Source organism: Bacteroides sp. HF-162 (genome assembly GCF_015679285.1).
Classification (GTDB): Bacteria; Bacteroidota; Bacteroidia; order Bacteroidales; family Bacteroidaceae; genus Bacteroides; species Bacteroides uniformis.
On the sequence record NZ_CP064937.1, the window covers coordinates 1,730,144 to 1,787,814 of the forward strand.

Genomic DNA, 57,671 nt, shown 5'->3' on the forward strand with positions numbered 1-57,671 from the left:
TCTATCCGGATAATCTGTATGGGGCATTCCGTGGTGCGAGCCGTTATAATAGCAATTACTTCTCCGTTTATTTCCCGTTGAAGGCTTGGAGGGTTCCGGTGTGGTCGTTTGACTACTTCTGTTCTCCTTATATGGATGGAAGGATGCGGATAGTGATGGTAGAAGACAATGCGCTTTTGGAAGAAGTAAGTGTTGTGGGGTATGGGACTACCCGGAATAGCTCTTTGACCGGTAATCTTAGAATACGTGGTGCCAACCAGCCGATGCTTGCTTCCAAAGCAGAATCCGGGAATGCCGTTGAAGTGAAATATGTTCCTGCACAAGTAGCGGAAGACGCGGTGGAAGATGTTGTTTTTGAATCGGAAACGATACCGGTTGGCGAGGCCTTGCAACCTATTGAGGGGCTTCGCACCAACTTTGCCGAAACAGCCTTTTTTTATCCTCAACTTCGTACAAACGAACAAGGGGAGCTTGCGTTTTCTTTTACGATGCCGCAGAGCTTGACTCGTTGGAATTTCCGTGGTTACTCACATACTAAGGATATGCTGACTGGGATATTGGATGCTTCCGTTGTAACTGCCAAGGAGTTTATGCTGACTCCGAATATGCCTCGGTTTGTCCGCGTTGGAGATAAAACACAGATAGCCGGAACAATAGCCAATCTGACGGGTAAAGCGGTGAAAGGAACAGCAGTATTCACACTGTTCGACCCTATGACGGAGAAAGTTATTGCTACTCAACGTCAGAAATTCTTGGTAGAAGCAGGAAGAAATACTGCTGTCAACTTCCATTTCGAAGTGTCCGACCGCTATGATTTGCTTGGTATTCGTATGGTTGCCGATGGAGGTACGTTTAGCGATGGCGAGCAGCATCTGTTGCCCGTATTAAGTAATAAGGAGTATATTACGGAAACGCTTGCTATGCCTATCCGTGGCGAGGAGACCCGTACGTTCTCATTAGACAGCCTTTTCAACCGTAATAGCCGTACAGCGACAGACCGTCGTCTGACTGTAGAATTTACCGGGAATCCGGCTTGGTATGCTGTACAAGCGTTGCCGGCATTGAGCCTGCCTGCCAATGATAATGCCATTTCTTGGGCTACAGCTTGGTATGCCAATAGTCTGGCAGGCTTCATTGCCAACAGCCAGCCCCGCATTAAGACTGTATTTGACAGTTGGAAGGCTGCCGGTGGCACGAAAGAAACCTTCCTCAGCCAGTTGGAGAAGAATCAGGATGTGAAGAATATCCTGCTCAGCGAGTCTCCGTGGGTACTGGAAGCTACTACTGAAGCCGAACAGCAGGCACGTATTGCCACGCTGTTTGATATCAACCAACTGAATAACCGCAATCTTTCCGCTTTTACCAAATTGAAAGAATTGCAGGGTGAAGACGGTGGATGGAGCTGGTATAAGGGAATGTCCGGTAGCCGCTATATAACTGGCTATATTACAGAATTACTTGTTCGTCTTCCTCTGCTGACGAAAAATGAACTGTCTGAAGAAGTTGCCGCCATGCGGCAGAAAGCTTTCGGCTATTTGAATCGGCAGGCCTTGGAAGAGTATCGCAATATCCGTAAAGCCGAAAAAAATGGCGCCAGAATTACTGCCAACTCCGAATCGGCAATGACATATCTGTATCTGATAGCCCTTAGCGGCGAACAAGTGCCGGCAGACAATCAAGCGGCTTACCGCTATTTCCTATCAAAAGTAGGTGCCAATCTTAAAGATGGAACCATGAGCAGCAAGGCGCAGTCTGCCATCATCCTGAAAGCAGTAGGGCGTACAGCCGAGGCGAATGAATTCATCGCTTCCCTCAAGGAACATCTGGTACAGACGGATGAACTGGGTGCATACTTTGCTTTCCAAGCAAATCCGTATAACTGGGGTATGCTGCCCATCCCTGCCCATGTGGAAGTAATGGAAGCCCTGCGTATGGCAGGTGGCAACGATGCTTTGGTGGAGGAAATGAAACTCTGGCTGCTGAAACAGAAGCAGACTACCAGTTGGAATTCTCCGGTTGCAACGGCTGATGCTGTTTATGCATTGCTTTGTCAAGGTACTAATCTGCTGGAAAGTCGGGGAGACGTACGTATCACGTTAGGTAACAAAGTTTTGGAAACATTGTCGCCTACAAAGACCATAATCCCGGGTTTGGGTTATGTCAAGGAAACCTTCGCTCAAGGAAGTCCGGAGCTGAAAGCTAAAACCGTCACCGTAGAGAAACGGGATGCAGGCATTGCCTGGGGAGCTGTTTATGCCCAGTATCTGTCACCCATATCTGATGTAAAGCAGCAGGGGGGTGAATTGAATGTAGAGAAGAAACTTTATGTAGAGCGTATATCGGCCGGTGGTAGCAAGTCCTTGCAACCGGTTACGGAAGGGACCGTATTATCCGTCGGTGATAAAATAGTGGCCCGTTTGACTATCCGCTTGGACCGTACTATGGATTTTGTTCAGTTGAAAGACCAGCGGGGTGCCTGCTTTGAACCTATAGGCTCGCTTTCCGGTTATCGTTGGAGTAATGGCCTCGGTTATTATGCAGAAGTGGAAGATGCCGCAACCAATTTCTTCTTCGACCATTTGGGCAAAGGCGTTTATGTCTTAGAGCACAGTTATCGCATAGCCCGTGGCGGAACATACGAAACGGGGCTGGCCACGATACAGTGTGCGTATGCTCCGGAGTATGCTTCGCATTCGGCGGGAGGGATAATTGTAATAAAGTAACAATAGAGTATGGAGCGGAGCGCAATTTGTACAAATTGCGCTCCGCTATTTTAGGTACTCTCGCTAAAAACACCTATTTTTGTCCGACTAATATTGAATGAGAGTGGCAGAATTAGGAAATCTTGATATTAAGAAAAATAGATGAAGCGGATATTGATAACTTTATATGTGCTTGCAAGTGTGGTATTGACTGCTGTAGCGCAAGCTCGTTTTACCTCGAATACAGAGATGTACAGTTTCGGCCAGATAGAATGGAAGCATCCCGTGACTGTGCAATATACCATCACCAATACGGGTGACCAGCCTTTAGTGCTTACAGAAGTAGAGCCGGATTGCGCCTGCTCCGTGGCCCAGTGGACAAAAACGCCTATTGCTCCGGGGGCAAAAGGAACAGTAAATGTGACTTTTGACGCCAAGGCATTGGGACATTTCCAGAAATCTGTGGCTATTTACAGCAATGCGCAACCCAATCTGGTCTATTTGAAGTTCAATGGTGAAGTAGTACAGGAAATCAAGGACTTTACCAAGACGCATCCCTATCTTATCGGTCAGATACGTATTGACAAGAACAGCCTCGACTTCCCCGATATTCAGCATGGTGAGCAGCCGGTGATTCATATCGGCGTGGTCAATCTTTCCGACCGTCCTTATGAACCGGTACTGATGCATCTGCCCCCTTATTTGCAGACAAAAGTAGAACCTAACGTGCTGCAAAAGGGAGAAAAAGGAGTGATTACACTTACATTGAATTCGGAAAGACTGACTGGCCTCGGACTGACTCAAACGTCGGTCTATCTTTCTCGCTTCTCCGGTGACAAGGTGGGCGATGAAAACGAGATTCCCGTTTCTGCCATTCTTTTACCGGATTTCTCCGGAATGACGGAAGTGGAGAAGGCAAATGCTCCTGTCATCAGCCTTTCTACCAAAGAAGTTGATATGAGTGCGATATTGGCAAAGAAGTCAAAAGCACGTCAGGATATTACCATTACCAATACCGGGCGTTCTCCTTTACAGATAAACAAACTCCAGGTATTCCACCCGGCAGTGGGAGTTAACCTCAAGAAGAGTGTATTGCAACCCGGTGAAAGCACCCGCCTGCGGGTAACGGTAGTGAAGAAGAATATAGGCAAGAAGCGCCGTCATCTGCGTCTGCTGATGATTACCAATGACCCGATGCAGCCGAAAGTTGAAATCAACATTAAAGCAAAACAATAAGAAGTCGTAAAGTCCTTCATAACTCATAACTTATAACTCACAAATAGCCATGGAACATCCCGAAAATAATGAAGCATATAAAGGCTTGGTTGTCAATGCAGGCATTGAGCAACCTTCATCGGTCAATCCTTACTTGAAGAACCGTCCCAGGCGGAAGAAACGCGAGCTTTCCGTATCAGACTATGTGGAGGGTATAGTGAAAGGTGATGTTACGGTACTCAGCCAGGCTGTAACACTGGTGGAAAGTGTGAAACCGGAGCACCAGGCTGTGGCGCAGGAGGTGATAGAGAAGTGTTTGCCCTATTCGGGCAACTCCGTCCGTGTGGGTATCAGTGGTGTCCCCGGTGCCGGTAAAAGTACCTCTATTGATGTATTTGGCTTGCATGTACTGGAGGAACACGGCGGCAAGTTGGCCGTTCTTGCCATTGACCCGAGCAGTGAACGCAGCAAAGGCAGTATTCTCGGTGATAAGACGCGTATGGAGAAGCTCTCCGTTCATCCCAAGTCCTTTATACGTCCCAGTCCCTCTGCCGGTTCGCTGGGTGGCGTGGCACGCAAGACGCGTGAAACGATTGTGCTTTGTGAGGCTGCCGGTTTCGACAAGATATTTGTAGAGACGGTAGGGGTGGGGCAGAGTGAGACTGCCGTACATTCTATGGTAGACTTCTTCCTGCTGATACAGCTGGCGGGTACGGGCGATGAGTTGCAAGGCATCAAACGCGGCATCATGGAAATGGCCGATGGCATTGTTATTAATAAGGCTGATGGCGACAATCTGGAGCGGGCCAGACTGGCAGCAACGCAGTTCCGTAATGCGCTGCACCTCTTCCCGGCTCCGGAGAGCGGTTGGACACCCCAAGTGCTGACTTATTCCGGTTTCTATAATCTTGGTGTAAAAGAAGTGTGGGATATGGTCTACAAATACATTGACTTTGTGAAAGATAACGGCTATTTTGAATACCGCCGCAATGAGCAAAGCAAATACTGGATGTACGAGACCATTAACGAACAGCTGCGCGACAGCTTCTACCACAATCCGCAGATTGAAGCGATGCTGACTGGCAAGGAAAAACAAGTGCTACAGGGCAACTTGACTTCTTTTGTGGCTGCCAAGAACTTGCTGGACACCTATTTTGCAGAACTGAAGAAATAAGGGCATATCCCTTTCCCTATATCGATGACTAAGGAAAACAACATGGAAGTGGCGCGGCGGTTTACCCGCCGCCTTCATGAACTCCCTTCTGAGGAGCTGGAGCTCATTGCCGGTTTGTTTGTACGCTGTGAGGTGCACAAAGGAGAACTGTTGATTAGTGAGAAAGATATAGCCAGGGATATTGTTTTCGTAGAGAAAGGACTGCTTCGCCAGTTCTATTTCAAAGAAGGCCGGGACATTACAGAGAACTTTGCCTGCGACGGTGACGGCGCTATGTGTATCGTCAGCCTTTTCACCGGACGCCGTAATTGCCTTCAGCTGGAATCCTTGGAGGAAGGCGTCATCTGGAGCATTTCGTATGCAGGACTGGTCGAACTCTCTGAGCGTTATCTGCATATAGCCCGTCTGCTTCGCCATTTATTGGAGGGGTCTTTAATGCTTTCCCAATATAAAGCAGACTCTTGGCGTTTCGAAACCTCACGCGAGCGGTATGCGCGCTTCGTCAGGGATTATCCGGAGATAGCCCGGCGTGCCTCAGTCAACCACATAGCATCTTATCTGTTAATGACTCCCGAGTCTCTGAGCCGGGTACGTGCCGGAGTACTGTGACGGCGGAACGGCTGTTTTATACGGCTTTCCCTTCTTTCTCGAAATCCTTGCGTGACTTGCTTTGTGTCACGATGTACACTCCCAGGAATACCAAGGCTATGGCTATTCCCTTTTCCAAATTGAACACTCCCAATCCTAAGATGATGGCAACGGTTGAGGCCACGATGGGCTGCATGTAGTTGTACATGCTCACCACAGTGGGGCGCAACAGCCTCTGTGCACTCATTATGAAGATATAGGCAAGGAAGCTTCCTCCCACAACCACATATCCCGCTTGCAGCAGGGCGGCTGTAGATATTTCGCTCCACTGTATGGCAGCCACGTCGTGGTAAGAGAACGGGATGTAGCACATGGAGGCATAGACAAACATCCATTTGTTCAGGGTGATGGGAGAGTATTTCTGCGACAACCCCTTGAATACGGTCAGATAAATGGAGAAGCTGATTTGGGCGAGCAGGCAGAGAAGGTCTCCGATGAGGCTGCCATTGCCGGCACCGGTGGTCTGGCTGCTCATGATGAGTATGAATGCGCCCATAGCCCCTACAAAGATGCCCAGCACTTTCTTGTTGGTGACCGGCTCTTTCAGATAGATTGCAGCCACTATCATGGTGACGATGGGCAGCGTGGTTGTAACGATGGAGGCGTCTATGGGCGAAGTCATGGAGAGTCCGAAGATATAGACACCCTGATTGAATACCAGCGCGAAGAGTGCGGCGAAGAATATCTTCAGCATGTCCCGGTGGTCCACCTGCTCGCGTTTGCAGAACAAGGAGAGGAGCCAGAAGCAGGCGGCTGCGCCTACCATGCGGAATGTGGTTACTGACAACGCGGAAAACTCCGCTAAGGCCGACTTGCCGATAGGTGCCATCAGCCCCCATAAGATATTTGCGGTAAGGGCGAACAGATGCCCTTGAATGTTCTTGTCCATACTCTTTTGTTCTTTGCGGGTGCAAAAGAACAACTATTTTCTGAAAAGAGAAAATCTTTCATTATATGATTTTTCTGGTTCATGGGCGTAGAAATAAGAGATTATCGTGTATATTTGCTTCTAATTAAAAGCAAGAAACCATGGAAGTACAAGCCAATTACATCAAGCGTATCGAAATACACGGATTGTGGCATCGGTACGATATTGCCTGGGACCTGCGTCCTGACGTCAATATACTTTCCGGCATCAACGGAGTGGGGAAGACCACTATCCTGAACCGTTCGGTCAACTATCTGGAACAGACATCGGGTGAAGTGAAGAGTGACGAGAAGAACGGCGTACACGTCTACTTCGACAACCCCGCAGCCACCTTTATCCCCTATGATGTAATCCGCAGCTACGACCGCCCCCTCATCATGGGCGACTTTACGGCACGCATGGCCGATGCCAACGTGAAGTCGGAACTGGACTGGCAGCTCTATCTGCTCCAGCGCCGTTATCTGGACTACCAGGTGAACATCGGCAACAAGATGATAGAACTGCTCAGCGGTGACGAAGAGCAGCGCAGCCTGGCTCCCTCCCTTTCCCTCCCCAAGCGGAAGTTCCAGGATATGATTGACGAGCTTTTCAGCTATACCCATAAGACGATAGACCGCAAAAGCAACGACATCGTTTTCTATCAGAACGGCGAGCGCCTGCTGCCCTACAAACTGTCTTCGGGCGAGAAGCAGATGCTGGTCATCCTGCTGACCGTGCTGGTGCGTGACGATGACCACTGCGTACTCTTCATGGACGAGCCGGAAGCCTCCCTGCACATCGAATGGCAGCAGAAGCTCATCGGCATGATACGCAGCCTGAATCCCAATGTGCAGCTTATCCTCACCACCCATTCGCCCGCCGTCATCATGGAAGGCTGGCTGGATGCCGTCACCGAAGTCAGCGAAATCTCCTCCCTAATCCCTAATCCTTAATCCCTGCCCAAGTGTCCACTTCTTTAAAACATAACCTTACTTCCGCCTATCTGGATGCCGCCCGCAAGTTGTCTCCCAAGAGAGCACGCAGGCGCATAGTGGCGTATGTGGAGAGCTATGACGACATCGCTTTCTGGCGGACGCTGCTGTCCGAGTTCGAGAATGAGGAACGTTATTTTCAAGTGATGCTTCCCTCGGCCACCTCTCTGGCAAAGGGCAAGAAGATGGTGCTGATGAATACGTTGAACACATCGGAGCTGGGCCGCAGCCTGATAGCTTGTGTAGACAGCGACTACGACTTCCTGCTGCAAGGTGCCACCAAGGTGTCGCATAAGATAAACAAGAATCCCTATATCTTCCAGACTTATGGCTATGCCATCGAGAACTTCCACTGCTTTGCCGACAGTCTGCATGAAGTCTGTGTGCAGGCCACGCTGAACGACCGGCATATCCTGGACTTCCCCGCTTTTCTGAAGCGTTATTCTCAGATTGCCTATCCGCTGTTTCTGTGGAATGTCTGGTTCTACCGCCAGCACGACACACACACTTTCCCGATGTACGACTTCAACGCCTGCGTGCGTTTGCAAGAGATAAACCTGCGTCATCCTTACCGTAGTCTGGACGAGATGCAAAAGACGGTGTCGGCAAAGCTGTCCGAACTGCAAGCCCGTTTCCCCCGCTACATCGACCGGGTGGAGCAGCTGGGCACGGAGTTGGAACGTTTGGGACTGACTCCGGACAATACCTATCTTTATATCCAAGGACACCATATCATGGATTGTGTAGTGCTGAAAATCCTTATCCCGGTATGTACGGTGCTGCGTCGTGAACGCGAGCAGGAGATAAAGCGCCTGGCAGAGCATAACGAACAGTTCCGCAACGAACTGACGGGGTATGAGAACAGTCAGGTCAATGTATCCGTGATGCTGAAAAAAAACAGCGGCTACAAGAACCTTTATCTTTATCAGTGGTTGAAAGAAGACATTATGGAGTTCCTCGAGCGGGAGGAACAGTCGCGTAGATAAGATTGCCGTTATGATAAACATACGATTATGGAGATATTGAAGAAGATAGACGACCTTTTAATCGGGTGGGGCATATCCCCTTCCCGGGCTGATATGCTCGACCAATTCATTGCCTTCGCACTGATACTTGCCGTTGCTTTCCTGGCGGATGCCCTATGCCGGAAAATCCTGCTGAAGGTAGTGGCACAACTGGTGAAGAAGACCAAGGCTACGTGGGACGACATCGTATTCGACCGTAAAGTGATGGTGCACCTCAGCCGCATGGTGGCTCCCGTTATCATCTATCTGTTTGTTCCATTGGCATTTGTCGAAGTCGGTTCATCGGCAATGGATTTCATCCGGCGTATCTGCCTTATTTACATCATCATTACTTTCCTGAGTTTCGTTAACTCGTTCCTGAAGGCTGTTTACAGTGTATACAGTGAGAAGGAGCAATTTCGTGACCGCCCTTTAAAAGGGATGTTGCAAACCATGCAAGTCATCCTATGGCTGGTGGGCGGCATTGTGGTCGTGGGCGAACTGATAGGCCGCGACCCGCTTTCGCTGCTTGCCGGATTGGGTGCTTCGGCAGCCATCCTGATGCTGGTATTCAAGGATTCCATTATGGGCTTTGTCTCCGGTGTGCAGCTTTCGGCCAACGACATGCTGAAGGTGGGCGATTGGATTGCCATGCCCAAGTATGGCGCCGACGGCACGGTGATAGAAGTGACACTGAACACCGTGAAAGTGCGCAACTGGGACAATACCATTACCACCATCCCTCCTTATCTGCTTGTCAGCGACTCCTTCCAGAACTGGCGCGGCATGCGCGAGAGCGGTGGGCGGCGAGTGAAGCGCAGCATCAATATCGACATGACCAGCGTCCGTTTCTGTACCCCGGAGATGCTGGCAAAATATCGCAAGATACAGCTACTGAAAGATTATGTGGAGCAGACGGAGGAAGTGATTGAAAAGTACAATGTGGAAAACGGCATCGATAACTCCATCCTCGTCAACGGACGCCGCCAGACCAATCTGGGGGTGTTCCGGGCGTATCTGACGGCTTATTTGAAAAGTCTTCCCGACGTAAATCAGGAACTGACCTGCATGGTGCGCCAACTCCAGCCTACCGACCGCGGTATCCCGATAGAACTTTATTTCTTCTGTGCGCTGAAGGATTGGGTGCCCTATGAAGGGGTGCAGGCGGATGTGTTCGACCATGTGCTGGCAATCATCCCCGAATTCGATTTGCAGGTATTCCAGTCTCCGTCCGGCAGAGATTTCCAGCGGGTACTGCCTGCTGCTTCCGAAGAAAAAGGAGCTTGATTCCGACCATCAAAAAGGCCTATATCTATTGTATTTCTCATAGGGAGTCATTACCTTTGAACCCTATACTGAAAGGTCAGAACATCCCCATCTTTTCTCCCAAAACATCCCCATGTTTTGGGGTATTACATCCGGGTGTTTTGAGTGAAAACATCCCCATGTTTTGGGGCAATACATCCGGGTGTTTTAGGTATTCAGTCATATAGTGAAAGGTATTCGGTCACGGAGTCTTTACCGTAAGGTATAGGCTTTGTGTATGCAAGTTGTAGGTGTGCCTCGCGTCGGGCGGGAATATCTTTCGTTTTTTACGAACCTAATTATAAAGAAAGATTGGTATGTCAATGAATTATGTGGTCCGCAAGAAGGTGGACAAGAGTGGAGACAAGGAAGTGGTGCGCTACTACGCGGCGTCAAAAGTGCTTCAGCCGGAACCGGTGAGCAATGACGAACTGGCCAAGAGGCTGGCTTTTGTCAGCTCCCTGCAGGTGGGCGATGCCCAGTCCGTGCTGGTGCAACTGCCGGATATTATGGCGGACTATCTGGCCAGTGGACGCACGGTGAACATCAAGGGACTTGGAAACTTTTTTCCCTCCATCACCAGCGAACCGGTGGAACGGATAGAGGACTGTACGGCAGATAAAGTGCGCATTTCGCGTATCTGCTTCAGGGCGGCAGGCAGTTTCATGCAGCGCGTTTGCCGTCATCTGGACTTGTTCAGCTTTCAGGTTCAGGAATTGAAGAAGGAGCTGAAGAAGAAGTAAACGGTACTTTTAGTTTCTTTCTTGAAACAGCGCGTACCCCTTGAAGCCGGAAGGCATTCGAGGGGCACGCTGTTGAAGAAGTTGTGTGTTTTTTTATAGCCTTGCGAGTGCTTCTTTTTTTTACTTCACCCAGCTTCCGTTCATCCAGCTGCATTCTTTCCTGATGTCCTCGAAAGAGCTGTAGCTCAGGTTGGCGTCCACCTTGTTGCTTGTCACGGCGATGAAGTCGGCATGGGTGTAGATGCCTTCTTTGCTGCTCAGCTCGGAGGTGAGGGTGATGTTGGTCAGCTTGGAGGTGCCGTTCTTCAGGGCGTTTTCGGTAAGGGCGGTTTCCACGGTCAGGGGTTGGCCTTTGCCGCAGACCTTGGCGTTGTCTATTTCCACTTCCGTGCCGGCACGCAGACGGATGCCTTGCTTGCTGCCGCCGTTGCCGACGAGGATGAGGTTCTTCAATACGGGGTGGGCAACGGGAGTGGCGGCGTTGTTGCTGCCGTTGTTGTCGCACTCCATCAGGCAGTCGCAGTCGTAGCCCAGTGTGGATTCGGCTTCTTGGTAAGCCACGAGGTTGGTGCCTTTGCCGTTCCAGCCTTCGGTCCAGTCGAAGGAGTCGTCGCTACAGCTTACGGCTACGAGGTTGCTCACGTTTACCGAGCCGCCGAAGAACTCAAAGCCGTCGTCGGAACCTTTGTAGGCTTGGCAGTGGTCCACGATGGTACCGTTGCCTACGCTGTAGAAAGAGATACCGTTGGCTTCGTGCTCTTCATCGAAGGCAAAGCCGGTGTATTCCAGACGAATGTATTGCAGCGTGCCCGAGTTGTCGGCATCATCGTTGCCGCCGTAAACGGCACCGCCTATTTCAGAACTTCCCTTGCCGCCTTCGGCATTGGTGTGGGCGCGTCCGCAGATGTGGATGCCTCCCCATGCGCCCGGCTCTTCTTTTTCGCTGGTCATTACGATGGGTTTGTCCGGCGTGCCTACGGCGTTGATTTTACCGCCCTGCTTCACGAGGATGTAGTCTGCGATGTCATCGTAAACGGCGATAATCTTCACGCCTTCTTCTATGTGGAGCGTGGCACCTTCTTCTACGATGTATTCGCCGCTCAGCTTGTAGGTGTTTCCGGCAGCCAGGGTCACGTCGGAGGTGATGGTACCTTTCAGTATCGTACCGTTTTCGATTTCATTGCCGTTTCCGTTGCCGCCGTTGCCGTCATTGTCGTTGTTGTCGTCGCTGCTGCAAGCGGTGAGGATAGACATTCCGGCTACAAAGGCCAGAGAGTAGAATTTCCATTTCATTGTTTTCATAATTCAATTGTTTTAGTTGTTATATCCAATTTATCTGTCTGTCATTCAGATTGATTCTCTTAAATCTGCTTGTTTGTCAAAGAGTGTTCTCCGTTCCCTTCAGGGGGAGGGTGGGAGACTTTATAGGTTGTAGCTTATTCCCACCTCGAAGTTCGTTCCCTTGCGGTAGCGTTCCACTTCCATCTCCTGCCCCGTGGTGGGCACATCTTGCTTGAAGATGACATCGCGGTTCAGCAGGTCGTTCACTTGCAGCTTCAGGTTGAAGTGCTTGTTCAGGCTATATCCGGCGCTGAAGTTCAACGTGTGCAGCGTCTGTTGCCTGACATCGCCCAGACCCGACACGCCTACCGCATGGATGCGGCTGCCTTGCAGGTTGTAGAGTAGGGCGAGGTTGAGCTGCCTGTCTTCGCCGAAGCGTGGCGAGTAGGTGAGGTCGGCATTGGCAAGGATGGGCGATGCGCCTTGCAGCGAACGTTCCTTGTTGGTGTAGGCACCGCCTTGGGGCAGCTTCACGTTGGTGTACATGTAACTGATGTTGGCGCCTAGGCGCAGGTCTTTGACGAGCCGTTTGCGCATCTCCAGCTCCACGCCGGCAGCCATGCCGTTGTCGGCATTCTTGAAGCTGTGCAGCGTGGCGCCGCCTTGCAGGTCTTGGATGCGTTCGATGGGGCTGTCGAGGTATTTGAAGTAGCCGGTCACGGAGAGCATGTCGCCGTCCTTGCCGAAGCGTTCGTAACGTAGGTCGAAGTTGTAGTTGTAACCGTTCTGCAACTCTTCGTTACCGCGGATTTGTGCCGAACCGTAGGACTCTTGATAGAGGAAGGGGGCCATCTCGATGAACGAGGGACGGGTGACGGTGCGCGAGGCAGAGAAGCGGATGCTGTTGGTGGGGTTCACCGCATATTTCAGGTTCAGGGCGGGGAAGAGGTCGTTCTTGTCTAAATTGCGCCGACGGGAGTACCAGTCGCCGCCGTCGCTGGCGTAGCGCACCCATTGCTTGCTCATTTCGTAGCGCAGGCCGAGGTTCACCAAGAGGGCTTCGGTGGGATAGAAGTCGGTCAGCAGGTAGGCGGAGTAGATTTCGTTTCCGGCGCGGTAGCTGTCTTTGGGCTGCATCACACGCTGTACCACGATTTGTCCGTCGGCAATGTTCTGCTGGTTGAGGAAGCCGTCGGTGTTGTAGATGTCGGTGATGACGGGGTTCAGTTTGTTCAGGTTGTAGTAGAAGCGGGTAGCGTTGTAGTCGCGGTTCTTGTCCTTGTAGTTGAAGCCGAGCTTGAGGTGGCTGGTGTCGTTCCACTTCCAGCGCATGGCGAGGTTGGCATTCCACTCTTCTTCGTCCAGGCTGCCGAAGTAGCGCATAGTCTCTTGGCGGTTCAGTTTGAAGAGCCTGAGACTGCCGTCGTTGTCTTTGACGTACATCACTTGCCGTCGGTCGGGCTCTTCGCTGCCGGTCTTGCTGTACGAGCCTCCCCAGGTCAGTTGCCACCTGTCGCCCTCGCCGAAGTTATGGATTCCGTTCAGTTGATGGTTTTGCAGGGTGTATATGTGCATGATGTTGTTGCTGCCGGTCAGCTCGTGTCCTTCGGCATCAGTACCTTCGCGGCGCTGGTAGGTGTCGATGGCGTTGCGGGCGTAGAAGAAAGTGTAGCCTATGCGGTCGCTCCGGCGCAGGGTGTAGCCCAGGTAGCCGAGGGCGGCGAGCTTCAGTTCCTGCGCAAAGCTGTCGTAGGAGAAGTCGTCCTGCACGGTGCCGGTGGCCTCGAGTGTCTTGTAGAAGGCATCTTCCATGTTTTGGTAGCCGTTGCTGGCGCTGAAGGAGGCGAGCAGGCTGAGTGTCTGGTTGCCTATACCGAAGTTCTTGCCGAAGCCGAGGTTCCCGCCCAGTTCGGGCAACGAACTCTTCTTGCCGGCGCTGAAGGAGGTATCGAAGATATTGCGGGTCTTCACGTATTTGTCAAACTCCATCAGGGGCATGCCGAGGGCGGCTGCGTCCACTCCGGGTGTCTTCAGGAGCGAGCCGCTGCGGTCCATCTGATAGCGGTCTTTGCCTAAGGTGTTGAACTTCCCGCCCGTGTTGAGGCTCAGTTGGAAGAAATCTTGCGGTATGTTTTCTTTGGTGCTGATGTTGATGTGCGCACCGCTGTAGTCGGCAAAGGCGGCTGCGTCATACACCTTGCTGACGGTGATGTTCTGTACGGTGGACGAGGGGAACAGGTCGAGCGGCACCAGCTTGTTGTCCGGGTTGGGCGAGGCGATGGGCAGTCCGTTCAGTGTGGTGGTGCTGTAGCGGTCGCCCAGTCCGCGGACGATAAGTTGTCCGGCGCTGGCGATGGAGATGCCCGTTATTTTCTTTACTCCTTCTTCCACATTGCCGATGCCTTTGAGGGACATCTCTTTGGAACCGAGGTTCTCGATGGCGAGGGTCGCTTTTTGCCGTTCCATCTGCAAGGCGCGTTCGCCCTCAAGGTTCTTCTTGGCGGTGACCTGCACTTCGCCCAGGGTTTGCGTGTCCGGCTCCATGTCGAAGTTCAGCACGGTTTCGCCCTTTATCTCTACGGCATTTATCGTCATGTCTTTGTAGCCGATGTAACGGACGGTGAGGGTATAGGTTCCGTTTTTCAGCTCCAGTGTATAGTTACCATCCAAATCGGCGACGGCGCCTTGTGCCGTTCCGCTCACTTGCACGGTGGCTCCCGTCAGCGGTTCTTTGGTTTGTCGGTCGGTGATTGTCCCTTTGATGGTTCCCGCCGTGGCAGCCATGACGGAAAGTGTGAGGAATAAAATAAGGAAGAAAATCTTTCCCAAGTCTAATTTCATGCTCATCTCTTTTCTTTGTACGTTTTTTAATCCGCTGCAAAGATGAGGCAATGACATTACACCGGTGATACATGGCACATACGTTTCATTTTCAAATTTATTACGATTCGGTTACCGCACATTCTTCCGGATTGTTTGTTATCCTTATATATAGGCTGCTTGGGACGAAAAAGGTTTCTAATGGTTGCTTATTAGAGTTTTATGGCTATTTTTGTATCTCAAACCAATATTGATAAATATATGGCTGTTCATCGTGACGATAGTGAACGTTTCCGGCGCCTTTCCATTCTTGGCCGGATAGGTTGGTGGGAGGCTGATTTTTCTTCAAGGCAGTATCTCTGCTCCGAATATGTCTGTAAGTTGTTAGGCTTGGAAGGGGAATACCTGAGCTTTGAGGATTTCGGTAAAATGATACGCGAAGACTATCGGACGCGTATCAGCCGGGAGTTCCTTGCCATTCAGAATATGGAGGTCTATGAACAGACGTTTCCTATCTATTCTACTGAAGGAGTGGTCTGGGTCTACTCGCGCGTGGGGTATAAGGAGCATTTGCCGGATGGTACGTTGAAGGCTTTCGGAGTGTTGCAGCGCGTAGAGATGCCGAAGGAGGAAGCTGCGAAGCAGGCTTTGCAAAGAGTGAACAATTTGCTTTATCGGCAGACCTCAATATCCCATTCCTTATTCCGTTTCCTGAAAGACGAGGATATCAGTGCGGGCATTTACGACATACTGAAAGATATTCTCGATTTCTTTCGCGGCGGGCGTGTCTATATATTCCAATACGATGAGAAGTGCCGGTACCAGAGCTGCACATACGAGGTGGTGGCTCCGGGAGTGGCTCCTGAGAAAGAAATGCTTCAGGGAGTCCAGGCTGACAGCTTGCCGTGGTGGACGTCACAGATTATGGCACAAAAGCCCGTTCTGCTGGAAACGCTGGGGCAACTGCCGGAGCACGCTTACGCCGAATATGAAATTCTGGCGAGACAGAATATAAAGTCCTTGATGGTAACTCCGCTGGTTGCCAATGACCAGGTGTGGGGATATATGGGCATTGATTTGGTGGACCGTACCCGAATGTGGACTAACGAGGATTACCAATGGTTTAGTTCGTTGGCAAATGTCATCAGCATTTGCATAGAGTTGCGCAAAACGAAGGATGAGGCTGTGCGTGAACGTACTTTCCTCAGCAATTTGTTCCGCTATATGCCTTTGGGGTATGTGCGGATGTCCATTGTCTGTGATGAAAAGGACAATCCCTACGGGTATTATGTGACAGATGCGAATTCTATCTTTGCCGATTTTCTGGGAAAACCCGCGTCGACGTTTATCGGCAAGACTGCCTCGTCTTTTTCAAGGGAGGCGGCCCCCAGACTGGAATATCTGCTTGATATAGTGAACACCGGGACACATAAGGAAATGGACATGTGTTTTGAGCTCACCAACAAGCACTGCCACGTGGTGATATACTCTCCGGAAAAGAATGAAGTGGTGGCGTTATTCCTCGATACGACAGACTCGGTACAGACTCATCTGGCTTTGGACCATAGCGAAAAACTGTTCAAGAATATCTTTGCCAATATACCGGCCGGGGTGGAAATCTATGACAAAGACGGATTCCTGGTAGACATCAACAATAAGGATATGGAGATATTCGGGGTCCGTGACAAACAGGATGTCATTGGAGTGAACTTATTCGAGAACCCGAATGTGTCCGCCCAATTGGCAGAACGTATACAGACCGAGGATATGGTCGACTTCCGCCTGAATTATGCTTTCGACCGGACTGAAGGGTATTACTCCACTTCCAAACAGCCGAAGGATGTGATACATCTTTATACGAAAGTGAGCAAGGTGTATGACAGTAAAGGTAACTTTACCGGCTATGCCATGATTAACATCGACAATACGGAACGGATTGATGCCATGAGCCGTATCTGTGATTTCGAGAATTTCTTCCTGCTTATATCGGATTATGCGAAGGTAGGTTATGCCAAGCTGAACCTGCTCGACCGGAAAGGCTATGCCATCAAGCAATGGTATAAGAATATGGGAGAGGACGAGAATACCCAATTGGCAGATATTGTGGGGATATATAGCAAGATGTACCCCAGCGACCGCAGAAGGATGCTCGATTTCTTCTGTAAGGCCCGTGTGGGTGAAGCCAAACATTTTCAGGGAGAGATGCGTATTGAGCGTCCGGGCGAGAAGGGGAAATGGAATTGGGTACGTACCAATGTGGTCGTCAATCTGTTTGAACCGGAGAACGGACAAATAGAACTGATAGGAGTCAACTATGATATTACGGAATTGAAGGAGACGGAAGCTATGTTGATTGAAGCCAAAGAGAAGGCAGAAACCGCCGATCGTTTGAAGAGTGCCTTCCTTGCCAATATGAGTCATGAGATACGTACGCCTCTGAATGCGATTGTCGGTTTCTCCAGTCTGATGGGAGAGACCGGGGACATGGAGGAAAAAAGGCGGTATATGGCGATTATCGAAGAAAACAATGACTTGTTGTTGCAGCTGATTTCCGATATACTGGATTTGTCCAAGATAGAGGCCGGGACATTTGACTTTGTGAAAAAAGAGCTGGACGTGAACGTGCTGTGTGAGGACATCGTGCGCTTCATGAAGATGAAGGCTAAACCGGGGGTGGAAGTTCTTTTCGACCGTCATCTGCCGGAATGCCGGATTGTCAGTGACCGTAACCGTTTGAATCAGGTCATAGCCAACTTTGTCAACAATGCCATCAAGTTCACCACTGCGGGAAGTATCTGTGTAGGATATGACAAGGTAGATGAAACTCGTTTACGTTTTTATGTGGCCGATACGGGCATTGGCATCGAGCCGGAAATGCAGGATCAGATATTCGGTCGTTTTATAAAGCTGAATACGTTTGTACATGGTACGGGTCTGGGGCTTTCTATCAGCAAGAGTATTATAGAACAGTTGGGTGGCACAATCGGTGTGGACAGTGAGCCGGGGAAAGGCTCATGCTTTTGGTTTATGCTGCCGGTTGTATAGTATGAAAATATGCCCAAATACACACTCACCACAAATTATGCAGATTAACATAACTCAAAGCTCTTGATTATCAGAACTTCTAAAGATAATTTGTGTCAATCTGCGTAATCTGTGGTGAGTGATGATACCCTCCGGTTATAATCCGAATGAGAACTTATCGATGGATTGATATACCACACTTGCAATGCTCAGTACCACAATACCCAGCGTGCAAATGGCCAGGCTGGCACGTGTATAGTTGTCGCTGCGGAATGCTGCAATCGGTTCGTCGCTCTTGTTGATGTACATTGCCTTTACAATCTTCAGATAGTAATAAAGCGAGATGATTGTATTGATAAGGGCAATGAATACCAGCAGATGGAAGCCGCCTTCGAAAGCTGCCGCAAAGATGAAGAACTTCGAGAAGAAGCCCGCAAACGGCGGGATGCCTGCCAGAGAGAACAGTGCCAGCGTCATCAGGAACGCCAACTTCGGATTAGTGGTATACAGCCCGTTATAGTCTTCAAGTGTGAACTTGCCTGCCCGCAGTGCCACAATCGTGATAACGGTAAATACGGCAAGATTGGCGAACATATATATCAGCACGTAGTATACCAGCGACGTCATACCTTGTGCGCTTCCGCTGATGACACCCAGCATGATGTAACCTGCTTGCGAGATACTGGAGAAAGCCATCAACCGCTTCAGGTTCTGCTGGCGCAGGGCGAAGAGGTTGGCGATTGTGATGGAGGCGATGATAACCCAGTACAGCACTTCCTGCCATTGCTCCACCATCGGAGCGAATACCTTGATGAGGATAGTCATCAGTACGAAAGCGGCAGAGCCTTTAGAGATGACACTCAGATAGGCTGTCACCGTGCTTGGAGCACCTTCGTAAACGTCTGCTGTCCAAAGATGGAAAGGCACCAGTGATATTTTGAATCCCATGCCAGAGAAGAAGAATACGAATGCCATAATCTGCAACGGGTCACCGGTGAGGCGTGCCGGTATGTCGGCAAAGTAGAGAGTGCCTACCGTACCGTAAATCAAAGATAATCCGTATAGCAGCAATCCGCTGGAGAACAGTGCCGTGAGAATATATTTGGCACCTGCCTCGGCAGAGTGATGGCGGTATTTGTCGAAGGCAACCAATGCTGCCATTGGGATACTTGCCGTTTCCAGGCCGATAAAGAACATCAGGAAGTGGCCGGCGGAAATCATGAAGTACATACCCAGCAGGGTGGAAAGTGTCAGAATGTAGAACTCACCTTGTTTGATGGCAGTGTCCGGACGGCGCATCCATTCGTGGGCCATCAGGAATACAATCAGTGTACCTATACTGAGGATGGATTTCACGATGCTTTGTATAGGCTGGTTGTGGTACATGCCGCCAAAGGCATCGGCCATAGGACCGGGAACGATGGTGATAAGTGTATGTATGGTCAGCAGAACAACTGGCAGCATTGTGTTCAGCACCGGTTTGCCGTCATTCTTGTGTGCATCCGGACTCATGAAGAGGTCGGCGACAAAAAGGATGACGATGACCAATATCAGCGAAAGCTCTTCTTTGAGCAGGAGGAATTGAGAATAATCCATGACTATGTATTTATTGTTTTACAATTTTCTATTTACAATTTACAGTGCATTAACTATCGGCAATACGCTGTCTCCAATCATGCCGCTAATCCACCATGGTGCCATACCAAGGGCGGCAACGCATGCTATGAGGATAATGACCGCTGTGCGTTCATCCCAGGTAGCGTCGCTCAAAGTGAGGTGATGTTTGTTAGTGCAGGTGCCATAGAGAATCTTTCCTACCAGTCGCAGGATATAGACTGCTGTAATCACGATGGAACTGCATGCAATGACTGTCCACACGCGGTGGAACGTATCGGGATGCTGGAACGAACCGGTGAAGATGGTCATTTCGGCAATGAAACCGCTGAGTCCGGGTAATCCCAGATTGGCAAGACCGGCGATTACATAGCAGACAGCCAGGAAAGGCATAATCTTCATCAGACCGGAGAGTTCGCGGACGTCACGCGTATGGGTACGTCCGTATATCATACCGATAAGGGCGAAGAACAAGGCTGTCATCAGTCCGTGAGAGAGCATCTGCAGAACAGCACCCGTGCAAGCTGTTTGGTTCATCATCAGAATGGCGAACAACACCAGACCGCAATGGCTGACGGAAGAGTAGGCGTTGATATACTTCAAGTCGGTTTGTACACAAGCGGAGAATGCGCCGTATACCACGGAGATTCCGGTAAGAATCAGGAATATCCATCCCAGTTCCTGTGCAGCTTCGGGCATCAAGTACATGGCTATGCGGAAACAACCGTAACCTCCCAGCTTCATCAATACACCGGCATGGAGCATGGATACGGCAGTCGGTGCGGAGGCGTGACCGTCGGGGCTCCATGTGTGGAACGGGAACAGAGCGCCCAGCACACCGAAACCGAGGAAAGTGAGCGGGAACCAGATACGTTGCTGTTCGATGGGAATATTGTGCATCTGTGCTATTTCCAATAGATTCATAGAGGTGGCTCCGGCACCGTAGTAGATACCCAGGATACCGATAAGCAGGAAGGCGGAGCCGCCCATCAGCATCAGTGTCAGCTTCATGGCAGAGTACTCCTTGCGTCCCGACCCCCATACACCGATAAGCAGATACATGGGAATGAGGGCTACCTCGTAGAACATGAACATGGTGAACAAGTCTATTGAGATGAAGAACCCGAACACACCGATGGAAAGGAAGGTGAACCAAAGGAAATATTCTTTAGTCAGCGGTTGCAGCCTCCAGGAGGCGAATGTTCCGGTAAAGACAATGATGGCCGAAAGCAGCAGCATGGCTACCGAAATACCGTCTACTCCTACCGAATAGTGGATGTTGAGTGCAGGATACCAGGCCATGTCGGCACGGAACAGCATTTCATCCGTGGCACCGGCGTGGCGTGCATTGAGGTACATTACGGTCAATGCTGCAGAAAGAACCAGCAGAGCCGATGCACCGGTCACCATCACCGCACGTATTTGTGCGATGTTGCGGCTGAGCCAAAGACCCAGCAACATCAGCAAGGGGATGAGTACAAATAATGATAAAAAGTTCATCTTTATATTTACGATTTAACGATTTACGATTTACGATTGAAAAATCTCGGGTTATAGCAATAGTAGCAGTATCAGTGCCAGCGTGCCCAGCAGGAATACAAATGTATATTGCTGGATGCGTCCGCTCTGCAGACCGCGTATCTCGTCACTGGTGGCATCGGCGCCCCAAGCAAGGAAGTCGAAGAAGCCGTCCACTACATGGCGGTCCCACCAGGCGATGGGGCGGCAGATGCAGCCGAAGATGATGCGGTGGGTGATGAACTGGTAGACCTCGTCCAGATAGAAGCGGTGGTAAGCTGCTGTCCACAAGCCTTTGAAACGGTGTGCCAATGTATCGGCAACGGGTTGCCGGCTACCTGCATAGATGTAGGTGGCAATGGCTATGGAAACCACCGCTACGGCGATACTTGTACCTGCCACACTCCAATCCAGATGGATGTTATATGCTTCACCGTTGGAACTGATGAAGTGTCCGAAAGGAATGAAACCGGCAATTATCGTAACCACAGCAAGGAGCATCAGGGGCAGGCTCATCGCCAGAGGACTCTCGTGGGGGTGAGGCATGTGGCTGTCGCCCCCATCGCTTGCCGACTTTTGCCCCGGCTCTGAGCCGGCCCAAAAGATACCATAATAAAGACGGAACATATAGAATGCTGTCATACCTGCAATCACTGTCATAATCCATCCCATAGTGGGGCTGAACTGGAAGCATGCCGTCAGGATTTCATCTTTGGAGAAGAATCCGGAGAACGGCGGGATACCTGCAATGGCGAGACATGCGATGAGGAACGTGATATGCGTAATGGGCATATACTTCCGCAGTCCACCCATGGCAGACATCTCGTTGCTGTGTACGGCATGGATGATGCTACCCGCTCCGAGGAACAGCAATGCCTTGAACATGGCGTGTGTGAATAAGTGGAACATGCCTGCCATGTAGCCCAGTCCCCCTTCGTGTGGGTCGGCTGATGTACATACACCCAGCGCCACCATCATGAAACCGATTTGGGAGATAGTGGAGAATGCCAGTACACGCTTGATGTCGCTCTGCACACATGCCACACTGGCGGCATAGAATGCCGTGAAGGCTCCTACGTATGCTACGATGTGCAGCACGCTGGGAGCATATTCTATGAACAACGGGAACATGCGTGCCACCAGATAGACACCAGCAACCACCATCGTGGCGGCATGAATCAGTGCACTGACCGGCGTAGGACCTTCCATGGCATCGGGCAGCCAGATGTGCAACGGGAACATGGCACTCTTTCCGGCACCACCGATGAACATCAGTCCCAAGGCAAGCGGAATCATTGCCGCACCGCCCTTTGCCAGCGCCATCTCATTAGGGCTGAAGGTGTATGTACCGGCATAATACCCATAGACGAGGATACCTATAAGGAATCCCAGGTCAGCAAAACGGGTCACGATAAAAGCCTTCTTCGAAGCGGCAATAGCCGCCGGCTTCGTATAATAGAAACCAATCAGCAGATAGGAGGACACGCCCACCAACTCCCAGAACAGATACATCTGGAAGATATTCGTTGCTACTACCAGTCCGAGCATGGACATGGTGAAGAGCGACAGGAAGGCGTAGTAACGCTGGAAACCGCGTTCGCCCTTCATGTAGCCGAAAGAGTATATGTGTACCAGCAGCGAAACGGTACTGATGACCACGAGCATCATAACCGAAATCGGGTCGAGTAGGATACCCATGTCGATACTGAGGCTTTCTGTGAAAGGCAGCCATTTGAAGTTATAGGGCATTAGCGCCTCGTACGTACCATCGGCAAGGCGGGGAGCGCTGAAGTACATTCCTGCGGTGAGATAGGAAAGCACTGCGACCACACTCAGTGCCGCAGTTCCGATAAGGCCGGCAGTGCGGTGTGACATCCATTTACCTCCAAGTCCCAGAGCGAGGAAAGAGAGGAAAGGGAGTAGAAGGATTAATATTGTATATTCCATATATACTATGTTTATCAATTATTACTATTCAAGAAACATCGCTTGGCGATTCTTGCTCTTACCACTTCATCTCATCCAGTTTGTTCACCTGGATGCTGCGGATGTTGCGGTAGATGTTAATCATGATGGCAATGGCTACAGCCGTTTCGGCCGCCGAGATGGCGATGGAGAATAAAGAGAAGAAATATCCTTCCAGTCCTCCGGGGAATAGGAAACGGTTGAATACAGCAAAGTTGATGTCCGTGGCATTCAGTATCAGCTCGATGCTGATAAGTATCGCCAGCGTGTTGCGGCGGGTGAAGAACCCGTAGATGCCTGCGAAGAACATGATAGCCGAAACTATCAGATAATATTCCATGTGTATCATAATTCTTATCTTTTACGTGCTATTAATAATCCACCTACGATACATGCCAATAACAAGATGCTGACAGCTTCGAAGGGAAGCAGATAACCATACTTGTCACCGCTCAGCATGTGGTGACCGATGGTCTTGATGTTGACTTCCAAAGGCTCCACGTCGGTAGTGGCAATGAACTTATGCTTTAAAGTGATGAATACTACGATGATGGCACCGCCCACGGTGGCACCCAGTCCGGCAAGGAACCTGCTACGCTTTAACTTCTCGATGACATCGCCTTCGCCACTGGTAAGCAGTATGGAGAAGACGTAGAGCACTACGATACCGCCGGCATAGACCATAATCTGCACGGAACCGAGGAAGGTGTAACCCAGCAGAAAGTAGATGCCTGCCGTACCGAAAAGCACGAACAGCAGGTAGGTGGCCGAGCGCACCATGCGGTGGGTCGTTACCGTCAAGATGGAAAATACGGTGATAAAGGCCGCAAGGAAGTAGAATACTACTGTTTCAAGAGTTATTTCCATGTTGTTTAATTACAAGTTACTATTAACGAATTACTTTGTTGTCTCTTCTTTGGGAGCAGCGGGTTTCTTTTTTTCTTCTACATGGCTGCCCGGACGGTTCAGCGTCATGACCAGTTTCGTGCGGTCAAACACTGCATGCTCAAAATCCTGGTCGAACGTGATGGCATCGTGAGGGCAGGCATTCACACAGAGTTGGCAGAACATGCACGAACCGAGGTCGTATTCGTACTTAACCAATATCTTCTTTTTCTTGCCGTCTTCCGTTTCAACCATCTCGCCGGTCACCTTGATAGTGTCGTTGGGACAAGCCATCTGGCACAAACCGCAAGCTACACACCGATGTTCATTTTTATCATTATGGGGCATGGTCAGCGTGCCACGGAAACGGTCGGAGAGTTTCAATGTCGAGCGGTTTTCCGGATATTGTTCGGTAGTCTTTCGTCGGCAGAATACGGTCATGGTTGTCTTCATACCTGTCAGCAGAGAAGTGACGCCGTGTATGAGTCCGCCGATATAAGAGTTCTTTTCTTTCATTACTTTTGCCTTTATTAAAATTATCCGCAAGGAAATCTTGCTCCGGCGCTACGCCGGTTAGAAATGCAATTTAAATACTACAATTAATACCATCAAAATCAAGTTCACCATAGAGATGGGTACCAGGTACTTCCACTCCAGATTCAGAATCTGGTCAATACGCAGGCGGGGGAAGGTCCACTTTATCCACATCAGCAGGAAGACTACGAAGAAGGCCTTTCCGAAGAACCATACAAATCCCGGAATGTAATCCATCACTGCGTTGAAGCCGTCCAGGCCTACGATGTGTAGCGGCATCCAGCCTCCCAGGAAGATGGTGGCTGCCACGGAGGCTACGATAAACAGATTCAAATATTCTGCCAGATAGAAGAATCCGAAGCCCATACCGCTGTATTCCGTATGGTATCCGGCAGTCAACTCGCTTTCGGCTTCGGGCAAGTCGAAGGGACCGCGGTTGGTTTCCGCATTTCCGGCAATGAGGTAGATGATGAAGGTTATCAATGCAGGGATATGTCCCTTGAAGATGAACCAGCCGTCAGCTTGTCCTTCTACTATTTCGGAGAACTGCATGGTTCCCATCAACACTACCATTGTCAGTATGCTCAATCCGCAGGACAACTCGTAGCTGATAATCTGCGCACCGCTTCGCATGGCTCCAATCAGCGAGAATTTATTGTTGGAACTCCAGCCTGCCAGCAGGATACCCACTACGCCGATACTCGATGCAGCCAGCAGGAAGAACACTCCTACATTGAAGTCCAATACCTCCAATCCCTTGTTGATGGGCAGGCAGGCAAATGTCAGGAAAGAAGCGATGATTACCATGAACGGTGCCAGATTGTAGAGGAACCGGTCAGAGAATTTCAAATCAATGATTTCCTTTGTCAACATCTTGATGACGTCGCAGGGCACTTGGAGCAATCCCCATTTCCCCACGCGCATCGGACCGAGGCGGCATTGGAAGAAGGCGCATATCTTACGCTCCATGTAAATCAGGATGATGGCAAGCACGGCATACATCAAGATGATGCATACGCCAATCACCACGCATTCGAGGAATATTGCCAGTCCTTCCGGCATCAGGGAAGTCAGCATCTGGTGTATCCAGTTGGTTACTATACTAAAGTCAAACACGTTGTTCATTTACTATTTACAATTTACTATTTACAATTTACGAGGCGCTTTTTGATTTACAATTCACAATGTACAATTTACAATTTGGCTGCGCTGTAATTCCGCATGGTAAATTGTAAATTGTCAAATCGTAAATCCTTTTATCTGTCAATATCTGGTACTACATAATCCAATGTTCCGCCAATGGCAATAAGGTCGGCGATTTTAGCTCCGCGGCAAATCGTATTTACGGTCGATACCAATGGCAAGCCCGTACTGCGGAAATGCAGGCGGTAAGGCATCTTGTCGCCGTGGCTTTCGAGGAAGACGCCGAACTCACCGCGGCTACCTTCTACGGCTGCATAATAAGTGCCTTCCGGTACGCGGATAATAGGTTTCATCTTTTCCTGGTAGGCTCCTTCCGGGATGTTGTCTATCAGTTGCTCGATAATTTTCAGGCTCTCCAGAATTTCATCCATACGGATAAGGTAGCGTGCCCATGAATCGCCTTCGGTGCGGATGACTTCTTTAAAGTCCACCTTGTCATATACGGCATATGGCATACGCTTACGCACGTCGCAGGCCCATCCGCTGGCGCGTCCGGTGCCTCCGGTAGCTCCAAAGGCGATGGCATCTTCCCGTGAGAGTATACCCACACCTTTCAGACGTTGCTGGGCAATGATGTTCCCGGTGAATACGTCGTGATATTCGTGTAGGATACCGCGGAGGTAGGGGATAAACTCCTTCACTTTCTTTACGAAGCCGGGAGCAATGTCTGCCTGCACGCCACCGATGGTGTTGTAGTTCATGATGAGGCGTCCACCGCAAGTTTCCTCAAAGATGTCGAGTATCTTTTCGCGGTCGCGGAAACCGTAGAAGAAGGCCGTTAATGCACCCAGGTCCATAGCAAGACAAGAATAGAACAGCAGGTGAGAGTCTATTCGCTGCAACTCGTCCATGATGGTACGTATGTACTGCACGCGTTCGCTTACTTCCACGCCCATTGCCTTTTCGATACACATGCACAAGGCATGGCGGTTCTGGTGTGCGCCCAGGTAGTCCAGACGGTCGGTCAGAGCCAAGGTCTGCGGATAGGTCAGGCTTTCGCACATCTTCTCGATACCCCGGTGGATGTAGCCGCAGTTGGCATCAATCTTGTCGATGATTTCACCCTCCAATGATACACGGAAACGCATTACGCCGTGGGTGGCCGGATGTTGGGGACCGATGTTCACCACATATTCCTCATCACCGAAAAGTTGCATCTCCTTATTCTTGATGCTACCGTCGGGATTCAGCTCCAATTCCATGGTAGTGTCCACCGTTTCTTCGTTGTCCATACGCAACGGATTATCTTTTTCCGGCTCATTGTCTTTACGCATGGGATAGCCTACCCAGTCATTGCGCAGATAGAGTCGGCGCATATCCGGATGACCAATGAAAACGATGCCGTAAAAGTCGTAGACTTCGCGCTCGTTGAAATCCGCAGCTTTCCAGATATCGCTGACGGAAGGAAGTTCGGGATGTTCCCGGTTTAGAGTGGCGGTGCGTACCGCTATCCGTTCGCCGGTAACAGTAGATTCCAACAGATAGACTACGCCGAGTCCGCGGGGGGTGTCCGGTGCGTCTTTCTCGTCGGGTATTCCCCAATCCATACCGCTGAGGCATTCCAGAAAGTCCATCTGTTTCTCTTTCCGCAGACGCAGCATTTCGTCGTGCAGGGCTGAGGGCTCTATGTATTTTATTTCCATATATTTAAGTGCTGATTAGTGGTTTTCTTCTTTTCTGTTTACTCCACCGAAGTATTTTTCTATTTTCACTTTACGCTGCAATTGCATCATGCCGTAGTAGAATGCTTCCGGACGCGGAGGGCAACCGGGAATGTAGACATCCACCGGCAGAATCTTGTCCACACCGTTCACCACATGATAGGATTTCTTGAACGGGCCTCCGCTGACGGCACAGCCGCCTACGGCTACTACATATTTGGGATCGGCCATCTGGTCGTAAAGACGTTTCAGAACGGGAGCCATCTTGTTGGTTATTGTCCCGCAAACCATAATCATATCTGCCTGGCGCGGACTGGCACGGGCTACTTCGAACCCGAAGCGCGCCATATCATAGCGGGCTGCGCCGAGGGCCATGAATTCGATACCGCAACAGCTGGTTGCAAACGTAAGAGGCCACAGTGAGTTGCTGCGTCCCCAATTGACGAAATCGTCCAGTACGCCAAGGGCAACATTGGCGCCTCCGGCATTAAGTTCCCGAACCAGTTTCTCCAACGTTTCGTTGTCTGTAAACTCCTCATAAGGGATAGATTTAATTTTCGGCTTCTTTGTTACTTCCATTCCAAAGCTCCTTTCCTCCAGGCATAAGCAAGACCCAGAATCAATATAATCAGGAAAAATAAAACACTGAAAAGTCCTGCCACGCCAAGTTCGCGGGTGATGACTGCCCAAGGGAACAGAAATACCGTTTCCACTTCGAACATCAGGAACAAGATGGCAAACAGATAGTAACCTACCCGGAATTGCATCCACGATTTACCGCGGGTAGGGATGCCACACTCGTACGGTTCCATCTTCTGTGCATTGTACGAACGGGGTGCTATCGCATTGGAGAGCGCGATGACGATACCCACGAAAGCGATTGCCGTCAATAAGACGACCACTAACAAAGTAAAGTTCATAAACCTGATAAGATTTTAGATATATAATAATAGATACATCGTACCAGAGGACAAAAAACTGAATTGTTGTCCGGGGCGAGGTCAAGGGGCAAGCATTTGCGCTTGCAGGCCTTCTAAATGATAATCTTTCTTAGTCCGAACACATAATAGTTCGCGTCGGGTACGGGATGAGGAGACAGATTTAACAAACGGTCGCATTCCGGTGCATAAGCATACTGCTGCATCTTGTAGATGTACATGCGCAGGAGTACGTTTTTATTGGTTGGTACTTGCGTATGATCCACATGCTCTATGCAGAGGGAGTTTGGTGAAAACAAGTCGTAGAACTTCTGGACTACTTGTTGGGTGGTAGGAGCTTGTGACAGCGTACAGCATTCTGCTTGTCGGGTGGCAGGAACACACAAAATGTCCGCAACTCCTATTGCACTGTCGTGCAATAGGGCTGCAAAGATAATGATTAAACAGTATTTGATGCATTGCTTCATACCACAAATCTCTCTTTCAAGGGCGCAAAGATATAATAAGTCTTGCTCATTTTGCTATCCCCGCATAACAAAAATGGTTATTTTTACACTTTTTATCCTAAATCAATTTCGTTTCCAGAAATCAGGTGTGAAAAGCAGTAGTACGGTGAATAACTCAAGACGTCCCAGAAGCATTAAAAGGGATAATAGCCATTTAGCTGCATCGGGCAGGGCATTCCACGAATAGGCAGGTCCGGTTTCACCCAATCCGGGTCCCATATTACCGATGCTGGAAATAACGCAGCCTATTGACTCTTCAGCTCCGACTCCCATAGTCATCATAAGCAGTGTGCTGATAACTATAATGGTGATATAAATAAAGCAAAAAGCCAGTACGGTGGAGACAATGGAGGAAGATATGACTTGCTTGTTTATCCGTACCGGAAGTATGGCATTGGGGTGTAGGATGTGTTTGAATTCGTTCCGTGATACTTTGGTAAGAATTACCATACGTATGCATTTCAAGCCTCCGGTGGTACTGCCTGCACACGCTCCCATCAGCATGATGATGGTAAGCAGGCCCCATAGGACGGGCGACCATTGCATGTAGTCATCCGTTGCAAAGCCGGTGGACGTATGAAGGGAAATTACCTGGAACAAGGATTTGCGGAAGGATTCTTCCATCCCCATGGGACTGGTATAATAGAGCGCGATGGCTATGACTGCAGTGAAAAATACGACTGAGCTGAAATAGAATTTCAGCTCGGCGTTGCTGATGAATTTCTTGAATTTCCGGTTGACGAACAATAATACTAAAGTGAAGTTGATACCGGAGATAAACATGAAGATGGAGATGACATATTCTATATAAGGAGAATTATAGTAGGCAACGCTGGCCTGCTTGGTAGAGAATCCACCGGTGCCGGTAGTGGCAAATGCATGGCAGATGCTGTCGAACCAGTCCATGCCTCCAAGCATCAGCAGGCAGACAAGTAAAGTGGTTATGCCGGTATAGATGCTCCAAATCCACTTGGCGGTGATACCGATACGCGGATGAACCTTGTCATGTGTGGGGCCGCTTGCTTCGGCTGCGAATACCTGCAGACCACTGACTCCGAAGATAGGAAGCACTGCAATGGTGAACATGATGATTCCCAAGCCGCCAATCCACTGTGTCATGCTGCGCCAGAACAGTATTCCATGAGGAAGTGACTCTATGTCGTCCAAAATAGTGGCACCCGTACTGCTGAAACCGGACATGGTCTCGAAGAATGCATCGGCAATGTCGGGTATGTATCCGCCTATATAGAAAGGCAGCATTCCGAAAAGAGAGAATGCCACCCAGGCAAAGCTGACCAGTACATATCCGTCACGGCGCGTCAGTTGCCGTTCACCTCCTTTACCGAGAGCTGCCAGCAATAAGCCTATCCCTGCTGTGATACCTCCTGCTTTCCAGAAATCGAGCATATCGCTTTCTCTGTAGTAGAAAGACACGCTCGAACAGACCAGAAACATGACTGTTTCCAGCAATAGCAGAATACCGATAATCCGTATGATTGTCTTGAAGTTAATCATTTACCAACGACTCATTCTCTATTAGTTAAAGTATTTTTCGATTTTCTTAATCATCATGTTTAGACAGAATACCACCACATGGTCACCCGGTTGTATCAAGGTATTACCCATAACCACGACGCCTTCCCCCTGACGGATAAGTCCGCCGATGGTGGTTCCTTTCGGGAGGCCGAGGTCTTTTACCGGATGTTTGGTAATCTTTGAGCCGGCCTTAACGGTAAATTCCGCTACATCGGCATTGGCAAAGGTCAGGCATTTCACATTGCTGACGTCCGCATCCAGCATCATCTGGTAAATGTGGCTGGCGGCAATCATCTTTTTGTTGATGACAGTGCCGATGTCAAGGCTTTCAGCCATGCCTATGTAGTCTATATTCTCCACTTCTGCTACGGTTTTGCTGACTCCCATGCGTTTGGCGGCAAGGCAGGCTAGAATATTGGTCTCCGAATTGCCGGTCAAGGCAACGAAGGCTTCCGTGTTTTTCAGTCCCTCTTCCACAAGTAAGTCCATATCTCGCCCGTCGCCATTGATAATCATGGTGCGGTCGTCAAGCAACTCGGTCAGACGGTTGCAGCGGTTCAAGTCGTTGTCCACGATTTTCACCTGCATGTAGTCCGGGACGTATTGGGCGGTGCGTACGGCAATTCGGCTTCCACCCATAATCATTACGTTGCGCACATCAGCATAATCTTCCTTGCCAGCTATTTTGCGGATGTAGGGGACGTATTTCCTGATGGTGGTAAAGTATACGATGTCATGTAGCTTGATGGTATCGTCACCGCGGGGAATCAGTGTCTCGCTTCCCCGTTTGATGGCTACCACGTGATAGGGCAGCTCCGGTCCGCCCAGTTCGTGGAGAGGGATGTCTAGTATCTCGGCTTTTTCGCGTATTTTGGTGCCTATCAGTATCAAGGCGCCTCCGCAGAATTCCCACCATTGGCGTACCCAGCTCATGCGGATGGAGGATACGATCTCTTTGGCGGCAAGCATTTCCGGGTAGATGAGTGAATCGACACCCAGCTTCTGGAAAAATTCCTTGTTTTTGGGCAGCAGGTATTCGTAGTTGTCAATGCGGGCTACGGTCTTCTGTGCTCCCAGATTGTTTGCCAGCATGCATGCGGTCATGTTCCGGCTTTCATCAGGGGTGACGGCTATGAACAAGTCGGCTTCTCCCACTCCCACTTCTTTCAAGCCTTTTATGGATGTAGGGGAGGCCGTAGCCGTCATTAAGTCAAAGTTGGAGTTTAGGGTGCTCAACTTTTCTTCGTTGTCGTCCATCAGAATGATGTCCTGCTTCTCGCGGGACAGCAATTTAGCCAAGTGTGTGCCTACTGCGCCGGCACCTGCAATAATTATTTTCACTTTTAATTAGTTGATAGTTGATAATTAATAGTTGACATATGGGGTAGATACTTAAACGGTCAATTTTCAACTATCAATTATCAATTGATTATAGATTCCTTCTTCGTCCATTCCGCAAAGATGATGCAACTCTTGTATGGTGCCGTGCTCTATGAAGGCATCGGGTACACCGATACGTCTGATATGGGGGATATAGTCATTGTCTGCCATGAACTCCAGTATGGCACTGCCCATTCCTCCTTTTTTGACACCGTCTTCTATGGTGACGACATGCTGGAAGTTGAGTCCTACCTCGTGCAGCAAGGCTTCGTCGAGCGGTTTGAGAAAACGCAGGTCGTAATGGGCTATGGAGATCCCTTTGTCTTTCTCTGCGCGCTCTATGGCACGTGCGGCTACGTTGCCTATGGGACCGAGGGTGATGACTGCCAGGTCTTTACCTTCCTTCAGTTTACGCCCTTTACCTACGGGGATTTCTTCCAGCGGACATTTCCAGTCCAGTAATACGCCGCGTCCGCGGGGATAGCGGATGACGAACGGACCTTTGTCTGACAATTGTGCCGTGTACATCAGGCGGCGCAATTCATGTTCGTCCATCGGTGAAGATATGGTCAGGTTGGGAATCGGACGGAAATAGGCCAGGTCGAAAACTCCGTGGTGGGTCGGTCCGTCTTCTCCCACCAGTCCGGCGCGGTCCAGACAAAGTACGACGGGGAGGCGGAGCAGGGCGATGTCATGGATGACATTATCGTATGCCCGCTGCATGAAGGAGGAGTAGATGTTGCAGAAAGGTTGCATTCCTTCTTTTGCCATACCGCCCGAGAAAGTGGCTGCATGTCCTTCGGCAATACCCACATCGAAGGCACGGTCGGGCATGGTGTCCATCAGCTTGTTCATAGAGCAGCCAGTGGGCATGGCGGGGGTTACTCCGACGATTCTCGGATTTTCCTTTGCCAGTTCTACCAGTGTTTCCCCAAACACGTCCTGGTAAAGCGGAGGCAGGTTGCTGGTATCTGCCTTGAGGCGTTTTCCGGTTTTCGGATCGAACTTGCCCGGTGCATGCCAGATATCGGGATTCTTCTCGGCAGGTTCGAATCCTTTTCCTTTTACAGTGTGCAGATGCAGTATTTTCGGTCCCTGCATATCTTTGATGTCCCGCAGGACACGGGCTATGTTTTTCACATCGTGTCCATTGATAGGACCGAAGTAGCGGATGTTCATCCCTTCAAAGATATTCTGCTGCTGGGCGGCCATTGATTTCAGACTGTTGGCAAAGCGAATCAGCGCTTTGCGGCGGTCCTCGTTCAAAAGTCCCATTTTGAATAGCAGTCTGGAAGTTTTGAAGCGCAGCTGGTTATAGCGGTTGCTGGTAGTTAGGTTGAAAAGATACTGCTTCATGCCACCTACACTTCTGTCTATCGACATATCATTGTCGTTGAGAATGATAAGAAGGTTGTTTGGGGTGGACGAAGCGTTGTTCAGTCCTTCAAAAGCTAAGCCGCCGCTCATGCTTCCGTCGCCGATGATGGCCACTACATGGCGGTCCTTCTCGCCTTTTTCGGCAGCGGCAACAGCCATGCCAAGGGCGGCGGAGATTGAATTTGACGCATGTCCGCAGGTGAATGTGTCATAATCGCTTTCCTCTGGTGAGGGAAAAGGACGAACTCCCTTGAATTTACGGTTGGTGGAGAATGCTTCACGGCGTCCGGTCAGTATCTTGTGCCCGTATGCCTGATGGCCTACATCCCAGACTATGCGGTCGTACGGAGTATTGAATACGTAGTGCAAGGCAACGGTCAGCTCTACCGTGCCCAGACTGGCTGCGAAATGTCCGGGGTTACACGAAACCTCCTTTATAATGTCTTGCCTCAATTCTTTACAGACTTCAGGAAGCTCTTCTACGCTGAGTTGGCGTAAATCCTCGGGAAATGTAATGGTGCTAAGCAAGTTATATGTTGTTGGTTCTGTTCTCATTTCTAATCTGAAGATTACAAAATGCAAAAATAGCAAAAGAAAACGGATGACGGGAAGTTTTAGAAGGAAAAAAAGCCTCTTTTGTTCACTTCTGTTTTTACTTTCTCTGTATAAATTGCATTTCTTGTTCTGCCTATAATTAAGGAAAAAGATGCCTGATGGTAAATCGTTCCTCCATGGAGAAAATATTGTTCCATCCTGGTAGAAAAATCGTTCCACCATGGTGGAACGATTTTTTCTCCATATAGGAATGATTTAGTTTTGGCAAGCAAAGATATTAATCCTTTCAAAGATTGACTTGTACTCTCGTATGTGTGCATCTATGATAAGAGATGCTTTAAACTTAACGCTTGTTAAAAAATATAACTTTGCAAACTATTTATTGCAACTTTTTTAGGGGCTTGGACTGTTGTTAATATAATATTATCTATATTTGCAAAGTAGAATATGTCCTATTTATCAATATGTTATACGATTATGAATTGTACATGATGGCATTCTTAGTTGTAATATGTGCCGGAATGGGGCGTAACCACGAATTGCTAAATGAATAAACAATGAATGATATGAAGAAAAAGTTTAACTTTGGAATTTTGGCTATTGTGAGCGTAGTGTTTTTTTCCGCTTGCGGTTCTGATAGCGATCTGTTCGACCCGGAAAAGGCGGTGGCTAAGAAAGAGGCACAGTATGCATCGGCTTTCGTGCGGAAGTATGGAAAAATTGCAGTTAATCAGGATTGGGGATTTGGGGTAACACCGACAACGCGTGTTGCTAACACTAATAGCAATCAATGGAGAGATTTTGCGGAAGTACCGGGGAGTGTTACGGCTATAGAAAAAGAAGTGGTTACGAAATGGTTTGAAACACATCAGAATCCACAATCCATTGGTGTGGATTGGACCGACTTTTTTGTTCAACATGTAAGTGGCTCACGCTCTGATATGGATTTTTTGGTTGCGGCATCAGATGATCATATCAATAATTTTAATGCTGCTGAGGGAGCTATAATGCTAATGCAGAATAGTGGGACGTCTTCTTTTGGCTATAGGGCTTCTCTGGATAGTAAAATGCACTATAATTATACTATACAATATATTGAGGGTGCTTATTATGTGGGATTTGACTTTGAAGCTACCGACCAGAACCCAAATCAACAAGTAGCTGCAGATGGGTATTATAGTGATTGGATTGTAAAGATCTCTCCGGCCGTATATACAAATGCGTACAGAATCATAGCGGAAGACCTTGGAGACAGTGACGATTTTGATTTCAACGATGTCGTGTTTGATGTAGCGACCAATGGAGGAACAACTATCATTACCCTGCAGGCTGCGGGTGGTACTTTGCCTTTGTATATTGAGGTAGGCGGTGATAGTCGTGAAGTTCATGAGATCTTTAGTGTTTCTAGTACTACAATGATAAATACGGGTGCTGGAGCAACTAAGGCTCCGGTGATGTATAGAGTTAACGGTACTGGTGCCGTAAATATCAAAGTGGAAGGTCAAAATGCTGAAGTATATACACTGAAAGCGGAGGTAGGCAAAGCTCCGCAGAAGATACGTGTAGAGACAAGATATGACTGGACTTCTGAGCGTCAGGCTATTAATGATAAATATCCAGATTTTGCAAATTGGGTGGCTGATCCTACGGTTAATTGGTATTAATGGAATATATAGTATTTAAGGTAGGTGATATAATGGAAGGTTATATTACCTGCCTTTTTTATGTTTCGACCGTTATATATTGAAATTTACTATCTTTGTGGCGTAGCAAGTAGGTTGGTACATCCTTTTTCCCGAATGTGAATGTTTTTTATTCCGAGCTTATGAATCTTTATACGCCTGTAGAAGTAGTTTCCGGTATGCCCCTTCTTTCGCAAGAGAATAATCTGTTGCTGATGGGTTCTTGTTTTGCATCCGAGATGGGACAAAGGCTGGCGGATGCCAAGTTCTGTTGTGACGTCAATCCTTATGGTGTGCTTTATAATCCTTTTTCCATTTCTGTGGCATTGCGTGAAATCATTGCGGGCAAATGCTACAATGAAAACGACATTTTCCTCTTTCATGGACTTTGGCACAGTGCCATGCATCATGGTAGCTTCTCCTCAGTCTCTGCAGAGGAAACATTGGCAGGTATTAACGGACGTTTGAAAAGCGCCCATGAAAGATTGGATCGGTTGGATTGTCTGCTACTGACTTTCGGCTCTGCTTGGGTATATGAAAATAAAAAGACGGGAACTATAGTTGCCAACTGCCATAAGCAATCTGAGTCCTGCTTTACTCGTCGCATGCTTTCCGTCAGTGAAATAGTGTCTGACTACACCTCTTTGCTTTCCGGTTTGCTGGCGCGGATTCCCCGGCTGAAAATATTGTTTACCGTCAGCCCCATCCGCCACGTGCGTGACGGAATGCATGCCAACCAGCTCAGTAAAGCTACCTTGCTGCTTGCCGTGAATCAGTTGCAAGCCACTTTCCCAAAACATGTTTTCTATTTTCCGGCATACGAGCTGTTGCTCGACGAGCTTCGTGACTATCGCTTCTATGCAGAAGACATGGTGCATCCTTCTGAAATAGCCATTCGCTATATCTGGGAAAGGTTTATTCGGTCGTGCATCTCTGCCGATGCGTTACGGATTATGGAAGAAAGTGAAAATATCCGTAAGATGTTGTCGCATAAGCCATTTTATCCTGCTTCAGAAGAGTATAAGCGTTTTTTAGGACAAATTGTGTTAAAAATAGACCAACTTAACGGAAAATACCCGTACTTAGATTTCCAAAAAGAGAGAGAAATATGTCGTATTCGATTGAAAGCATAACCGAAAGTATTGGCGCACGGCGTGTGGGAAACGTGCCGGCTACCATAGACTGGCTGCTCACAGACAGCCGTTCCCTGAATTTTCCTGAGGAAACATTATTCTTTGCCTTGACCACCAAGAGAAATGACGGTGCGCGCTATATCGCAGATTTATATGCCCGTGGAGTACGTAATTTTGTGCTTAGCGAAGAAAGCTTTAGATTAATTGAGCATGGAGAATTGAAAATTGATAATGATGCGCAGCAACCCGCTATCCATTTTCAATCTTTCACTGTCAACTACCTTATTGTTTCCAATCCGCTGAAAGCCCTGCAAAAACTGGCAGAACAGCATAGGAACCGGTTCCAGATACCAGTCATCGGTATTACGGGAAGCAACGGAAAGACAGTTGTGAAGGAATGGCTGCACCAGTTGCTCAGTCCGGAACGTGCCATTATCCGTTCTCCCCGTAGTTATAACTCCCAGATTGGAGTACCTTTGTCTGTGTGGCAGATGAACGAACAGTCTGAACTTGCTATTTTTGAAGCCGGTATTTCCGAACCGGGGGAAATGCGCGCTTTGCAGAACATCATTAAGCCTACCATAGGCATCCTGACCAATATAGGAGGGGCTCACCAGGAAAATTTCTTCTCGTTACAGGAGAAGTGTATGGAGAAGTTGATGCTTTTCAAGAATTGTGATGTAGTGATTTATAATGGTGACGATGAGTTCGTCAGCAACTGTGTGGCGAAGTCCATGCTTTCTGCACGTGAGATTGCGTGGAGCCGGAAGGATATGGAACGTCCTTTATATATAAGTAAAGTGGAGAAACAGGATGACTGTACTGTCATTTCCTATCGTTATCTGGATATGGACAATACGTTTACCTTGCCGTTCATAGATGATGCTTCCATCGAGAACTCGCTGAACTGTCTGGCCGCATGCCTCTATCTGATGCTTCCTGCCGAACGGATTACGGAACGTATGGCAAAGCTGGAACCCATCGCCATGCGTTTGGAAGTCAAGGAGGGAAAAAACAACTGTCTGTTGATTAACGACAGTTATAATTCTGACCTTGGCTCATTGGATATTGCACTCGATTTTCTTTACCGCCGTTCGCAAAGTAAGGGATTGAGGCGGACCTTGATTCTTTCGGATATATTGGAGACCGGTCAGAATACGCCGACACTTTACCGACAAGTGGCACAGCTGGTAAACAGCCGCGGCATTGAACGCATCATAGGTGTAGGAAATGAAATCTCTTCCTGCGCTGCACGCTTTAATATAGAGAAGACCTTTTATCCGGATACGGCAGCTTTGATACGCACTATCCAGCGTGGGGAACTGCGCCTTGAAAACGAAATTATTCTGATTAAGGGTGCACGTAAGTTCGGTTTTGACTCCTTGACGGAAGTATTGGAGAAGAAGGTGCACGAAACTATCCTGGAGGTTAATCTTGGAGCGATGATTGCCAATCTGAACTATTATCGTGGCAAGTTGAAGCCGGAAACAAAGATGGTCTGCATGGTGAAAGCCTCCGCTTACGGTGCAGGTTCTTATGAGATAGCCAAGACTTTGCAGGAACATCATGTCGATTATCTTGCTGTGGCAGTTGCCGACGAAGGCTCCGAACTCCGCAAAGCGGGCATCACTGCGAACATCATTATCATGAATCCTGAGATGACTGCTTTCAAGACCATGTTCGATTACAAGCTGGAGCCCGAAGTATATAGCTTCCATCTGCTGGACGCTTTGATTAAAGAAGCGGAAAAGGAAGGTATCACAAACTTCCCCATCCACATAAAGCTGGATACCGGTATGCACCGCCTGGGGTTTGCTCCGGAGGATATGCCCCGGCTGATAGAACGGCTGAAGGGACAGAATGCCGTGATTGCCCGTTCCGTCTTCTCACATTTGGTAGGGAGCGATTCGCAGCAATTCGACAGTTTTACACGCCGGCAGATAGAAATGTTCGAAAAAGCGTCCATGGAATTGCAGGGAGCTTTTCCGCATAAGATACTTCGCCATATCTGCAATTCTGCAGGTATCGAGCGTTTCCCGGGGGCGCAATTCGATATGGTGCGTCTGGGTATCGGTCTTTATGGTGTCAATCCCATAGACAATTCCATTATGAATAATGTGAGCACGTTAAAGACTACCATCCTCCAAATACGTGATGTTCCTGAAGAGGATACGGTTGGGTATAGCCGGAAAGGGCATCTCACCCGTCCGTCACGTATAGCGGCTCTTCCCATTGGTTATGCCGACGGTCTGAATCGCCATCTTGGAAACGGACATGCCTATTGTCTTGTAAACGGCCAACGGGCTGCCTATGTAGGGAATATCTGCATGGATGTCTGTATGATTGATGTAACGGACATCGATTGCAAGGAGGGTGACAGTGTGGAAATTTTTGGTAATCATCTGCCTATAACCGTTCTTTCCGATGCGCTTGCAACTATTCCTTATGAGGTGTTGACAAGCGTTTCTACGCGGGTAAAACGTGTTTATTATCAAGACTGAAGATAGGGGGCAGGGATTAGGGGATGGAGATTACAATAAAATTAATCCTTAATCCTTAATCCCTAATCCTTAATTTTTCTATCTTTGCATTATAATTAATCAGATATAACTATGACAAACTTACTTTTATTAGGCTTTCTGCCCAGCGGCTCCGAATGGATAATTATTGCATTGGTCATCTTACTATTGTTTGGCGGTAAGAAAATTCCCGAATTGATGCGTGGTTTGGGCAAAGGAGTGAAGAGCTTCAAGGATGGTGTGAATGAAGCCAAAGAAGAGATAAACAAGGCTCAGGAAGATTTGGATAAACCGGCTGAAAAGAAATAAAAGGATTTACTATTTGACTATTTACGATTTACTATTTGATACTCTGCAAATTGCAGAAGTATGGGTAGACTTGTTATCTTTCATTCCACTGCGTAGCCCAAATAGTAAATCGTAAAATAGTAAATGCATTGGTGTTTATGGCAGAAAAAGAGCTAACCTTTTGGGATCACTTGGACGAGTTGCGCCGGGTACTGTTTCGTGTGCTTGGTGTGTGGTTTGTATTGGCTATCGGTTATTTTATTGCCATGCCTTATCTGTTTGACAACGTGATACTGGCTCCTTGCCATAACGACTTTGTTTTCTATGACCTGCTCCGTTGGATAGGGCAGGAATTGGATTTGAAGGATGAATTCTTTACTCAGGAGTTTCATGTGAAACTCATCAATATCAATCTTGCCGCACCGTTCTTTGTCCACATGTCTACCGCTTTCTGGATGTCGGTGGTTACGGCTGCTCCTTATATATTCTATGAAATCTGGCGCTTTGTAAGCCCTGCCCTTTATCCAAACGAGCGTAAAGGGGTGAGGAAAGCGCTGGGTATAGGTACGGTGATGTTTTTCATCGGTGTGTCGCTGGGGTATTTTATGGTCTATCCACTGACTTTGCGTTTCCTTTCTACTTATCAACTGAGTGCAGCCATCGAGAATCAAATTTCCCTGAACTCGTACATTGACAATTTCATGATGCTGGTGCTTTGCATGGGGCTGGCATTCGAACTGCCGCTGGTGACATGGTTGCTTTCCCTGCTGGGACTGGTGCACAAGACCTTTTTGCGGAAATACCGCCGTCATGCTGTTGTCATCATTGTTATTGCCTCGGCCATCATTACTCCGACCGGTGACCCGTTTACCTTGACAGTAGTGGCGGTGCCGCTTTATCTGCTCTATGAGTTGAGTATCCTGATGATAAAGGATAAAAAAACTGATGATGAAGCGGAAGAAGTGGAGACAGAGGAATGACGGATTGTGAAGTAAAAGAATATTTTAGTATATTGCAGGAAGCCTGCCACGTTGAGGAAAGCTCCCTGGATGTGGCCTATCGGCAATTGCGCGAATTGCTGGAGCGTTTGTGCCGTACACAGATGCCCGACGGAAGCTTGCAGATGACGGATCTTTCTGCACGTATCAGTTTCGTGGCTTCGAAGGCCGGACTTTCCACCGTGGAACAGAACCGTCTGCATACCTTCCGGCTGACCTCCAATGCTATTCTGAACCGCCAGACGGAACCGCAACGTGAACAGTTGTTGCGTGATGCCAAGACACTGGCATTCTTTGTCAAGCGCTTGACGGGGAAGGAGATACCTGCCGGGCTTTATCGCCTGCTGCCCCGTGCGGATGCCACCTATATAGTGGCACCGCCCGCCAAAGAGCGGATAAAGCGCATGCGCGTCTGTTTTCAGTATGCCGATGATACTTACTTATATGTACTGCCCGTAGACACTGTGGCCGATGAACCATTGCGTGTCCGTTACAATGTACCTCAGATTAATGAAGAGTTTGCAGAAACCTGCCGGATTCTGTGGCGGCATGCCCAGGTCAATCTGCTGGATGTTACGGTGGACGAAGCCGGCATACTTACTCCCTCCTTTATTATACTTGAGCCCGATTACTTGATAGACATCAGTTCGCTTGCCGAATGCTTTAAGGATTACGGACATCATCCTGCCAACTATATCCTGGCACGGCTCCAGTCGCCGGACAATACCCGTCCGTTACTGCTGGGTAATATTGCCAACCTCTTTCTGGACGAGTGGATTCATGCTAAGGAGGCACCCGATTATTTGGCATGCATGAAGAAGGCCTTCCGTTCTTATCCCATTGAGCTGGCAGCATGTGCCGACCTGCGCGACCGGGAGAAGGAAGCCGAATTCTTTTCCGATTGCAAGTGCCATTTCGACAATATCCGCCGGACGGTGACAGAAACATTCCGTGCATCCGGCTATGAACTCGATAGGACTGATGCCGTGCTGGAACCCTCTTACATCTGTGAAGCATTGGGTTTGCAAGGGCGTCTGGACTACATGCAGCGGGATATGACCTCGTTCATTGAAATGAAGTCCGGTAAGGCGGACGAGTATTCCATCCGCGGCAAGGTGGAGCCTAAAGAAAACAATAAGGTACAGATGTTGCTCTATCAGGCTGTCTTGGAGTATTCTATGGGAATGGACCATCGGCATGTAAAGGCTTATCTGCTCTATACCCGTTATCCGTTGCTTTATCCGGCGCGTCCTTCGTGGGCAATGGTGCGCCGTGTGATGGATGTGCGCAACCGAATTGTAGCCAATGAATATGGCATCCAGTTACGGAACAGCCCTCAGTATACGGCAGAGCGCCTGAAAGACATTCATCCGGACACCTTGAACGAGCGCGGTTTGGACAATACCTTGTGGAAACGTTTCCTTTACCCTTCCATCGATGCCGTAGCGCAACGCATCCGTTCGCTTTCGTCGTTGGAACAAAGCTATTTTTATACGCTCTATAATTTTATAACCAAGGAACTCTATACCTCCAAATCTGGAGATGTGGATTATGAAGGACGTACCGGCGCTGCCGCCCTCTGGCTTTCCACACTGGCTGAGAAATGTGAGGCAGGTGAAATTCTGTACGATTTGGCTATTTGCGAGAATCATGCGGCAGATGCGCATAAACCGTATTTAAGCCTCTCCCCCCGTACCCCCTCCCCGGTAGGGAGGGGGAGGGAATACTCCGCGGAGCCGGGAGTAGGGGGGAGTTTGCCCAATTTCCGTCAGGGTGATGCGGTGGTTCTTTACGAACGGAATACGGATACCGACAACGTTACCAACAAGATGGTATTCAAAGGTAATATAGAGCGCATATCCGATGACGAAGTCTGCATCCGTCTTCGTGCCACTCAGCAGAATGCGGGTGTATTGCCTGCTGCTAGCCTTTATGCCATAGAGCACGACTATATGGACACCTCCTTTCGTAGCATGTATCTGGGACTTTCCGCTTTTCTTTCTGCCACCCAAAGACGACGTGACTTGTTGTTGGGGCAGCGCCCTCCCGAATTCGATGCTTCTTTGGATGCCGCTATTGCGACCGCTCCGGATGATTTTTCGCGGATTACTCTGAAAGCGCAGGCTGCCCGCGACTATTTCCTTTTAATCGGTCCTCCGGGTACCGGTAAGACCTCCCGCGCGCTACGGGGCATGGTAGAAGCCTTTTACCGGGAGGGGAAACAGATTTTGCTGCTTTCGTATACCAATCGTGCCGTAGATGAAATCAGTAAGGCGCTGACCTCCATTGAGCCTGAAATAGACTTTATCCGTTTAGGCAGTGAGTTGTCTTGTGATGAGTCATTCCGCCCGTATCTGATTGAGAATGTGCTGGAACCTTGTGCCACTCGGCGGCAGGTGCAAGAGCGCATTGCCCGTTGCCGTGTTTTTGTCGGTACGGTTGCCACGCTTTCTTCCAAGACCGAGCTTTTCCGGTTGAAGACTTTTGATGTAGCGATTGTGGATGAGGCTACTCAAATTTTGGAACCACAACTGCTGGGATTACTCTGTACCCGTAATCCTGCAGGCGCGGATGCCATCGGCAAATTTATTTTGATAGGTGACCATAAGCAGCTGCCCGCAGTGGTCTTGCAATCGTCCGAGCAGTCGGAAGTGTGTGACGAAGCTTTGCAGGCCATCGGATTGTATAATTTGAAAGATTCCCTTTTCGAACGCCTTTATAGAAACCTCTCCAGGGAGAGCGCCAATCGCCAGACATCAACCTCTCATCCTTCATTCCTTATCCCTCATCCCTCCTATGACATGCTCTGTCGTCAGGGACGCATGAATATCGAGGTATCTTTGTTTCCTAATCGTGCTTTTTACGGTGGTCTGCTGGAGCCGGTTGGCTTGCCGCACCAGCAGGGTGAGCTGACCCTTGCTCCTGAATTGTGTGATTGTGAGTTTGCCGGCTTGCTGACTCGTCGTGTCGCTTTTCTGCCTTCCGCAGTCGAACCGTCGGCACAGTCGGCCAAGATGAACCATTCGGAGGCGCGGATTGTGGCACGGTTGGCCGCGGCTATCTATCGGCAGTATGCAGCTGTTTCCGGTTTCAACCCGGCTGTCACTTTAGGTGTCATCACTCCTTATCGCAGTCAGATAGCCTTGATTAAGAAAGAAATTGCCGCTTTGGGTATTGCTCCTTTGGAGGATATATTGGTAGACACCGTGGAGCGCTTCCAAGGTAGCGAACGGGATGTCATTATCTACTCTTTCTGTGTGAACCGGGCTTATCAGTTGAAGTTTCTGGCAAATATGACGGAGGAAAACGGTACTCGGATTGACCGGAAATTGAATGTTGCCCTTACTCGTGCCCGCAAGCAGATGTTTATGACAGGAGTGCCGCAACTATTGAAACTTAACCCTATTTATGCCGAGCTCTTGTCTGTAGTTTGCCATTCGTAACCGTCTTATTAGTAAATCTTAAATATTCTCTGCTTCTTTATAGAGTTTATTAATAACGCTGTGTGGGATAAACCATTATCTTTGCATTACGTTTTTTTCATAGAGATTTAGATTTAAGGTTAGAAGAATTGTGGAAGTCGTGAGACTTCCCTTTTTTTCATCTTAAATTGTGTTCCATTTACAGTTTTTTGTTTTTGACTGTAATTGAACAAAGAAAAGCCATTTCGTGAGAAAGGGCTTTTTTTGTGCGGAGTTTGCAAGGCATGTAATGCAGTTTGCAAACTCCGCATGATTTTGAATATCTATAAAGAGACTTCTGATTAGTCCACTATAATCGGTTTGTACTTCGGAACCAGTGCCTTCATGATGCACCAGCCTATCAGGTAGGACACTGCACATATACAGAAGATGATGAAATATCCGGCAGGCTTGCCCTGAAATCCGAGAAATACCATTTGTGTCTTGTCGGCATAGTCGAACAGCAAACCGGAACTCATGTTGATGAGGAATGAGCTGATACCGCCCGCCATACCTCCGATTCCCACAATGGTGGCAATGGTGCTCTTGGGAAACATATCACCTACCACAGAATAGATGTTGGCCGACCAGGACTGATGGGCAGCGCCTGCAATACCTATGATGATAATCGGGAACCAATAGGCTTGTTCGCCAAATACTTCCTTGTTGCCCAATGGCTGTGCAAACAATGCCAATAGCGGGAACAGTGCGAAGATGAACATGGCCTGCATGCGTGCGGCGTAGGGGTTCTTGCCGGTCTTGTTGATAATGATGGTGGGCAATTTTCCGCCATAGACGGACAACATCGTGATGGCATAGAGCACAAAAATAAGCATCTGTGCCGTGGGAGTATCTGAAGAGAATCCGTAAACGTCTGAAATGTATGCGGGTGCCCAGAAGAGGAAGAACCACCATACACCGTCAGTCATGAATTTGCCGAAAAATACAGCCCAAGTCTGCGGATATTTGAAACATTGTAGGAAAGAAATGCTCTTTTCGTCCTTGGCTGCCGGAGTAGTCGCCTTTTTATCCTCCTCTTTGTCTTGTTCTATATATGCCAGCTCAGCTGCGTTTACGTGTGGATTTTCATCAGGTTTCTTGTACATGAACATCCATAGTCCCATCCAGATGAAACCCAATCCGCCGATAACGATAAAAGCCATTTCCCAGCCGTTGCCCACGCCCATGCGTTGGAAGTAGCGGGCCAGGGTAGGGATACACAATGGGGCTATCAGTGCTCCGATGGTAGAGCCGGCATTGAAGATGGAAGTGGAGAAGGCACGGTCTTTCTTGGGAAAATATTCGGCGGTAACCTTGATGGCGGCAGGAAAGTTTCCTGCTTCACCGATGCCCAGTATGATACGGGCGGCAATGAAGTAGTAAACACTGGTGATGGCTATGGTAGAGGCCAATGCACCGGTAGCGCTAATCATGTTGGCGGCATCTTCAATGCCGAGGGTCACTTCTGTGGCAAGTCCGCAAAGGGCGTGTATACAGGCGCCGGTGGACCATACGGCGATGGCCCATAAATATCCTTTCTTCGTTCCCATCCAGTCGATGAAACGTCCGGCAAACAGATTGCCTAAGGCATAGACGATGGAAAAGATTGCCGTGATGTAGCCGTAGTGTGTATCGGTCCAGTGGAATTCGGGGGAGATAAAATCTTTCCAGGTCAATGAAAGAACCTGGCGGTCGAGGTAGTTGACGGTTGTCGCGAAGAATAGCATGGCGCAGATAATCCAACGGTAATTGGTCATCCGCCCTGCGGTGTTTTGAAATGTACTCATGATAATAGATTTATATTTTGATACAAATGTAGGTTTGTGTGTTGTTCGAGGTGTAATATTGGGTAAATTAGGATGCTGAAAATGACAAAAATAGGCATGGATTATTTAAGTCCATGCCTATTGGGCGCTACAGGGCAACTTTATTTCATATCGATGTATTTGATTTCGTCTTTGTCGCTGTATTTCAGGTTTTCACCGCCCATACCCCAAATGAAAGTATAGTTGCTGGTTCCGGCAGCAGCGTGGATAGACCATTCGGGAGAAGTGATGGCTTGTTCGTTGTGCAGCCATATCAGACGTTCTTCCTGCGGTTCGCCCATCAAGTGACAGATAGCGTTGCCGGGTTTCAGGTTGAAGTAGTAGTAAGCTTCCATGCGGCGAGTGTGTGTGTGGGCAGGCATGGTATTCCATACAGAACCGGGAGCCAGTTCCGTGAGTCCCATCTGCAACTGGTTGGTACCACCGTCTTTCACTCTTTCCAGTACATCTTTCACAATCAGCTGGTTTACGATGCGGTCGTTACTGTCCTCCATTTTTCCATAATGGTCGGAGATGCCCAGTGCATATTTCTTGGGGTTGGCTTTCTGAAGCTTGGCATCGGTGGTAATCAGCTGAGTAATATAGGGCTTGTAGGCCGGAGCCGAGTTGATGTAGAACTTGGCGGGATTGGTAGCGTCGTTGCTCTTGAAGGTTACTTCCTTATTTCCGCAGCCTACGTAAAGGGCTTCCTTATACTTCATGGGGTATTCCTTGCCGTCTACAGTAACCACTCCGTCACCGCCGGTATTGATGACACCCAGTTCGCGGCGTTCGAGGAAGTAAGTGATTTCCGGACCCAGTTCACGGAACACTTCCAATTTCAATGTCTTGTTCACCGGCATGGCGCCACCGTAAATCAACCGGTCGTAGAGGGTGTAGGTTACGTTGATTTCATCCGGAGCCATGACTTTGTCCATCATGAATCTGCTGCGTAGAAGTTCCGTGTCATAATGCTTCACGTCCTGCGGATGGCAGGCGGTCTGCACTTTGTAATTCACTTGGGCATTGGCTGCCATGGCAGCTGCTCCCATCATAAATGCAAGTACTAACTTTTTCATAATCCGTTACTATTTAACTTTTAATTTTTGATTGATTTCTGGTATTTGATAATGGCACGACGGTTCATAATCATCAGGAACAATGTGCATAATACAAGGATACCGGAGCCTATCCATTTCAACGAGTAGGTCAGGTGGAAAATGACCCAAGCGAAGGGGCTGGATGCAAAGTCCAGTGCGCCGCCTTCAAAGCCGGCAGGGATATTCACGGCAGCGTCTTGTGTCTTCTCGTATACATCGTGGGCTGCTTGTGTGAAATAGGGGGCAAGGTCTGTTACGAAATAAAGACCGATGGTCAGTACAACGAGTCCGATGATGAATGTCTTTACTACATTTCCTTTCGTGATGGGCAGTACCAGCGGGAAGAGGTAGAACATTCCGGCCAGCGACGCCAAAGGCAGGAACTGGTTACCCGGCAGGATGACAGCCAGTAGTATGGTTACGGGAATCAGCAGCAGGGAAACCACCAGCGTTGCAGGATGGCCGATAACCAATGCGGGGCTCATACCGATGTTTAAGCCGACAGCACCTTTGAATTTTTGGGCAATCAGCTCGCGGGTAGCATCGGAAATAGGTTTCAAGCCTTCGATGAACAAAGCGGTGATACGCGGAATCAGCTCCATTACGGCGCCCATCTTGATACCCAAACCTAATATATAAGGTATCTTGTCTACCAGTTCCTGACCGTTCTTGCAAGACAAGGCACCGATACCGCAACCGACCAGAATACCCAGGAACAGAGGCTCACCCAGCAAACCGAATTTCTTTTTCATGCCTTCCGCATCGATGTTCAATTTGTCAAAACCGGGGATTTTGTCCAATGCTTTATTGATGACTACGGCAAATGGTACGAAACCTGCGCAGAAAGGCTGGGGAATGGAGATACCCTCCATTTTGTCGTAGAATCCCTGGAATTTGTCGGCGGTATAGTCGGCCATAATCAGGGTAATGATGTAGCAGATGATAGCGGCGAAGAAGCCCCACCAGATATTGTCGCTGGCAAAATAAACGACTGCGCCGATAAATGCGAAATGCCAGTAGTTCCAAAGGTCGATATTGACCGTACGGGTCGTTTTCGTTAATAACATCAGAAGATTTACTCCCAAACATACCGGAATGATGAATGCACCTACCGATGTGTTATAGGCTACAGCAGCAGCTGCTGGCCATCCCATGTCGAATACTTTCAGCTGAAGACCATAAATTTCAACGACTTGGCTCAGAGCAGGACCGAGGCTGCTGGTCAACAATGCAGTGACAACTGACAGACCTACGAACCCGACACCTACCAGCAGACCGCTCTTTAATGCCTTACTGAATTTAATACCGATGCATACTCCCAAAATTGTAAAGATTATAGGCATCATCACTGCTGCTCCTAAGCCGATGATATAGCCGAAAACTTGTTCCATTCTCTTGTGATTTAATTAGGTAATTGAGCTTGTTTTTGCAATAGTATGAATTAAAAACCGGGTCAAAAATAAGACCTTTTCTCAATTAATCAAACTTGAAAAGCATAATTATTAGTAAATGGAACAATTTTGGACGAAATTGGTCGTTATCGTGCACAAAATTGCTCGTTTTCGTACACGAAAACCAAATAACACATCTTCTACGTTGAAAACTACATATCCGTTTGGAAAGAAAGCATTACTTTTGTTTTGGGAAATAAAACTGTTCTAATACAAAAAATGAATGATTGCATGAAGAAAGATTCGATTTGTAAATTTATTGTATCTGCATGTATTTCGATTAAGAGAGTCGGGGGAGGAAACTAATCCTCGTGTACGTGCCTTTTTCTCCAAATTCGGGTGGAGTGAACTTTCATACCGTTCGCAGTGTTATTATAAAACATTGAAACAAACCGGACTATAATGATATATTTGATTTTTTTATTGGCAATAGGACTATTGGTCGGATGGAGCTTATGGAAAGCTCCATCTGATATTGATTTATGGGGAAAAGATGTGGAGGATTGATAGTTATATTGGTTATATTCTGAAAATTTACGGGCATGCCTATCTTGTGATGGGGGGAGATAAAGGTGTGATGTGGGAATTGTTCTGACCCTACATATCTTGGGTGATAGTTGTTGTCATCACTTCCTGTTCCTTATCACCTCGGGGAGGGAGTGCCCTCTCAAAGAGCGGAGATAACGGCAATGTCCGTAGCATTGTCTACGATATGTGCCGGATGAAACTCTTCCAGTTCTGTACGGGGACGGAATCCCCAAGTGACTCCGCAGGCGGTGACTCCGGCATTGGCGGCTGTCTGCATATCCACTCCGGAGTCTCCTACATATAGTACGTCTTCACGGGATATCCGGGTGATGTCCAGAATGTCATGCACCACTGTTGGGTCGGGCTTCACGTTGACCCCTTCCCGCTGTCCGAAGACGGCGGTAAAACGTATGTTGGGGAAATAGTGTGAAATCAGTTTCACGGTAGCCGATTGATATTTGTTGGAAGCCACTGCCAATATCATCTCTTTCTCCTGCAACTGTTCCAGCAGTTCGGGGATGCCGGGGTAAGGGCGGCTTTTATCTGCATTGTGCACGTCATAATAAGGCACAAACTCCTTGCGGACACGCAGGACGTTTTCTTCGCTCTTTTCCCCTTCTGGGAGGGCGCGCTCGAACAGTTTGTTGATTCCGTTGCCAACCATGAAGTTATAGGCCGATTCCGGGTGGGTGGGATAGCCGAGCGCTTGCAGGGCATGGTTTGTACTTTGTGCCAAATCGGCTATTGTATTCAGTAAAGTTCCGTCCAGGTCAAATATAATCAACTTCTTCATTGCTTTCTCTATTTTTTAGTTTGCTGCAAATATAGGGCTTTTTGCGCTCATGTTCAAATGCTGCCTCGGGTTTCATCAGGTATTTGCAGAATAGCAAGCCCTGGGCTGATAATCAGTGCATTATTACTGCATTCCTGCTGTATGCGCTTTGCAGTAGTACTGCAGATGGGGTGCAGCGTGACTGCAACAGTATTGCAGTGGCACTGCACAAGTGTTGCAGTAGTTTTGCAGTGGGTGATTGGTGTATTTTTTGCCGTTCTTCCCTTTTCTTTGCACACTTTCGGGCTTTTTATGCAAAAACTTCCTATCTTTGCAGCCGAATTTTACTAAAAATAGGTATGAATTACAATTTGTTGAAAGGAAAAAGAGGCATTATTTTCGGTGCTCTGAATGAGCAGTCCATTGCCTGGAAAGTAGCAGAAAAAGCAGTAGAAGAAGGTGCAACCATCACTTTGTCGAATACGCCGGTTGCCGTACGTATGGGCGAAGTGTCCGCTCTTTCGGAGAAACTGAACTGCGAGGTGATTCCCGCAGATGCTACAAGTGTAGAAGATTTGGAAAATGTATTCAAACGCTCTATGGAAGTATTGGGTGGCCCGGTCGACTTCGTGCTGCACTCCATTGGTATGTCTCCTAATGTGCGTAAGAAACGTACATATGATGATTTGGATTACGATATGTTGGAAAAGACGCTGGATATTTCCGCTGTCTCTTTCCACAAGATGATACAAGCTGCCAAGAAGCTCAACGCCATTGCCGACTACGGTTCAATCCTGGCTCTGAGTTATGTGGCTGCGCAACGTACGTTTTACGGTTACAACGATATGGCAGATGCCAAGGCACTGCTGGAATCTATCGCTCGCAGTTTCGGTTACATCTACGGACGCGAACACCATGTACGTGTCAACACCATTTCCCAGTCTCCTACGATGACCACTGCCGGTTCCGGTGTGAAAGGTATGGACAAGCTGTTCGACTTCGCCAACCGCATGTCTCCGCTTGGTAATGCTTCTGCCGATGAATGTGCCGACTACTGTATCGTCATGTTTTCCGACCTCACCCGCAAGGTTACCATGCAGAACTTGTTCCACGATGGAGGTTTTTCTAGCGTAGGTATGAGTCTTCGCGCCATGGCTACCTATGAGAAGGGTTTGGATGAGTATAAGGACGAAAACGGAAATATCATCTACGGCTAATGGAAATCGCACTTTATCTTTTGCCTGTCACCTTGGGCGATACGCCTATTGAAACGGTGTTGCCTCCTTATAATGAGGAGATAATACTGGGAATCCGCCATTTCATCGTGGAGGATGTGCGTTCGGCACGCCGGTTTCTGAAGAAGGTGGACAAGGGAATAGATATTGATGCGCTGACATTCTATACGTTGAACAAGCATACGTCGCCCGAAGACATCTCCGGCTATCTGAAGCCGCTGGTGGAGGGGCAGCCGATGGGCGTAATCTCCGAAGCCGGTTGTCCGGCTGTGGCCGATCCGGGAGCGGACGTGGTGGCTATTGCACAACGGAAAAACTTGAGAGTGGTCCCCTTGGTGGGACCCTCTTCTATTATCCTCTCTGTTATGGGTTCCGGTTTCAACGGTCAGAGCTTTGCCTTCCACGGTTATCTTCCCATTGAACCGGCAGAGCGTGCCAAAAAGCTGAAAATGCTGGAACAACGCGTCTATAATGAACATCAGACCCAGCTTTTCATTGAAACGCCTTACCGCAATAATAAGATGATAGAGGATATTCTTCATAACTGCCGTCCGCAGACCAAGCTCTGCATTGCGGCGAACATTACTTGTGAAGGGGAGTATATCAAAACCAAGACAGTGAGGGAGTGGCAGGGAAAGACTCCCGACCTTTCTAAGATTCCTTGTATTTTTCTCTTGTATAAATAATAGCTTCCAGGTGCTCGAATTCATATTCCAGGCAACTGCTGAAGAAGTTCCGTCCCAGGTTGTGTTCCATTTGCTGGAACGTCCATAGCTTTCCACCCTTGAAATTCTTATTGCATAAGATGGAGTCATCGTCCAGGTCTAGCGTGAAGAGATAGACCAGGCGGTCGGTGGCTTCATTCTCAAAATGATACATGAAGTTGAAGTGCAAATGGTCTAATGGGGCGGTGGGAAGCGTTTGTCGTAAAATTCTGTGTGCGCCTTGTTCCAATGTTTCTCCATATATCAGGTAACCCTCCATCAGCAAGTCGATTTTATCTTTCTCGAAAACGTTGCATTTGGGGCGGGGGAGGAGAAACAGCATGCTGTGTGAGGCAACGGCAATCCGGATGACCGGATTGATATAGTCGTTTTTCCGGTTGATGGCCTCTGAGGCGATGGCTTTCCCCATGACATCTCCTTTGGTGTTGACTATCGGTACGAAAACCGTGTGGTTCATCACTATATTGAAATAGAAAATGCCGAACTGATTGAACAGAATGCCTGATATAAAGACGAGGGGAGGCGCCACATAAAACAGAATGTGGCGGGTAGTGTCTCCCAAAGGGTAACTGACCAGAACCGCCAAGAAGATAATCAGAAAATGCAGCAGGCTTATGATAAGGATTACGCGTGCGGATACGATGGCGGCTTCTGCCCCTTGTGCAAAAAGTTGCTTGCAGCATTTCTGTGTCTGAGACATGTGGTAGTCCAGAAACCTTCTCCTATTGAGGTAGATGATGAACGGGGGGATGATGGCGCTGATTTCCAGCGTGAACGGAAGCATGAAACGGGGACAGTAGTTTACGAGGAATAGGGTTGTTACCGATAATAGCAGTAACATTCCGGTAGTGCAGTAAAGTATGATTTGTGGAACATGAGTCCCTCTATGCCTCACCGAATAGATGCTAAACAAGAGTCCTACACCTGCACCGATGTAGATGGACATGTCCTGCGTTATAAACTCGCATAATATGATGGATATTATAACGGGGATGAATCCCAGCGACATATTGAATCTTGATGATAAAATTCTTTGATGGCTCATTATCCGTATTATGATTTTGTCGTTTACATCATAACAACTGGGAAATTTAAATGTTTCCTATTTTACTTCTTTTTTGTATAAAATGGATCTGTTTTTCCGCATGATAAGAGGAGCGTACCAATGGAGCGCTTTCCACTTGCTGAAACCCTTTTTTCAATCCTTTCTCTCTGTAGAGTGCAAATTGTTCGGGAGTAATATATGCTGCTACCGGATAATGCTTGTGTGTGGGTTGAAGGTATTGGCCTATGGTCAGTATGTGGCAGTCCACCCGGCGGAGGTCGTCCATCAGTTCTTCCACTTCTTCCGGAGTCTCGCCCAATCCCACCATAATGCCGGACTTGGTGGTAGTATTGCTTTCTGCAATTTGCCGCAACACTTCCAGGCTTGTTTCATACTTGGCGGCACTGCGTACGAGGGGGCTGATACGACGGACAGTCTCCATGTTGTGCGAAATGATTTCCGGTTGTGCATCGATGACTTGTGCCACGAGTTCCTTTCTTCCCTGGAAGTCGGGAATCAGCACTTCGACGGTGGTGTCAGGGTTGAGCCGCTTGATTTCCCGGATGGTACGTACCCAGTGCGACGCGCCTAAGTCGGGCAGGTCGTCACGGTCTACGGAGGTGACGACTGCATGGGAGAGTTTCATCAAGGCAATGGACTCTGCCACATGTGTAGGCTCATCGGCATCCAGTGGCAAGGGCTTCCCGCTTGCCGTGTTGCAGAACTTACAGCACCGGGTGCAGATATTTCCCCCAATCATGAAGGTTGCGGTGCCTTTCCCCCAACATTCCCCCATATTGGGGCAACGGCCGCTGCTACAGATGGTATGTAGGCAATGCGATTCGACAATGCGTTTGGTCTCGGTATAGCGCTCGTTGGCACCGATGCTTATTTTGAGCCACTCAGGCTTACGTACTCTTTCGGGCATTATTTCAATTCTTTGTTGAAGAAGTTGGTCAACCGCGTGTATAGGTGTAACCGGGTATTTCCTCCGTAGATACTGTGGTTGCGGTTGGTGTAAACCTGCATATCGAACTGTTTGCCGAGTTGTACCAGTTGTTCGGCATATTCGGCACAGTTCTGGAAGTGTACATTGTCGTCTGCCATGCCGTGTACCAGCAGCAGGTTGCCGTGAAGCTTGTCGGCACGGGTAAAGGTGGAACTGGCCTTATAGCCTTCGGCGTTTTCTTTCGGTGTGCGCATAAAGCGTTCGCCATAAACGGTGTCGTAGTAGTTCCAGTCGGTAACGGCAGCTACGGCTACTCCGGCCTTGAATACCGGTGTTCCTTCACTCATACTCATAATGGTCATGTATCCACCGTAACTCCATCCCCAGATTCCGATGCGTTTTTTGTCCACATAAGGCTGGTTGCCCATGTAGAGGGCGGTTTCCACCTGGTCTTTGGCTTCCTTGATACCCAGGTTCAGATAGGTGCATTTGGCGAATTCGGCACCACGTCCTCCGGTGCCACGCCCGTCTACGCAAACCACGATATAGCCTTGTGATGCCATGTAGGTTTCCCAGCTTACACTGAACTTGTCAAGCACTTGCTGTGAACCGGGGCCGCTGTACTGGTACATCAGTACCGGGTATTTCTTGCCGGCAGAGAAGTCGGCAGGTTTCATCATCCAGCCATTCAATGTGGTTCCGTCGGAAGTCTGGAAAGTGAAGAATTCCTTCCGTGGCATGTCATAGCCGCTGATATCCTGCTTCAATGCCGCATTGTCCATCAAGGTGGCAAGAGTCTTGCCCGTATTGTCGTTCAGCGTAATGACGGTCGGAGTGTCCAGATTGGAATAACGGTTCATATAGTACTTCATGTTCGCACTGAACTGCGCACTGTTTGTTCCGGCTTGTGACGATAGCCTGGTCTTTTTACCTTTCCGGTCAATCTTGTAGATGGCACTGCGCATGGGGCTTTCCTCGTTGCTGCTGAAGTAGAAGCTTCCTTCTTCGGGGTCATAACCCAGGAACTCCTGCACTTCATATGGTCCGGCTGTCACTTGTTTCAGCAGATTGCCACCTATGCTATACCAGTACAGATGGTTGTATCCGCTCTTTTCGCTGACAAAGCTGAAATTTTCCGGATAGAAGACGATGTTGTCGAATACATTCTCGCGGATATAGGTATCGCTTTCATCACGCAGAGCCAGTTTGGCTACCGTGCTGCGAGGGTCGGCAAAGTATAGGTCGAACCGGTTCTGATGGCGGTTCAGTGTCATGACGGCAAGCTTGTTGGGGTCTTGGGTAAAGCGGATGCGGGGAATATAGCCGTCTGCATCTACCGGCACGTTTATCTTGCGGGTCACTTTCGACTTGATATCGAAGGTGTGTACGGACACTTTGGAATTTACTTCTCCCGTTTTAGGATATTTGTAAGTATACTCTCCCGGATACTTCTCGAAAGGGGTGAAGTGGGGGGCTTGTCCGGCAAAAAGAGGGAAAGAGTAGGAGGGAACATCTTTCTCGTCGAAGCGGATGAAAGCCAGCATCTGGCTGTCGGCACTGAATTCCAGCGCACGGTTGAAGGAGAACTCCTCTTCGTAAACCCAGTCGGGGATGCCGTTCAGCACCTCGTTCTGTTTCCCGTCTTCCGTCACCTGGCTTTCGCTGTTGCCGTAGAGCAGTTTTACAAGGAAGATGTTGTTGTCGCGTACGAAAGCCACCTGATTGCCGTCCGGTGAAAATACGGGCACCTGTTGCGGGCCGCCGTCCGAAAGCTTTTCCACAATGTTGTTGATTTTACCGTCCAGATTGCGCTTTAGGCTGTAGATGTAATGCACAGCCGTATAGGAATGACGGTAGATGGGAGTTGTTTCGGTGGCAATGAGCAGCTTACTGCCGTCCGGAGCAAAGCTGTAGCTGTCGAATGTCTTGAACGTGCATTCGCGTGCGGTAGCGGCATCAAACAGCACTTCCACGGGTTTTCCCGTTTTGAAGGAGTACTTGATGATTTGTGTCCTGTCCGCATTCATCTGCGAATAATGTTCCCCGTCTCCCGGGATGGGGATAACGCCGGAAATATTCTTCGGAGTGAACTTGCCCGATACGATTTCTTTCAAATCGAGTGCCTTGCCACTTTGGGCGAAACCTGCCAGCGTACAGAGGCAGAGGAGAAGTGCGATGCTTATCTGTTTCATATCTATCTTTTATGCTTATCTGTTTCCCTATTTTTTCTGGGGAACAAATATACAACAAAGGGAAGATTTATCGAAGCAGTGGGCCGATTTTATTCTTTTTGAACAGAAAAAGCCCGTCCTGCTCCTTGGGGGCGAAGCAGGGACGGGCCTCCGTCACTCATAGATGATGATTGGATGAGATGATGATTGGAATATCTTTCGTTACAAGCACTTGACTTTTCTTTGATATTCTGCAATGGCTGCATCCAGTCGTTCGTGGGCGGTTGTGTCACCCGGAACGTTGTGCGACGGATGGATGTACAAGTGTACGCCACGGTCGGCAAGGATTTCGGCAACGGTAGTGATGGTCATCCATACCATGGTGACGAAACTCAATGTAGACAACGGACCTACCTTGTCGAAGTGGTTCTTCAAAGGTACGGAGGCGTCTACCAGGGGAACGCAGGAATCCACTACGATATCTGCCAACTGGAAGAGGTTCTTTCCGCTGGAGTGACGGCTGGCCTTGTCGCCCGTTTCGCTGGCCGAACCGTATACGATAACTTTCATGCCGCGCTTCTTGGCTTCCAATGCCATGTCTATATTGACGGCATTGATACCGGTATGTGAGAAAATCCACATACAGTCTTTGGAATCAAAATCATAGTTCTTCATGATTTCCTGGCCGTAGCCTTCTGCCCGTTCCAGGAAGAGGAACTGATGAATACCCATCTGGCCGATAATCTGCGTGAAGAATGTCAGAGGCAATTCGCAAAGCGGGTGGAATCCTACAAAGCTGCCGATACGCGGATACATTTCTTCTACGGGAATTGTTGCGTGGCCGCAACCAAACGTGTGGACCCAACGACCGGCTTCGATGGAGTCTGCCATAACAGTGGCTGCTTTTTTGATGTTTTCCAACTGGGTAGCCTCCAGTTTTTCCATAATGCCATGGGCATTCTTTAACCATTCGAGTGCTAACATAACTTTTTTGTTTTTTAAGAAGTTAATAAATTTATTTGAGTGAGCGTTTATACAAAAGGAGCATGACGGCAAGTGAGGCAATCATCAGATAAGGATAAAGTCCGATGCCATTGGCGTATTGGGAAATCATGCCCATCAGGCCGTTCATTGCAGTCTGGCCGACGAGGGCTATGGCAAGCGCCACGCTGAATGCTGTTCCCGATAAGGACGGGTACCGGCTTCCAAGAATGCTGAGTATCACGGGATACGTGGCCGACAGCCCCATACCTACCAGCACCATGCCGACTGCCGCGCGTGCAAACCCCGGCGAGAACATAAGGAAACAGAAGCCTATGGCAGTGAGCGTAAGGCTGTAGGGCAGCACGGTTTCCGGTTTTATCTTCTTGAATATCGCAACCTGCACCATACGTGCCACGGTCAGTCCCACTACCATGCAGGTCAGTGCAATCAATGCCTGATTGGCCGGAATATCCGTCATCTGCCCAAAGTAACTCGTGGACCAGTTGTTGCAGACACCCTCGATGCCGCTTTGGAAAAAAAGAATGAAGCTGAGTAGCAGTAAGCTGCTTTCTTTCAGCAGTCCCAATCCCTCTTTTACCGGGAAACCTTGCGCCTGCTTAGGGGCGGGGAAGCGTACGGGGATGCAGAATATAATGCCCGCAAGCATCACTACGCCAATTCCCAGTAAGATGGTTTCGAATGAATAATGCCTGGAAAGGGAGCCCAGCAACATTGGTATGCCCAATGCGCCCAGTCCGTAGAACATGCCCAGAAAACTGAGGCGTGAGCCTTTTTCGGATTCTCCTGAGATGTCGGATACCAATGCATTGGTTTCTCCGTTGAGGATGCCTCCGCCCAGACCGATGCCGACGATGGAAGCTTGCAGCAGTGGCACGCTTTCAAAGAAGGCAAGTCCTTCCATCCCCAGCAGTACGATGATGCAGCTGGGCACCAGCAGGGCTTTATGTCCGAACCGGTCTACGATGGGACCGAAAATCAGGGAACCGGCCAGCATGCCCAGAGGCAGGAAAGTGACCAGTGAGGTTGTCTGCAACCCGCTCAGATTCAGCTTGGCTATGAGGGATGGCAGCACTGCTCCCAATGTAATCATGGAGACTCCGAAGAAACACATCCCGATGCACGCTGCCGTGAATACGAGATTCTTGTGATAACTGTTACTCATACAAGTGATTTTTGATGGCAAGAAACGCTGCTCCTATCAGTCCGGCATTACCGGACAATTGAGAAGGTACAAATTCCACCTGCTTGATGCTGAGCGGTTGCGCCCATTTGCAGGCTTCCTTGTAAATGTCATCTATAAAGATACCGGCAGGGCCG

The 57,671-nt window shown here is 48.8% G+C and carries 44 protein-coding genes (2 of these 44 running past the window's edge); 17 read left to right on the forward strand and 27 right to left on the reverse strand.

Annotation, left to right across the window (positions count from 1 at the left end; genetic code table 11):
- The 4 genes from ITJ87_RS06825 to ITJ87_RS06840 all read left to right on the forward strand — a co-directional run.
- Positions 1 to 2,723 carry the final stretch of an alpha-2-macroglobulin family protein gene (locus ITJ87_RS06825; RefSeq protein WP_117964866.1) on the forward strand. 3,175 nt of this gene lie to the left of the window's left edge, so the window shows 2,723 of its 5,898 coding nt (coding positions 3,176–5,898); its start codon lies beyond the left edge, outside the window; it ends in the stop codon at positions 2,721 to 2,723.
- A gap of 141 nt (positions 2,724 to 2,864) precedes the next feature.
- Positions 2,865 to 3,938, forward strand: a complete 1,074-nt coding sequence (locus ITJ87_RS06830; RefSeq protein ID WP_022402320.1) for a DUF1573 domain-containing protein — start codon at positions 2,865 to 2,867, stop codon at positions 3,936 to 3,938.
- Between the two features lie 49 nt (positions 3,939 to 3,987).
- Positions 3,988 to 5,091, forward strand: coding sequence for a methylmalonyl Co-A mutase-associated GTPase MeaB (meaB, locus tag ITJ87_RS06835; protein WP_005824008.1), 1,104 nt, complete (start codon positions 3,988 to 3,990; stop codon positions 5,089 to 5,091).
- A 24-nt stretch (positions 5,092 to 5,115) separates the two neighbouring features.
- Entirely contained in the window at positions 5,116 to 5,700 is a 585-nt protein-coding gene (locus tag ITJ87_RS06840) for a Crp/Fnr family transcriptional regulator (RefSeq protein WP_117964864.1), read from the forward strand.
- Between the two features lie 16 nt (positions 5,701 to 5,716).
- Here the strand turns inward: ITJ87_RS06840 and ITJ87_RS06845 are convergent, their stop codons facing one another.
- Positions 5,717 to 6,628 (reverse strand): DMT family transporter, encoded by a 912-nt coding sequence (locus ITJ87_RS06845; RefSeq protein WP_005835197.1) that lies wholly within the window; start codon positions 6,626 to 6,628, stop codon positions 5,717 to 5,719.
- Between the two features lie 140 nt (positions 6,629 to 6,768).
- On the opposite strand from ITJ87_RS06845, the gene ITJ87_RS06850 reads away from it, so the two are divergent.
- The 4 genes from ITJ87_RS06850 (at position 6,769) to ITJ87_RS06865 (ending at position 10,690) form a co-directional block, all read left to right on the forward strand.
- On the forward strand, positions 6,769 to 7,599 hold the full coding sequence (locus tag ITJ87_RS06850) for an AAA family ATPase (protein WP_005823999.1): 831 nt from the start codon (positions 6,769 to 6,771) through the stop codon (positions 7,597 to 7,599).
- Positions 7,600 to 7,610: 11 nt separating this feature from the next.
- On the forward strand, positions 7,611 to 8,624 hold the full coding sequence (locus ITJ87_RS06855) for a DUF4435 domain-containing protein (protein ID WP_005823997.1): 1,014 nt from the start codon (positions 7,611 to 7,613) through the stop codon (positions 8,622 to 8,624).
- 27 nt (positions 8,625 to 8,651) lie between these two features.
- Positions 8,652 to 9,929, forward strand: coding sequence for a mechanosensitive ion channel family protein (locus ITJ87_RS06860; RefSeq protein ID WP_057088572.1), 1,278 nt, complete (start codon positions 8,652 to 8,654; stop codon positions 9,927 to 9,929).
- A gap of 335 nt (positions 9,930 to 10,264) precedes the next feature.
- Positions 10,265 to 10,690 carry a DNA-binding protein gene (locus ITJ87_RS06865; RefSeq protein ID WP_117964862.1) on the forward strand — a complete coding sequence of 142 codons (426 nt, stop codon included), beginning with the start codon at positions 10,265 to 10,267 and terminating at the stop codon, positions 10,688 to 10,690.
- 120 nt (positions 10,691 to 10,810) lie between these two features.
- Here the strand turns inward: ITJ87_RS06865 and ITJ87_RS06870 are convergent, their stop codons facing one another.
- Together ITJ87_RS06870 and ITJ87_RS06875 are read right to left on the reverse strand one after the other, a co-directional pair.
- Positions 10,811 to 11,992, reverse strand: coding sequence for a hypothetical protein (locus tag ITJ87_RS06870; RefSeq protein ID WP_098032368.1), 1,182 nt, complete (start codon positions 11,990 to 11,992; stop codon positions 10,811 to 10,813).
- A 120-nt stretch (positions 11,993 to 12,112) separates the two neighbouring features.
- Positions 12,113 to 14,818: a TonB-dependent receptor gene (locus ITJ87_RS06875; RefSeq protein WP_117688893.1), complete on the reverse strand. Its 2,706-nt coding sequence runs from the start codon at positions 14,816 to 14,818 to the stop codon at positions 12,113 to 12,115.
- 234 nt (positions 14,819 to 15,052) lie between these two features.
- Here ITJ87_RS06875 and ITJ87_RS06880 point away from each other — a divergent pair, with 234 nt between their 5' ends.
- Entirely contained in the window at positions 15,053 to 17,836 is a 2,784-nt protein-coding gene (locus ITJ87_RS06880; RefSeq protein WP_117964945.1) for an ATP-binding protein, read from the forward strand.
- Positions 17,837 to 17,971: 135 nt separating this feature from the next.
- Here the strand turns inward: ITJ87_RS06880 and ITJ87_RS06885 are convergent, their stop codons facing one another.
- From ITJ87_RS06885 to dxs, 14 genes are all read right to left on the reverse strand, one after another.
- Positions 17,972 to 19,411, reverse strand: a complete 1,440-nt coding sequence (locus tag ITJ87_RS06885) for an NADH-quinone oxidoreductase subunit N (protein WP_117599323.1) — start codon at positions 19,409 to 19,411, stop codon at positions 17,972 to 17,974.
- A 39-nt stretch (positions 19,412 to 19,450) separates the two neighbouring features.
- Complete coding sequence (locus tag ITJ87_RS06890) at positions 19,451 to 20,929, reverse strand: NuoM family protein (protein ID WP_117964860.1); 1,479 nt, start codon at positions 20,927 to 20,929, stop codon at positions 19,451 to 19,453.
- Positions 20,930 to 20,980: 51 nt separating this feature from the next.
- Positions 20,981 to 22,894, reverse strand: coding sequence for an NADH-quinone oxidoreductase subunit L (gene nuoL / locus ITJ87_RS06895; RefSeq protein ID WP_117964858.1), 1,914 nt, complete (start codon positions 22,892 to 22,894; stop codon positions 20,981 to 20,983).
- Between the two features lie 58 nt (positions 22,895 to 22,952).
- Entirely contained in the window at positions 22,953 to 23,261 is a 309-nt protein-coding gene (nuoK, locus tag ITJ87_RS06900) for an NADH-quinone oxidoreductase subunit NuoK (protein ID WP_005823972.1), read from the reverse strand.
- Positions 23,262 to 23,266: 5 nt separating this feature from the next.
- A complete protein-coding gene (locus tag ITJ87_RS06905; RefSeq protein WP_005823970.1) occupies positions 23,267 to 23,779 on the reverse strand; it encodes an NADH-quinone oxidoreductase subunit J in 513 nt (170 codons plus the stop codon).
- A gap of 30 nt (positions 23,780 to 23,809) precedes the next feature.
- The gene (locus ITJ87_RS06910; RefSeq protein ID WP_005835213.1) at positions 23,810 to 24,313 is read right to left on the reverse strand and encodes a 4Fe-4S binding protein; all 504 of its coding nucleotides are present in this window, start codon (positions 24,311 to 24,313) and stop codon (positions 23,810 to 23,812) included.
- Positions 24,314 to 24,370: 57 nt separating this feature from the next.
- Entirely contained in the window at positions 24,371 to 25,447 is a 1,077-nt protein-coding gene (gene nuoH / locus ITJ87_RS06915) for an NADH-quinone oxidoreductase subunit NuoH (RefSeq protein ID WP_117964943.1), read from the reverse strand.
- Between the two features lie 140 nt (positions 25,448 to 25,587).
- Positions 25,588 to 27,177, reverse strand: coding sequence for an NADH-quinone oxidoreductase subunit D (locus ITJ87_RS06920; RefSeq protein WP_117964856.1), 1,590 nt, complete (start codon positions 27,175 to 27,177; stop codon positions 25,588 to 25,590).
- A gap of 15 nt (positions 27,178 to 27,192) precedes the next feature.
- Positions 27,193 to 27,774 (reverse strand): NADH-quinone oxidoreductase subunit B, encoded by a 582-nt coding sequence (locus tag ITJ87_RS06925; protein ID WP_005823959.1) that lies wholly within the window; start codon positions 27,772 to 27,774, stop codon positions 27,193 to 27,195.
- Positions 27,765 to 28,115: an NADH-quinone oxidoreductase subunit A gene (locus tag ITJ87_RS06930; protein ID WP_005823956.1), complete on the reverse strand. Its 351-nt coding sequence runs from the start codon at positions 28,113 to 28,115 to the stop codon at positions 27,765 to 27,767. The genes ITJ87_RS06925 and ITJ87_RS06930 overlap by 10 nt, the downstream gene beginning before the upstream one ends.
- 113 nt (positions 28,116 to 28,228) lie before the next feature.
- On the reverse strand, positions 28,229 to 28,600 hold the full coding sequence (locus tag ITJ87_RS06935) for a hypothetical protein (RefSeq protein ID WP_117599328.1): 372 nt from the start codon (positions 28,598 to 28,600) through the stop codon (positions 28,229 to 28,231).
- Positions 28,601 to 28,702: 102 nt separating this feature from the next.
- Entirely contained in the window at positions 28,703 to 30,154 is a 1,452-nt protein-coding gene (locus ITJ87_RS06940) for a TrkH family potassium uptake protein (RefSeq protein WP_117599329.1), read from the reverse strand.
- Between the two features lie 21 nt (positions 30,155 to 30,175).
- On the reverse strand, positions 30,176 to 31,516 hold the full coding sequence (gene trkA / locus ITJ87_RS06945) for a Trk system potassium transporter TrkA (protein ID WP_117964855.1): 1,341 nt from the start codon (positions 31,514 to 31,516) through the stop codon (positions 30,176 to 30,178).
- Between the two features lie 66 nt (positions 31,517 to 31,582).
- Positions 31,583 to 33,487 (reverse strand): 1-deoxy-D-xylulose-5-phosphate synthase, encoded by a 1,905-nt coding sequence (gene dxs / locus ITJ87_RS06950; protein WP_034525360.1) that lies wholly within the window; start codon positions 33,485 to 33,487, stop codon positions 31,583 to 31,585.
- Between the two features lie 566 nt (positions 33,488 to 34,053).
- Here dxs and ITJ87_RS06955 point away from each other — a divergent pair.
- From ITJ87_RS06955 to ITJ87_RS06980, 6 genes are all read left to right on the forward strand, one after another.
- The gene (locus ITJ87_RS06955; protein WP_181980945.1) at positions 34,054 to 35,151 is read left to right on the forward strand and encodes a hypothetical protein; all 1,098 of its coding nucleotides are present in this window, start codon (positions 34,054 to 34,056) and stop codon (positions 35,149 to 35,151) included.
- Positions 35,152 to 35,312: 161 nt separating this feature from the next.
- A complete protein-coding gene (locus ITJ87_RS06960; RefSeq protein ID WP_117964941.1) occupies positions 35,313 to 36,302 on the forward strand; it encodes a GSCFA domain-containing protein in 990 nt (329 codons plus the stop codon).
- Positions 36,278 to 38,803, forward strand: a complete 2,526-nt coding sequence (locus tag ITJ87_RS06965; protein ID WP_117964851.1) for a bifunctional UDP-N-acetylmuramoyl-tripeptide:D-alanyl-D-alanine ligase/alanine racemase — start codon at positions 36,278 to 36,280, stop codon at positions 38,801 to 38,803. The genes ITJ87_RS06960 and ITJ87_RS06965 overlap by 25 nt, the downstream gene beginning before the upstream one ends.
- A gap of 111 nt (positions 38,804 to 38,914) precedes the next feature.
- Complete coding sequence (locus tag ITJ87_RS06970; RefSeq protein ID WP_005823939.1) at positions 38,915 to 39,130, forward strand: twin-arginine translocase TatA/TatE family subunit; 216 nt, start codon at positions 38,915 to 38,917, stop codon at positions 39,128 to 39,130.
- A gap of 137 nt (positions 39,131 to 39,267) precedes the next feature.
- On the forward strand, positions 39,268 to 40,089 hold the full coding sequence (gene tatC / locus ITJ87_RS06975; protein WP_117964849.1) for a twin-arginine translocase subunit TatC: 822 nt from the start codon (positions 39,268 to 39,270) through the stop codon (positions 40,087 to 40,089).
- Positions 40,086 to 43,550, forward strand: a complete 3,465-nt coding sequence (locus ITJ87_RS06980) for a DEAD/DEAH box helicase (RefSeq protein WP_117974692.1) — start codon at positions 40,086 to 40,088, stop codon at positions 43,548 to 43,550. Before tatC ends, ITJ87_RS06980 begins: the two co-directional genes overlap by 4 nt.
- 320 nt (positions 43,551 to 43,870) lie before the next feature.
- Here ITJ87_RS06980 and ITJ87_RS06985 read toward each other — a convergent pair whose 3' ends face one another.
- The 4 genes from ITJ87_RS06985 to ITJ87_RS07000 all read right to left on the reverse strand — a co-directional run bounded on the left by ITJ87_RS06985 (position 43,871) and on the right by ITJ87_RS07000 (position 49,245).
- A complete protein-coding gene (locus ITJ87_RS06985) occupies positions 43,871 to 45,355 on the reverse strand; it encodes an MFS transporter (protein WP_117964847.1) in 1,485 nt (494 codons plus the stop codon).
- A gap of 140 nt (positions 45,356 to 45,495) precedes the next feature.
- The gene (gene kduI / locus ITJ87_RS06990) at positions 45,496 to 46,452 is read right to left on the reverse strand and encodes a 5-dehydro-4-deoxy-D-glucuronate isomerase (protein ID WP_117964845.1); all 957 of its coding nucleotides are present in this window, start codon (positions 46,450 to 46,452) and stop codon (positions 45,496 to 45,498) included.
- A 20-nt stretch (positions 46,453 to 46,472) separates the two neighbouring features.
- A complete protein-coding gene (locus ITJ87_RS06995; RefSeq protein WP_117964843.1) occupies positions 46,473 to 47,864 on the reverse strand; it encodes a PTS galactitol transporter subunit IIC in 1,392 nt (463 codons plus the stop codon).
- A 727-nt stretch (positions 47,865 to 48,591) separates the two neighbouring features.
- On the reverse strand, positions 48,592 to 49,245 hold the full coding sequence (locus ITJ87_RS07000) for an HAD family hydrolase (protein ID WP_117964841.1): 654 nt from the start codon (positions 49,243 to 49,245) through the stop codon (positions 48,592 to 48,594).
- Between the two features lie 338 nt (positions 49,246 to 49,583).
- On the opposite strand from ITJ87_RS07000, the gene ITJ87_RS07005 reads away from it, so the two are divergent.
- Together ITJ87_RS07005 and ITJ87_RS07010 are read left to right on the forward strand one after the other, a co-directional pair.
- The gene (locus ITJ87_RS07005) at positions 49,584 to 50,441 is read left to right on the forward strand and encodes an enoyl-ACP reductase (protein ID WP_117964839.1); all 858 of its coding nucleotides are present in this window, start codon (positions 49,584 to 49,586) and stop codon (positions 50,439 to 50,441) included.
- Positions 50,441 to 51,145 (forward strand): SAM-dependent methyltransferase, encoded by a 705-nt coding sequence (locus ITJ87_RS07010; RefSeq protein WP_117964837.1) that lies wholly within the window; start codon positions 50,441 to 50,443, stop codon positions 51,143 to 51,145. Before ITJ87_RS07005 ends, ITJ87_RS07010 begins: the two co-directional genes overlap by 1 nt.
- Here ITJ87_RS07010 and ITJ87_RS07015 read toward each other — a convergent pair.
- From ITJ87_RS07015 to ITJ87_RS07040, 6 genes are all read right to left on the reverse strand, one after another.
- Positions 51,111 to 52,229: a hypothetical protein gene (locus tag ITJ87_RS07015; protein ID WP_117964835.1), complete on the reverse strand. Its 1,119-nt coding sequence runs from the start codon at positions 52,227 to 52,229 to the stop codon at positions 51,111 to 51,113. The genes ITJ87_RS07010 and ITJ87_RS07015 overlap by 35 nt on opposite strands.
- Before the next feature lie 46 nt (positions 52,230 to 52,275).
- Positions 52,276 to 53,157, reverse strand: a complete 882-nt coding sequence (gene lipA / locus ITJ87_RS07020) for a lipoyl synthase (protein ID WP_005823900.1) — start codon at positions 53,155 to 53,157, stop codon at positions 52,276 to 52,278.
- Positions 53,157 to 55,370, reverse strand: coding sequence for a S9 family peptidase (locus tag ITJ87_RS07025; protein ID WP_117703470.1), 2,214 nt, complete (start codon positions 55,368 to 55,370; stop codon positions 53,157 to 53,159). The genes lipA and ITJ87_RS07025 overlap by 1 nt, the downstream gene beginning before the upstream one ends.
- Positions 55,371 to 55,571: 201 nt before the next feature.
- On the reverse strand, positions 55,572 to 56,333 hold the full coding sequence (locus ITJ87_RS07030) for a sugar isomerase domain-containing protein (protein WP_005823892.1): 762 nt from the start codon (positions 56,331 to 56,333) through the stop codon (positions 55,572 to 55,574).
- Positions 56,334 to 56,364: 31 nt separating this feature from the next.
- A complete protein-coding gene (locus ITJ87_RS07035) occupies positions 56,365 to 57,516 on the reverse strand; it encodes a sugar MFS transporter (RefSeq protein WP_117964833.1) in 1,152 nt (383 codons plus the stop codon).
- Positions 57,509 to 57,671, reverse strand: partial view of an ROK family protein gene (locus ITJ87_RS07040; protein ID WP_009037141.1) — the 3' portion only. 797 nt of this gene lie beyond the right edge of the window; only the last 163 of its 960 coding nucleotides appear in the window; the start codon falls outside the window, past its right edge; it ends in the stop codon at positions 57,509 to 57,511. The genes ITJ87_RS07035 and ITJ87_RS07040 overlap by 8 nt, the downstream gene beginning before the upstream one ends.

Excerpts from the sequence above, each read along its gene's own strand:
- ITJ87_RS06830 (WP_022402320.1), top strand. The coding sequence starts at position 2,865 with ATGAAGCGGATATTGATAACTTTATATGTGCTTGCAAGTGTGGTATTG.
- meaB (WP_005824008.1), top strand. The coding sequence starts at position 3,988 with ATGGAACATCCCGAAAATAATGAAGCATATAAAGGCTTGGTTGTCAAT.
- ITJ87_RS06840 (WP_117964864.1), top strand. The coding sequence starts at position 5,116 with ATGACTAAGGAAAACAACATGGAAGTGGCGCGGCGGTTTACCCGCCGC.
- ITJ87_RS06845 (WP_005835197.1), bottom strand. The coding sequence starts at position 6,628 with ATGGACAAGAACATTCAAGGGCATCTGTTCGCCCTTACCGCAAATATC.
- ITJ87_RS06850 (WP_005823999.1), top strand. The coding sequence starts at position 6,769 with ATGGAAGTACAAGCCAATTACATCAAGCGTATCGAAATACACGGATTG.
- ITJ87_RS06860 (WP_057088572.1), top strand. The coding sequence starts at position 8,652 with ATGGAGATATTGAAGAAGATAGACGACCTTTTAATCGGGTGGGGCATA.
- ITJ87_RS06865 (WP_117964862.1), top strand. The coding sequence starts at position 10,265 with ATGTCAATGAATTATGTGGTCCGCAAGAAGGTGGACAAGAGTGGAGAC.
- ITJ87_RS06870 (WP_098032368.1), bottom strand. The coding sequence starts at position 11,992 with ATGAAAACAATGAAATGGAAATTCTACTCTCTGGCCTTTGTAGCCGGA.
- ITJ87_RS06875 (WP_117688893.1), bottom strand. The coding sequence starts at position 14,818 with ATGAGCATGAAATTAGACTTGGGAAAGATTTTCTTCCTTATTTTATTC.
- ITJ87_RS06880 (WP_117964945.1), top strand. The coding sequence starts at position 15,053 with ATGGCTGTTCATCGTGACGATAGTGAACGTTTCCGGCGCCTTTCCATT.
- ITJ87_RS06885 (WP_117599323.1), bottom strand. The coding sequence starts at position 19,411 with ATGGATTATTCTCAATTCCTCCTGCTCAAAGAAGAGCTTTCGCTGATA.
- ITJ87_RS06890 (WP_117964860.1), bottom strand. The coding sequence starts at position 20,929 with ATGAACTTTTTATCATTATTTGTACTCATCCCCTTGCTGATGTTGCTG.
- nuoL (WP_117964858.1), bottom strand. The coding sequence starts at position 22,894 with ATGGAATATACAATATTAATCCTTCTACTCCCTTTCCTCTCTTTCCTC.
- nuoK (WP_005823972.1), bottom strand. The coding sequence starts at position 23,261 with ATGATACACATGGAATATTATCTGATAGTTTCGGCTATCATGTTCTTC.
- ITJ87_RS06905 (WP_005823970.1), bottom strand. The coding sequence starts at position 23,779 with ATGGAAATAACTCTTGAAACAGTAGTATTCTACTTCCTTGCGGCCTTT.
- ITJ87_RS06910 (WP_005835213.1), bottom strand. The coding sequence starts at position 24,313 with ATGAAAGAAAAGAACTCTTATATCGGCGGACTCATACACGGCGTCACT.
- ITJ87_RS06920 (WP_117964856.1), bottom strand. The coding sequence starts at position 27,177 with ATGGAAATAAAATACATAGAGCCCTCAGCCCTGCACGACGAAATGCTG.
- ITJ87_RS06925 (WP_005823959.1), bottom strand. The coding sequence starts at position 27,774 with ATGGAAGTAACAAAGAAGCCGAAAATTAAATCTATCCCTTATGAGGAG.
- ITJ87_RS06930 (WP_005823956.1), bottom strand. The coding sequence starts at position 28,115 with ATGAACTTTACTTTGTTAGTGGTCGTCTTATTGACGGCAATCGCTTTC.
- ITJ87_RS06935 (WP_117599328.1), bottom strand. The coding sequence starts at position 28,600 with ATGAAGCAATGCATCAAATACTGTTTAATCATTATCTTTGCAGCCCTA.
- ITJ87_RS06940 (WP_117599329.1), bottom strand. The coding sequence starts at position 30,154 with ATGATTAACTTCAAGACAATCATACGGATTATCGGTATTCTGCTATTG.
- dxs (WP_034525360.1), bottom strand. The coding sequence starts at position 33,487 with ATGAGAACAGAACCAACAACATATAACTTGCTTAGCACCATTACATTT.
- ITJ87_RS06955 (WP_181980945.1), top strand. The coding sequence starts at position 34,054 with ATGAAGAAAAAGTTTAACTTTGGAATTTTGGCTATTGTGAGCGTAGTG.
- ITJ87_RS06960 (WP_117964941.1), top strand. The coding sequence starts at position 35,313 with ATGAATCTTTATACGCCTGTAGAAGTAGTTTCCGGTATGCCCCTTCTT.
- ITJ87_RS06965 (WP_117964851.1), top strand. The coding sequence starts at position 36,278 with ATGTCGTATTCGATTGAAAGCATAACCGAAAGTATTGGCGCACGGCGT.
- ITJ87_RS06970 (WP_005823939.1), top strand. The coding sequence starts at position 38,915 with ATGACAAACTTACTTTTATTAGGCTTTCTGCCCAGCGGCTCCGAATGG.
- tatC (WP_117964849.1), top strand. The coding sequence starts at position 39,268 with ATGGCAGAAAAAGAGCTAACCTTTTGGGATCACTTGGACGAGTTGCGC.
- ITJ87_RS06980 (WP_117974692.1), top strand. The coding sequence starts at position 40,086 with ATGACGGATTGTGAAGTAAAAGAATATTTTAGTATATTGCAGGAAGCC.
- ITJ87_RS06985 (WP_117964847.1), bottom strand. The coding sequence starts at position 45,355 with ATGAGTACATTTCAAAACACCGCAGGGCGGATGACCAATTACCGTTGG.
- kduI (WP_117964845.1), bottom strand. The coding sequence starts at position 46,452 with ATGAAAAAGTTAGTACTTGCATTTATGATGGGAGCAGCTGCCATGGCA.
- ITJ87_RS06995 (WP_117964843.1), bottom strand. The coding sequence starts at position 47,864 with ATGGAACAAGTTTTCGGCTATATCATCGGCTTAGGAGCAGCAGTGATG.
- ITJ87_RS07000 (WP_117964841.1), bottom strand. The coding sequence starts at position 49,245 with ATGAAGAAGTTGATTATATTTGACCTGGACGGAACTTTACTGAATACA.
- ITJ87_RS07005 (WP_117964839.1), top strand. The coding sequence starts at position 49,584 with ATGAATTACAATTTGTTGAAAGGAAAAAGAGGCATTATTTTCGGTGCT.
- ITJ87_RS07010 (WP_117964837.1), top strand. The coding sequence starts at position 50,441 with ATGGAAATCGCACTTTATCTTTTGCCTGTCACCTTGGGCGATACGCCT.
- ITJ87_RS07015 (WP_117964835.1), bottom strand. The coding sequence starts at position 52,229 with ATGAGCCATCAAAGAATTTTATCATCAAGATTCAATATGTCGCTGGGA.
- lipA (WP_005823900.1), bottom strand. The coding sequence starts at position 53,157 with ATGCCCGAAAGAGTACGTAAGCCTGAGTGGCTCAAAATAAGCATCGGT.
- ITJ87_RS07025 (WP_117703470.1), bottom strand. The coding sequence starts at position 55,370 with ATGAAACAGATAAGCATCGCACTTCTCCTCTGCCTCTGTACGCTGGCA.
- ITJ87_RS07030 (WP_005823892.1), bottom strand. The coding sequence starts at position 56,333 with ATGTTAGCACTCGAATGGTTAAAGAATGCCCATGGCATTATGGAAAAA.
- ITJ87_RS07035 (WP_117964833.1), bottom strand. The coding sequence starts at position 57,516 with ATGAGTAACAGTTATCACAAGAATCTCGTATTCACGGCAGCGTGCATC.